45 protein-coding genes are annotated in these 49,805 nt (G+C 43.0%); 40 read left to right on the top strand and 5 right to left on the bottom strand.

From position 1 onward, the window contains the following. Positions 1–44 precede the first annotated feature (44 nt). Genes hisC through G587_RS0120695 form a run of 5 tightly spaced genes read left to right on the top strand, consistent with a single transcriptional unit; the run spans position 45 to position 4,485 of the window. A complete protein-coding gene (gene hisC / locus G587_RS0120715; protein ID WP_051201211.1) occupies positions 45–1,166 on the top strand; it encodes a histidinol-phosphate transaminase in 1,122 nt (373 codons plus the stop codon). Next, positions 1,147–2,229: an iron-containing alcohol dehydrogenase family protein gene (locus tag G587_RS0120710; RefSeq protein WP_051201210.1), complete on the top strand. Its 1,083-nt coding sequence runs from the start codon at positions 1,147–1,149 to the stop codon at positions 2,227–2,229. Before hisC ends, G587_RS0120710 begins: the two co-directional genes overlap by 20 nt. Positions 2,230–2,234: 5 nt before the next feature. Then, positions 2,235–3,356 carry an ABC transporter substrate-binding protein gene (locus G587_RS0120705; RefSeq protein WP_196812642.1) on the top strand — a complete coding sequence of 374 codons (1,122 nt, stop codon included), beginning with the start codon at positions 2,235–2,237 and terminating at the stop codon, positions 3,354–3,356. A 5-nt stretch (positions 3,357–3,361) separates the two neighbouring features. Further along, positions 3,362–4,171: an ABC transporter ATP-binding protein gene (locus G587_RS0120700; protein ID WP_026493800.1), complete on the top strand. Its 810-nt coding sequence runs from the start codon at positions 3,362–3,364 to the stop codon at positions 4,169–4,171. Then, positions 4,168–4,485: a hypothetical protein gene (locus tag G587_RS0120695; protein WP_026493799.1), complete on the top strand. Its 318-nt coding sequence runs from the start codon at positions 4,168–4,170 to the stop codon at positions 4,483–4,485. Before G587_RS0120700 ends, G587_RS0120695 begins: the two co-directional genes overlap by 4 nt. 50 nt (positions 4,486–4,535) lie before the next feature. On the opposite strand, the gene G587_RS24915 is transcribed toward G587_RS0120695, so the two are convergent. Further along, positions 4,536–5,981, bottom strand: coding sequence for a BspA family leucine-rich repeat surface protein (locus tag G587_RS24915; RefSeq protein ID WP_026493798.1), 1,446 nt, complete (start codon positions 5,979–5,981; stop codon positions 4,536–4,538). A 230-nt stretch (positions 5,982–6,211) separates the two neighbouring features. Here G587_RS24915 and G587_RS0120685 point away from each other — a divergent pair, with 230 nt between their 5' ends. Next, entirely contained in the window at positions 6,212–7,984 is a 1,773-nt protein-coding gene (locus G587_RS0120685) for a leucine-rich repeat protein (RefSeq protein WP_026493797.1), read from the top strand. 74 nt (positions 7,985–8,058) lie between these two features. Here the strand turns inward: G587_RS0120685 and G587_RS0120680 are convergent, their stop codons facing one another. Then, positions 8,059–8,826, bottom strand: a complete 768-nt coding sequence (locus G587_RS0120680) for a spermidine synthase (protein ID WP_081679552.1) — start codon at positions 8,824–8,826, stop codon at positions 8,059–8,061. Between the two features lie 216 nt (positions 8,827–9,042). Between G587_RS0120680 and G587_RS0120675 the strand changes: the two genes are divergently transcribed. The 11 genes from G587_RS0120675 (at position 9,043) to G587_RS0120625 (ending at position 21,793) form a co-directional block, all read left to right on the top strand. Beyond that, positions 9,043–10,674, top strand: a complete 1,632-nt coding sequence (locus tag G587_RS0120675) for an MBL fold metallo-hydrolase RNA specificity domain-containing protein (RefSeq protein ID WP_026493795.1) — start codon at positions 9,043–9,045, stop codon at positions 10,672–10,674. A gap of 191 nt (positions 10,675–10,865) precedes the next feature. Beyond that, a complete protein-coding gene (thyA, locus tag G587_RS0120670) occupies positions 10,866–11,717 on the top strand; it encodes a thymidylate synthase (RefSeq protein ID WP_026493794.1) in 852 nt (283 codons plus the stop codon). Positions 11,718–11,732: 15 nt separating this feature from the next. Continuing rightward, on the top strand, positions 11,733–12,221 hold the full coding sequence (locus G587_RS0120665) for a dihydrofolate reductase (protein ID WP_026493793.1): 489 nt from the start codon (positions 11,733–11,735) through the stop codon (positions 12,219–12,221). Positions 12,222–12,344: 123 nt separating this feature from the next. After that, positions 12,345–14,369 (top strand): HlyD family efflux transporter periplasmic adaptor subunit, encoded by a 2,025-nt coding sequence (locus G587_RS0120660; protein WP_026493792.1) that lies wholly within the window; start codon positions 12,345–12,347, stop codon positions 14,367–14,369. Further along, on the top strand, positions 14,369–15,091 hold the full coding sequence (locus G587_RS0120655; RefSeq protein ID WP_330364604.1) for an ABC transporter ATP-binding protein: 723 nt from the start codon (positions 14,369–14,371) through the stop codon (positions 15,089–15,091). Before G587_RS0120660 ends, G587_RS0120655 begins: the two co-directional genes overlap by 1 nt. Then, on the top strand, positions 15,060–16,358 hold the full coding sequence (locus G587_RS0120650; protein ID WP_051201209.1) for an ABC transporter permease: 1,299 nt from the start codon (positions 15,060–15,062) through the stop codon (positions 16,356–16,358). Before G587_RS0120655 ends, G587_RS0120650 begins: the two co-directional genes overlap by 32 nt. Continuing rightward, positions 16,351–17,061, top strand: coding sequence for a response regulator transcription factor (locus G587_RS0120645; protein WP_026493789.1), 711 nt, complete (start codon positions 16,351–16,353; stop codon positions 17,059–17,061). The genes G587_RS0120650 and G587_RS0120645 overlap by 8 nt, the downstream gene beginning before the upstream one ends. 9 nt (positions 17,062–17,070) lie before the next feature. After that, on the top strand, positions 17,071–18,678 hold the full coding sequence (locus G587_RS24910) for a sensor histidine kinase (RefSeq protein ID WP_051201208.1): 1,608 nt from the start codon (positions 17,071–17,073) through the stop codon (positions 18,676–18,678). Positions 18,679–18,818: 140 nt separating this feature from the next. Further along, positions 18,819–19,976 (top strand): ABC transporter substrate-binding protein, encoded by a 1,158-nt coding sequence (locus G587_RS0120635; RefSeq protein ID WP_026493788.1) that lies wholly within the window; start codon positions 18,819–18,821, stop codon positions 19,974–19,976. A gap of 111 nt (positions 19,977–20,087) precedes the next feature. Further along, positions 20,088–20,969, top strand: coding sequence for an ABC transporter permease (locus G587_RS0120630; protein ID WP_026493787.1), 882 nt, complete (start codon positions 20,088–20,090; stop codon positions 20,967–20,969). A gap of 32 nt (positions 20,970–21,001) precedes the next feature. Then, entirely contained in the window at positions 21,002–21,793 is a 792-nt protein-coding gene (locus tag G587_RS0120625; RefSeq protein ID WP_026493786.1) for an ABC transporter ATP-binding protein, read from the top strand. Positions 21,794–21,849: 56 nt separating this feature from the next. On the opposite strand, the gene G587_RS0120620 is transcribed toward G587_RS0120625, so the two are convergent. Together G587_RS0120620 and G587_RS24905 are read right to left on the bottom strand one after the other, a co-directional pair. Continuing rightward, complete coding sequence (locus G587_RS0120620) at positions 21,850–22,200, bottom strand: hypothetical protein (protein WP_026493785.1); 351 nt, start codon at positions 22,198–22,200, stop codon at positions 21,850–21,852. A 42-nt stretch (positions 22,201–22,242) separates the two neighbouring features. After that, positions 22,243–25,992, bottom strand: coding sequence for a chemotaxis protein CheB (locus tag G587_RS24905; RefSeq protein WP_051201207.1), 3,750 nt, complete (start codon positions 25,990–25,992; stop codon positions 22,243–22,245). 118 nt (positions 25,993–26,110) lie between these two features. Here G587_RS24905 and G587_RS0120610 point away from each other — a divergent pair, with 118 nt between their 5' ends. From G587_RS0120610 to G587_RS23895, 9 genes are all read left to right on the top strand, one after another. Beyond that, complete coding sequence (locus tag G587_RS0120610) at positions 26,111–27,295, top strand: response regulator (protein ID WP_026493784.1); 1,185 nt, start codon at positions 26,111–26,113, stop codon at positions 27,293–27,295. Positions 27,296–27,448: 153 nt separating this feature from the next. Then, the gene (locus G587_RS23900) at positions 27,449–28,435 is read left to right on the top strand and encodes a leucine-rich repeat protein (protein WP_051201206.1); all 987 of its coding nucleotides are present in this window, start codon (positions 27,449–27,451) and stop codon (positions 28,433–28,435) included. Between the two features lie 41 nt (positions 28,436–28,476). Continuing rightward, on the top strand, positions 28,477–29,922 hold the full coding sequence (locus G587_RS0120600; RefSeq protein WP_035787490.1) for a vWA domain-containing protein: 1,446 nt from the start codon (positions 28,477–28,479) through the stop codon (positions 29,920–29,922). An 11-nt stretch (positions 29,923–29,933) separates the two neighbouring features. Next, positions 29,934–31,430, top strand: coding sequence for an ATP-binding protein (locus tag G587_RS0120595; RefSeq protein ID WP_026493782.1), 1,497 nt, complete (start codon positions 29,934–29,936; stop codon positions 31,428–31,430). A 54-nt stretch (positions 31,431–31,484) separates the two neighbouring features. Continuing rightward, entirely contained in the window at positions 31,485–31,730 is a 246-nt protein-coding gene (locus G587_RS0120590) for a hypothetical protein (RefSeq protein ID WP_026493781.1), read from the top strand. Further along, positions 31,706–32,236: a hypothetical protein gene (locus tag G587_RS0120585; RefSeq protein WP_026493780.1), complete on the top strand. Its 531-nt coding sequence runs from the start codon at positions 31,706–31,708 to the stop codon at positions 32,234–32,236. The genes G587_RS0120590 and G587_RS0120585 overlap by 25 nt, the downstream gene beginning before the upstream one ends. Positions 32,237–32,402: 166 nt before the next feature. Further along, complete coding sequence (locus tag G587_RS0120580; RefSeq protein ID WP_026493779.1) at positions 32,403–33,167, top strand: hypothetical protein; 765 nt, start codon at positions 32,403–32,405, stop codon at positions 33,165–33,167. Positions 33,168–33,377: 210 nt separating this feature from the next. Continuing rightward, positions 33,378–34,694 carry a GGDEF domain-containing response regulator gene (locus G587_RS0120575; protein ID WP_026493778.1) on the top strand — a complete coding sequence of 439 codons (1,317 nt, stop codon included), beginning with the start codon at positions 33,378–33,380 and terminating at the stop codon, positions 34,692–34,694. Continuing rightward, on the top strand, positions 34,694–36,001 hold the full coding sequence (locus G587_RS23895; protein ID WP_051201205.1) for a putative bifunctional diguanylate cyclase/phosphodiesterase: 1,308 nt from the start codon (positions 34,694–34,696) through the stop codon (positions 35,999–36,001). The genes G587_RS0120575 and G587_RS23895 overlap by 1 nt, the downstream gene beginning before the upstream one ends. Positions 36,002–36,135: 134 nt before the next feature. On the opposite strand, the gene G587_RS25755 is transcribed toward G587_RS23895, so the two are convergent. Beyond that, positions 36,136–36,294 (bottom strand): hypothetical protein, encoded by a 159-nt coding sequence (locus tag G587_RS25755; protein ID WP_155829643.1) that lies wholly within the window; start codon positions 36,292–36,294, stop codon positions 36,136–36,138. A gap of 254 nt (positions 36,295–36,548) precedes the next feature. Between G587_RS25755 and acpP the strand changes: the two genes are divergently transcribed. The 14 genes from acpP (at position 36,549) to G587_RS0120495 (ending at position 49,568) form a co-directional block, all read left to right on the top strand. Next, positions 36,549–36,776: an acyl carrier protein gene (gene acpP / locus G587_RS0120560; RefSeq protein ID WP_026493777.1), complete on the top strand. Its 228-nt coding sequence runs from the start codon at positions 36,549–36,551 to the stop codon at positions 36,774–36,776. Between the two features lie 41 nt (positions 36,777–36,817). After that, entirely contained in the window at positions 36,818–37,666 is an 849-nt protein-coding gene (gene accD / locus G587_RS0120555; RefSeq protein WP_026493776.1) for an acetyl-CoA carboxylase, carboxyltransferase subunit beta, read from the top strand. A gap of 10 nt (positions 37,667–37,676) precedes the next feature. Then, the gene (locus tag G587_RS0120550) at positions 37,677–38,681 is read left to right on the top strand and encodes an acetyl-CoA carboxylase carboxyltransferase subunit alpha (protein ID WP_026493775.1); all 1,005 of its coding nucleotides are present in this window, start codon (positions 37,677–37,679) and stop codon (positions 38,679–38,681) included. A gap of 4 nt (positions 38,682–38,685) precedes the next feature. After that, positions 38,686–39,639: a beta-ketoacyl-ACP synthase III gene (locus G587_RS0120545; RefSeq protein ID WP_026493774.1), complete on the top strand. Its 954-nt coding sequence runs from the start codon at positions 38,686–38,688 to the stop codon at positions 39,637–39,639. A gap of 1 nt (position 39,640) precedes the next feature. After that, the gene (locus tag G587_RS0120540; protein ID WP_026493773.1) at positions 39,641–40,540 is read left to right on the top strand and encodes a DUF561 domain-containing protein; all 900 of its coding nucleotides are present in this window, start codon (positions 39,641–39,643) and stop codon (positions 40,538–40,540) included. Then, positions 40,537–41,475 (top strand): ACP S-malonyltransferase, encoded by a 939-nt coding sequence (gene fabD, locus G587_RS0120535; RefSeq protein WP_026493772.1) that lies wholly within the window; start codon positions 40,537–40,539, stop codon positions 41,473–41,475. The genes G587_RS0120540 and fabD overlap by 4 nt, the downstream gene beginning before the upstream one ends. Before the next feature lie 429 nt (positions 41,476–41,904). After that, a complete protein-coding gene (fabG, locus tag G587_RS0120530) occupies positions 41,905–42,636 on the top strand; it encodes a 3-oxoacyl-[acyl-carrier-protein] reductase (protein WP_026493771.1) in 732 nt (243 codons plus the stop codon). An 87-nt stretch (positions 42,637–42,723) separates the two neighbouring features. Continuing rightward, on the top strand, positions 42,724–43,998 hold the full coding sequence (gene fabF / locus G587_RS0120525) for a beta-ketoacyl-ACP synthase II (RefSeq protein ID WP_026493770.1): 1,275 nt from the start codon (positions 42,724–42,726) through the stop codon (positions 43,996–43,998). A 10-nt stretch (positions 43,999–44,008) separates the two neighbouring features. Continuing rightward, entirely contained in the window at positions 44,009–44,461 is a 453-nt protein-coding gene (fabZ, locus tag G587_RS0120520) for a 3-hydroxyacyl-ACP dehydratase FabZ (RefSeq protein WP_035787488.1), read from the top strand. A 42-nt stretch (positions 44,462–44,503) separates the two neighbouring features. After that, positions 44,504–44,968 carry a MarR family winged helix-turn-helix transcriptional regulator gene (locus tag G587_RS0120515; RefSeq protein WP_026493768.1) on the top strand — a complete coding sequence of 155 codons (465 nt, stop codon included), beginning with the start codon at positions 44,504–44,506 and terminating at the stop codon, positions 44,966–44,968. A 2-nt stretch (positions 44,969–44,970) separates the two neighbouring features. Next, positions 44,971–45,999, top strand: a complete 1,029-nt coding sequence (locus G587_RS0120510) for an extracellular solute-binding protein (RefSeq protein ID WP_026493767.1) — start codon at positions 44,971–44,973, stop codon at positions 45,997–45,999. Further along, positions 45,992–47,659, top strand: a complete 1,668-nt coding sequence (locus tag G587_RS23890; RefSeq protein WP_035787486.1) for a sensor histidine kinase — start codon at positions 45,992–45,994, stop codon at positions 47,657–47,659. Before G587_RS0120510 ends, G587_RS23890 begins: the two co-directional genes overlap by 8 nt. A 7-nt stretch (positions 47,660–47,666) precedes the next feature. Continuing rightward, positions 47,667–48,428 (top strand): response regulator transcription factor, encoded by a 762-nt coding sequence (locus G587_RS0120500; protein WP_026493766.1) that lies wholly within the window; start codon positions 47,667–47,669, stop codon positions 48,426–48,428. Between the two features lie 69 nt (positions 48,429–48,497). Further along, entirely contained in the window at positions 48,498–49,568 is a 1,071-nt protein-coding gene (locus tag G587_RS0120495; RefSeq protein WP_026493765.1) for an NAD(P)H-dependent flavin oxidoreductase, read from the top strand. The last annotated feature ends 237 nt before the right edge of the window (positions 49,569–49,805 follow it).

Raw genomic sequence — 49,805 nt, 5'->3', positions numbered from 1 at the left:
TTGCTGACATGGGCCAAAGGGATCAATGAAGGGAGGAAATGAAATTGGTAAGAGTAAAAGAGTCAGTAAGCAAACTTGCTGAATACAAACCTGCCAGATCTATTGTTGAAGTAAGTCGTGAATTTGGAATCAATGAGAAGGATCTGATTAAGCTTGCCGGAAATGAGAACAGATTCGGATGCTCGGAAAATGTTATAAAGGCAATCAATGACAGCAAAGCATTCTTTTCATACTATCCGGATGTGAATATAACGAAGCTTCGTGACAAGCTGGCAGAGAAGCACGATGTTCCGGGAGAAAATCTGATATTCGGAAACGGATCCTTCGAGCTTTTAACACTGATAGGTGAGACCTACATTGAAAAAGGAGATGAAGTAATCTACAACGATCCTTCTTTTGGCTGGTATCTGAATGTAACGCTGAAAAATGAAGGCACTGTGGTAAGAGTTCCCGTAACTGAGGAAAAGGCAGTGAATACCGAAGGAATCCTGAAAAGGATAAATGAAAAGACCAAGGCCATCTGGCTTTGCAATCCTAACAATCCCACAGGAACTGTGATAGCGCCGGTAGTGCTTACAGATTTCATCGAAAGAGTTCCGGAACATGTGCTGATAGTTCTTGATGAAGCCTATATCGATTTTATAGACGGAGAATACATCGACACCATAGAGATTGCGAAAAAGCACAGCAACGTGATCATACTCAGAACCTTTTCGAAATCCTATGGACTTGCCTCTTTTAGAGTTGGCTACGGAATCGCATCGGAGGAAATCATACGAAACCTTCTTAAGGTAAAACTTCCCATAAACTTAAGCTTTACCGCTCAGGTCGCAGCACTGGCTGCCCTTGAGGATGAGGAGTTTACAGAATATGTTATCGAAGAGAACCGAAAGGAACGTAGGCATTACTACAGTGAGTTCGAAGCTCTGGGGCTTGAGTATATTCCGTCCAATGGTAACTTCATTTTGGTAAGAACCGGCCTTGACGGAGAGCATGTGGAAACGGAATTTGCCAAAGAAGGAATCATTATAAGAAAAGGTGAAGAATTCGGACTTGATAAGTGGCTCAGAATCTCAGTGGGAAGACCTGAAGAAAACAGAAAGGTTTTGAATCTTTTAAAGAAAATATTGGAGGAGGAGAAAAATAATGATCGTAAAAACGCCTAAGTTATACATAAGTGAAAAAGATGCTCTGAAGACAGCGGGACAGTATATAAAGGAATACTCAAAAAATCCGCTTATCATCGGCAGCAGGAAGGCACTTGATGCCGCATTTTCCCAGTTGCAACAGTCACTTGAGGATAATGGGATAAGCACCGAAAACGTTGACCTTTTTTCCGGATATCCCTCTGAAAATAAGTTCAGGTACTACACGGAGCTGGTAGAAAAATACAATGCAGATGCCATCATCGGTATAGGAGGCGGAAGAGTTCTTGATACCGCCAAGGCAACAGCAGACCTTCTGAATATTCCAGTTATCACGATTCCAACAATCGCAGCTACCTGTGCTGCCTGGGCAGGACTTACCATCCAGTATGACGATGAAGGAAGTTATGTACAACCAAGACCGCTAAAGAAGGCTCCGGAACTGATAATAGCTGATACAAGAATCATTCTCTCAGCTCCCAAAAGATATCTTTTTGCCGGGACGATTGATACCTTTGCCAAGTTTTATGAAATTCGACCAAGCCTTGAGCATGCGAAGGATTCTCTGAATCTTGATATCGCATTTTATTCGGCAAAGCTTGCCTATGATAAGCTCGAAAACAACGTTTTCAAGGCAATAAAGGAAGCGGATGAAGGCTACTTTGGACAGAGTGCAAAGGATGTGGTGGATGCGATCATCTATCTGGCAGGATTTGCCGGAAGCTTTCAGACTAACACAGGATATTACAGCTTTGCCCATCCCTTTTATCACATATCTGCCAGATTCCCCAATACAAGGCACAAGCTTCATGGGGAAAAGGTGGCATACGGGATAGTAGCTCAGCTTTTCCTGGAGAATAAGGATGAAAAAGAAATAGAAGATGTTATAAAGAATTTCGATAAATATGATAATGCATTTACTCTGGCTGACATAGGTCTCAGCAGGGAAAACAGAAGTGAATTGGAGAATCTTGCTGCTCAGATAAGGGAAGCATTTGATCATGTTGAATGGAATATAAAGTCAATCGTGGATGCGCTTTTGCAGACAGATTCACTGGTACTTAAGTTAAAGGAGGAAGGATGATGATTATGAAAAAATTTATTGCTGGGGTATTGATAACTGCGCTTACGGGAGTGTTTCTTACCGGCTGCGGAAAGGATGTGGCAGGAGCCAAGAGAGAAGACAAGGCAGAAGGATATACTCTCAACCTTGGAGCTTCCGGCGATGCAGCGCTTAACAACCCGCTGGTTCAGCTGGCTGAGGAAAAAGGTTATTTTGCAGAAAACAATCTGTCTATTACTCAGACCAAGCTTGAGAATGCAGGCGCAGTAATGTATGACGCATTAAGCGTAGGAAAGATTGACGCAGCCTATGCTCAGGTTGTACCGCCTGTAAGCTATGGGGCCCAGGGATATGATGTAACACTGATAGGAGGAGTTCTCTCCGGAGGTATGGTCTGCGTAACACTACCCGAGAATTATGAAGAGCTGAAGGATATCAGCAACTGGAAAGGCCATTCCATAGGCGTTGTCCAGATGTCAACAAGTGAGCTGACAACCAGAAACGCACTAAAGGACTACGGTCTTACAGCCGATGATGTTGAGTATGTAATGATAGAGGATTATTCCAGCATCGCGCTTTCTACAGCTAAGGGCAACGTGGATATCGGATTTGTTTCAAGTAACTATGTTGACCAGGCGCTGGAGGCAGGTTGCGTCGTACTTACAACGCTTTATGATATCAAAAAAGATTATGTATGCTGCCGTCAGTCTGCATATACCAAGAATCTTGAGCAGAATCGCGATGCCTATGTTTATTACCTGGAAGGCCAGATAAAAGCCTATAAAGACATCAAAACCGATGAGGAAGGCACAATACAGAGTCTTGTTAAGGCCACGGGAGAGAGTGATGACTACATTCGTACTTATATCTATGACGAGGTTGGAAGTGCGCATCGTACCTATAATCCCGATCCTAATTACAATGGAGTGAAGGGGCTTTACGACATCATTCTTGAGCAGAAATATGTGGAGTCAGATCGTACACTGGATCAGTTCTATGATATTTCGGTATATGCGGATGCGCTTAAAAACGTGATTGCTGAAAATCCTGATGACGATTTTTACAAGGATATGAAGGCATATTTCCTGGAGAATAACGCTGAGTTTCCTGATTTTGCCAATATTTACGGCGAAGATTTCTGGGGGTGATATTATTGGCACTTATTGAGATAAAGGATTTGGGACTTACTTACGAAACGGAAAAAGAGAGCTTTGAAGCACTTAATGACATAAATCTTGAGGTGGAGAAGGGAGAATTTGTCTGCCTTATAGGACCTTCAGGCTGTGGAAAGAGTACGCTTCTTGGTGTTCTTGAGGGACTGCTTGAGCCTACAAAGGGAAAGGTTCTTATTAACGACAAAGAGATAAATGGCCCGGGAAGGGACAGAGCAGTGGTATTTCAAAACTACTCGCTCTTTCCCTGGATGAGTGCCAGAAGAAATGTGGCCTTTGCCATTATTGAGTCAAAGAGAGGATATCAGAAGGTAAAAAAGAGTGATGCCTACAGAATAGCTGATGAATTCCTTGAAAAGGTGGGGCTTTCCGAATACAAGAATAAGCAGCCGGGGGAACTGTCAGGAGGAATGCAGCAGAGAGTTGCCATAGCAAGAGCCCTTGCCTGCAATCCGGAAATTCTTCTTATGGATGAGCCCTTCGGGGCAATCGATGCCAAGACTAGGGATGTCCTTCAGCAGCTTCTTTTAAAACTTTGGACTGAGGATAAGGAGAAAAAGACAATCGTATTTGTTACCCATGATCTTGAGGAAGCTATCTTTCTGGCAGATAAGATTGTTTTCATGGAACCCAAGGGAATAAAGAAGATCATTGATGTGAAGATTGACAGACCCAGATACAAGGAGAAGCTGCTAGGTAACGACAGATACAGGACACTTCGAAGCCAGCTTGTTAGAATGTTCAGCAAGGATGACGAAGAAATTGCTCTTACAGGAGGTGCCGGAATATGAGTAGTTATGCAGAGGCTCCGGCTATTGTCTTTGAAAAGCCGGAGAGAGTCAGGAAAAATAATGTGGCCTGGCAGAAAAGAATAATCAATGTAGCGAATTTCTTGTTTGTACTTATATGGCTGGCATCACTTTTGCCCAGCAAATATGCTACAGAGATGAGAATCGGACTTAAGGATTTTAAGGCCTTTGGACTGGTACTGATCCTGATAGAAATCACGTTTCTTTTAAGCAATGGCTCGGAAAAGCGAAGCAGAGCCCAGAGGGATATTGTTGGATTTGTGTATGCCCCGAAATTAAAAAATACCCCTATGTAGGATTTATATTTCAGTGTCCTACTTAGGGGTATCATCATGGTGCGACAGTTTTATTTTACTTTGGCATTAGTATATTTTTTAATTGCCTTTGCAAGCTTAGCTTTCTTCTTGCCCTTAATATCTTTGATCGAAATAGAGGCATCCTTGTTTATCTTTTTGAAGGCATCCTTCTTGACTGAAAGAGATGAATTGGCAGAAATCTTTACCTTCTTCAGCTTCTTGCAATTCTTGAATGCAGCTTTGTCGATAAGAGTTACGTTATTGCCGATGGACAGGGATTTAATCTTCTTGTTGCCCTTGCCGGCGTTTGCGGCAATTGTGGTAACGGGATAAGTCTTGCCGCCGGCAGAAACTTCATTTATGGATATCTTACCGGAAGCTTCGATTTTGGTGGCTGTAGCATTGCCGTTTTCATCAATGTTATAGGTGATACCATCGACGGTTGCGGTGAATGCCTTTGGAGCTGCATCCGCAACCTTTTTTGCATCATCAGTTTTTGTTTCTGTCCCGGAGTTTTTTGCGGGAGTTTCATCAAGTGGCTTTTTATCCGTAACACCATCTGAGAAATCAGCGTTGTCAAATGTCTTAGGGGCTTCTACAAAAATATAATGGTGACATACAGATGATACAGGTAATTTATCATATGCAGTCTGGCTATCCGGTATTCCGTTCTGGTTATCGTCTCGATAAAGCGCTCTGGGTAATGTGATTTCTTCATCAAGTTTCTTTGGCGCATATAGCTGCTTAAGATTATCGCATCTGGCAAATGGGGTATAAACATCAGTCCCTTTACCAATCTTCATAGTAGACAGGTCTACACGCTGTAATGACCGGCAATCACGAAATACCCCTTGGAAATCTGTGACTTTGGAAGTATCAAAGGTGTTAAAGTTTATATTATTGATATTTACACAATCTGCAAACATGAATGTCATGTTCTCGAGATTGGGAGTCCTAAAGGTACCAAGATCAATTGACTTTAAGCTGTAGCATTCCCAAAACATGGATCGCATACTTTTGACCTTTGAAGTATCAAAACGGCTTAAATCAATTTTCTTTAATCTGTGAAGTAATGAAAATGTGTTATCAAAGGATTCTACTCTCGAGGTATCGATCTTGTTTCCAAAATCAATTTCTTCTATCAGTTTATTCTGACCAAACAGAGTGTCACAATATTTATCAAGATATATCTTAGGATATGAGCTGTAAATAAGCATGGACTCTGTTTTGAGGTCATAATATGCAGTTAAATTCTGACCGGCAGGGGCCTGCGGAAGTGTATCAGATGGTTTTGCATCTGTTGTGGATAAAAACTTTATTTTTTTTACGATTTTATCCTCTTTAAAATTGGTGAATTTTTTTATTGCAATCCTAAAAGAAGAATTGCTAAGAACTGCTTCGCCTGATGCGGCTCTGGCAGAAATGCCATTCCCTGTGGAAACAGCAAGAAAAGACAGCATTACAGCTGCTAAGAATAATAAAACTTTTTTCTTCATTACATAGTTCTCCCCAAATTGATTTGTGCCTGTGGCACAATGGACATTTTATAATAATGCAGCTCTTAGTACAACAACAAAAGAGAATTATACGTAAATTTGTAAATTATAATATGGTATAAAAATATGGGTTTATTTGGGATTGAATAATTCTATGCATTAGGCGATAATAGACAACGTGGCAAAGCCACGCGAGGGGAACTTTTTGAAGTGGAGGGAATTTTATAGTTATGAAGAAAGTTTTGGGAACAGTGTCTACATTTTTCCTGCTTTTAGTCCTGTCAATGGGACTGTTTACTATCAAAGCGCAGGCAGCCGAGATGAAGTATGTGAATGTCAGTGAAAACGGAAAACTTATGGGAGGAAGTAAGTTTAACAAGACTGTAAGGGAACTGGCTGCAGGAACGAAAATAGGCGAGAGTGGATATAGAAGAAGTGAGAATGATACACTTATCAAGAAGATTAAATTCATGTCAGCCGGAGAGACACTTACAGATAAAAAAGTGGATTTGATCTCATTCCTTAAAGGTAAGGGAGTGACAGACTTTGGCTCTACATATGCCGTTTATGATGATGGAAATGTCTATGTTATAAACAGAGATAAAAAAATAATCTTTAATGAAGACTGCGGTGGTATGTGTACGTCAATGATGGCTTTGGAAAACATTGACTTTGGAAATAAGGTCGATGGATCAAATGTTACGAGGACGAATTCTTTTTTTTATGACTGTGAAAAATTGAAGACAGTGAATTGGGGCAGTTTTTCATCAACTAAGGTTTTAGAAGCGGGATGTATGTTTTATAGGTGTAAAACGCTTGAGGGTGTAGATTTAAAACCCATTTCAAAGTCTAAAATTGAAGATATGGGTTATATTTTTTCTTACTGCAGCGCTCTGAAAAGTGCTGATTTTTCAGGTTTTGATACATCAAATACCAAAATATTTGCGCGTATGTTCCAATGCTGTTATGGGCTTGAGAGTGTTAATATCAGAAGCTTTGATATGAGGATAGCAGAGGCGTGCGATGGCATGTTTTTGGAGTGCAGATCACTGAAACATCTGGACTTCTCAGGCATGTCACCGAAATATGTTACCGATTTTACTTCCATGTTTTGTGGATTAGGAACAAGCTATAATGAGTCTTCTTTGTCACTTACAGGCTTTAATGCTAAAAAGATTACAGTTGCTGACTGGATGTTCTGTAATTACAAAGGTAAACTTGATATATCTTCGCTGGATTTATCAGGGGTGGCTTCATATAAGAACTTTTTTACCGATTATAAATATTCGTATCTGACAGCAATTAAGACACCTGCCAAGATGCCTGAAATATGCAGAATCCCGCTTGGCGGAGTTTTCTATAAATCCAATGATGGCGGAAAAACTTTGGATAAAAGTGTAGCTTACACTTATCTTGACAGAACAACGCCTACCAAGACCTGGTTATATTTGGATCCTAAGGAGAAACTTCCTGATACAGAGGAAGATTATGACTATGAATGGATTGAGAAAAATGATGAGGCCGGAAGTACAGATGGCGCAAATGGAAATCAGTCCGATAAGCCCCTCGAAATCGGTAAGGAATTTACAGTAGGAACTGAGACCTACAAGGTGACTTCAAAGGATAGCGCCGCTCTTATAAAGTCTGAGACAAAGTCTAAGAAATTCACTGTAGAGTCTGAAGTAACCTGCGAGGGACATAAACTTAGTGTCTCAGTTATTGGACAGAATGCTTTTGCAAAGAATAAGAAGATAAAGGCTGTTACAGTTCCTTCTTCCGTTAGCACTATTGAGAAGGATGCCTTTAAGAAATGTAAGAAGCTTTCAAAGATTACACTTGAATCTGATTCTGTTGGCATTAATAAAAATGCTTTTAAGGGAATAAAGAAGGACGCAACCTTTGTTGTAAAGACAACGAATAAAAAGGCTGCCAAGAAGCTGTTTAAGACAATCCGCAAAAAGGGTGGCGCCAAAGAAGCGACTTTAAAGATAAAGAAGCACTGATACTTTTGGAAACAGCCTGTATAATTCAAAAAATACGACATAATAGATAACCCTCTTGCAAAGAAGCAGGAGGGTTATAATTTTCTATCAGATGCCATCAGGATACAGTTCCCACCGCCTTTGCAGGGAACGATCCTGGTATATTTGAATATATTCTTGAGGCTGGCATTAAGTAGATGTGTCTGCATTGAGATAACATCCTGAGCCTCGTTTATCATGTTAAGAGCGTATATTCCGTTTGGACTTAGAAGGGAATATACGCTTTTTAATGCATATTCTGATAGGATAGTCCTGGAAGCAGAGCTTCCGGTGTAGGCATCAAAGATCACCAGATCGTATTTTGCCGCAGAGGGAGCATTGCTATAGCGAACATCACGGCTATAGTTGCTTTCTATGCCTGCATTGTGCATGGTGGTATTTTTTATGAATTCAAAACCATCCTGAACGACAATCTTGATACGCTTGTCGTTTGTATCAAGACCGAAGTATTTCTTTGCAAGCTCAACGTAGGTGCCATCCACTTCCACGACAGTTATGCGACGCTCGGGATGGCCCTTTAAGTAGAGTTTGGGGATGATGAAACCACCGCCTCCTATGAGAAGGCAGTTATTTAGTCCGGGATTGTGTGTGACCATGGTCTTTAGAGTTTTCATGTAATTAAACAGAGGATCCCTGTCACCATATTCGTCCAGGTACATGCCGGACTCCCTTACTCCGTCATACAGAAGAAGCCTTACGGCGCGGTGGTTTTCGATAGTATCCCTGATTTCAATATGTCTGTCCGCAGAGCGGAAACGTGTTTTAGGAAAAATATAAAGTGATAACTGTTCTAAAATATTCATGAGGAAATTTTACAACAAAATGCGGTATATAAAAATATAAGAAAAATGTTAGAAAATGGTTAGAACTTACGCATTATATCCATAATTAATTTATTGGCATAGGGGGCATAGCAGATTTAAAATTAATGTATAGCTTTGGTTTTATAGTTGGAGGACTATTGTCTTTGACTGTTTTTGATCAAAGTAATAATAAGTCATTTCCGGAAGGAGGTGCCTATGAAGCTTAGTTTCATCGGTGCGGATCATGTGGTTACAGGTAGCTGTCATTACTTGAATATTGGTGATAAGCACATTCTGGTAGATTATGGTATGGAACAGGGAAGCATTGCTTTTGAGCATGCAGAGCTCCCTGTAAGCGCTGCTGAGATAGATTATGTTCTTCTTACGCATGCGCACATTGATCACTCGGGTAATCTGCCGCTTTTATATGCAAGAGGATTTCGCGGCAAAATTTTCATGACGAGACCAACGGCTGATCTGTGTAATATAATGCTCCGTGACTGTGCACATATTCAGATGCAGGAGGCTGAGTGGAGAAGCCGCAAGGGTAAAAGGAATAAGAATATCAAGCAGATAGAGCCGCTTTATACCATGGAGGATGCAGATAATACGCTGCGTCACATTGTGTCCTGTGAGTACAACCAGAAGATAGACATTTGTGATGGTGTCACGATAAGATTTACTGATATCGGTCACCTCCTGGGATCTGCCAGTATAGAGGTGTGGGCTACTGAAAAAGGGGCACAGAAAAAGATAGTATTTTCGGGAGATATAGGAAATTACGATCAGCCGATTTTGAAGGATCCAAAGCTTACTTCAACCGCCGATTATGTTGTTATGGAATCCACCTATGGCGACAGATATCATGAAAGCGAGAAGCCGGATTATGTTGCTGAGCTGGCAAAAATATTGAACAGAACCTTTGCAAGGGGCGGGAATGTGGTAATACCTTCCTTTGCAGTAGGAAGAACCCAGGAGATTCTGTACTTTTTAAGAACAATAAAAAAGGATCACCTCGTAACTACGGTGGATGATTTTCCTGTTTGGGTTGACTCTCCAATGGCAGTGGAGGCGACTGAGGTGTTTGGTGACCATGCGCTTGACTGCTATGATGAGGAAGCGCTGGCTCTGGTAAAAAAGCATATCAATCCGTTGTCGTTCCCGGGACTTAACCTTGCAATCACTACAGAGGAGTCCCGCGCGATAAATGAGGAAGAGACACCAAAGGTAATCATCTCGGCTTCGGGAATGTGTGAAGCAGGAAGAATCAGGCACCATTTGAAGCATAATCTGTGGCGCGAGGATTCCACCATTCTTTTTGCGGGCTATCAGTCAATCGGAACAACTGGTCGTGCTATTCTCGAAGGCGCAGATGAGATAAGGCTTTTCGGGGAGACGATTGACGTACGGGCAGAGATTATAAAGTTGTCCGGCCTGTCAGGCCACGCAGACAAAAACGGTCTTATCAACTGGATTCAGGGCTTTAAGGAAAGACCGAAAAAGGTTTTCATAGTTCATGGTGATGACTCGGCATGTACAGCATTTGCAAACTGTCTTCGTGATGAATACGGATATGATACCTATGCTCCCTTTAGCGGAACGGAATTTGATCTGATATCGGGACAGATCATCAAGGAAGGTGTTCCGAAGGCAGTGGTTAAGAAGACCAGCAAGCTTGTATCTGATGTATTTACAAGACTTAAGGCAGCAGGTGCAAGGCTTACTGCGATTATTGCAAGAAGCGAGGGCATGACTAACAAGGATAAGGCAAAATTCGCTGACCAGATCCTCGCTCTGTGTGATAAATGGGAAATTAAGGGTGATAACCGCAAACAGGATTGGTATTAAAAACACAATAGTCGAAAACAGGACGGGGATTAAAAAACAGAAGTGTGAATTGAGAAAAATTCCATAAATCGGTATACTATAGAGAGTGTGTTTTTTATCTTATATAAGATAAAAAACGCTCCGCGAGGATGCGCACTCTCTATTATTTTATGGGAATTCCTATGAAATAAAAACATTTGAGGAGGATCGGCATGAGTAAAGCAGATGAGATTTTCATAAATATGTGTAAGGACATTCTGGAGAACGGAACCAGTACTGAGGGTGAGAAGGTAAGACCCCACTGGGAGGACGGAACCCCTGCATATACGATTAAGAAATTCGGAGTTGTTAACAGATATAATCTGGCAGAAGAGTTCCCGATCATGACACTCAGGAAGACAGCTCTTAAGAGTGCCACAGACGAGATGCTCTGGATCTGGCAGCAGAAGTCCAATAATGTAAATGATCTTCACAGCCACATCTGGGATGAGTGGGCGGATGAGACCGGTTCTATCGGAAAAGCCTATGGTTATCAGATGAGCGTTAAGCACAAGTACAAGGAAGGCATGTTTGACCAGGTTGACAGGGTTATCTACGATCTTAAGAACAATCCTTTCAGCCGCAGAATCATGACAAATATCTATGTGCATCAGGATCTGTCTGAGATGAACCTGTATCCCTGTGCTTACAGCATGACCTTTAACGTTACACAGAAAAAGGGCGACGATAAGCTGACTCTTAATGCCATACTGAATCAGCGCTCTCAGGACGTGCTTGCAGCAAACAACTGGAATGTGGTTCAGTATTCGGTTCTTGTTCATATGCTTGCACAGGTATGCGATATGAACGTTGGTGAGCTTGTTCACGTCATCGCTGATGCCCACATCTACGACAGACATGTGGATATCATCAGGGAGCTTATTAAGCGCGAGCCCAAGCCGGCACCGAAGTTCCACCTTAATCCTGATGTTCACGATTTTTATGAATTTACAAGAAATGATGTTTCGCTTGAAAACTATGAGGTTGCAGGCGAGCAGATTACTAATATTCCTATAGCTATATGATAAACGGAGGAGCAAATGAAAATAATTTTATCAGCAGACGAGCACTGGGGAATTGGCAACAAGGGCCAGCTTCTTATCAGAATCCCCAACGACATGAAGAATTTCAGGGCGGAGACCATGGGCAAGGTTCTGGTATACGGAAGAAAAACTCTTGAGACCTTTCCCGGGCAGCAGCCACTTGAAGGAAGAAAGAATATCATCCTTTCAACCAACCCTGATTACGTGGTGAAAAATGCCACAGTTGTTCACAATCTGGACGAGCTCAAGGATGCTATCGCAGAGTACGACACAGACATTGTTTATTGCATAGGTGGAGCGAAGGTCTACGAGGAGCTTCTTCCCATGTGTGATACCTGCATTGTTACCAAGATAGACAGAGTATTCGAAGCGGACAGATTTTTCCCTAACCTTGATAAGGATCCCGAGTGGGAGCTTTTCGAGGAGAGTGAAGAGCAGGCGTATTTTGATACCACCTACACATTCAGAACCTATAAGAGAGTATGATATATTGCTTTTTGTTTACAGCCTTTGCAAACCTTAAGAAATCTTAAGGTTATGCAAAGGTTTTTTTTATATGAAAATAGTAAGCTCTTTCCTGGACAATAATTCCGGAAGGGGTAGGAATAAATGAAAATTAAAGAGATTTTTCAAAAGAAAAAGACAAGGGCAATTGCAATAATAGCCGTGATAGTAATGACAACGACCACCGTAGGAACCATGGGGTATACCAGAGCCAGACAGGCTGCTGCTATGGAGGACAGTATGCCTGTGATGATAGAAACTGCTCAGGTGACAAGGCAGGATCTTAAGAAGACCATAAGCCTTAATGGTACGATTGCAGCACTGGACAGTCAGAGCGTTGCCAGTGAGCTGACCGGAGCAAAGATAAATTCACTTAAGGTGCGCGTGGGTGACCGGGTGAAAAAAGGTGATATCATAGCAACCCTGGACACAACAAACATTGAGAAGTCTCTTGCACAGGCAAAGGAAGTACTGGAAATAGCGAAGAAGAAAGACTCTCTGGAGCTTGCAACTGCACAGAGGAATTATGATGCGGCGGTTGAAACTGCAAGGATTCAGATAGAGAGAGCAGAAAGGGATTCCCAGAAGGCAGATAAGGAATATAATGACGCGGTAACTGCATCAAATACTGCAAATGCAGAGAGCACCAGCGCAACAGGAGATGTAAACGAGAAAACTGCTGCTGAAAATGGAGCTAAGGATGCGGTTAACAGTGCATCGCAGGATGTATCAAGCAGTGAAGATAAGCTTTCAAAGGCGCAGGCTTCCTATGATGATGCCAACAGGGATGTGACAGATCTTGAAAATACTATCAGTACCTTGAAAACTGATTACGAGGCCTATACGAAGGGTGATTTTTCCTCAGCAGCTGACAGATATAATAAAGCAAATGAAAGCCTTAGCACGGCCAACGAGGCTCTTAAAAATGCAGAGAGTCAGAAGACTACACTTGATTCTAATCCTGATGCTTCACCGGAAGAGCTTGCAAAGGCTCAGGAAGCACTTGATAAGGCCAGGCAGGATGTGGCTACGGCTCAGGGAGCATATAACGAGGCAGAGCAGGTATATAACGATGCCAAATCAAAGCTGGAAGGTATAAAAAGCGAGATTGATTCTGCGGAATCTCAGTATACAGATGCGGTTAAGAAAAGAGATAAAAAGGAAAAGAAGGTAAGTAAGGCTCAAAAGGAAAACGAAGAAGCCAAGAAAAACCTTGAAAGCAAGCAGAGCTCCTTGGAGGAAGCTCAGAACAATCTTTCCGATGCCAAGTCAAAGCAGGCAGAGAAGGAGAGTGATGCCAAGTCAGCAAAGGAAAATATAAAGACAGCCAAGGAGAGCGCAGATAAAGCAAAAGAAGATGCAGATGATCAGAAAAGAGAGAACAATAAGTCTGTAGCGGACTCAAAGGACAGCTTTTCTGAAGCGCAGCTTAGTCAGGGAACAAACACGATCCAGGCGCAGCAGGAGGTGGATAAATATGAGCAGGATATGGAAAAGGCTACAATAGTAGCTCCCTGCGATGGACTTGTCACATCTGTAGGCGTAAAGGAAGGTGGAATTTACGACAATGGCAATGAGATAGCACTTATTCAGAACGACAGTGGCTATAAGGTTACCGCAACTGTGGATCAGTATGATATATGCGATATAAAAGAGGGAATGAAGGTAAAGATCAAGACAGATTCCGTTGAAGAAGAGATGGATGGAACACTTTCATTTGTCTCTCCCATACCTCAGGGAACTGCCTCGTCCGGCGGACAGGAGCAGGCATCCACAGGATCTTCAAGCGACTATCCTATTGAAGTGTCAATTGAAGGCGGAATGGAGGACAGACTTAGAATCGGTATGACTGCCAAGATCACAATCCTCGAAGAGGAGGCAGGAAATACACTTACTGTACCTGATACCTGCGTTCAGACAGCTGAGGACGGAAGCCTTTATGTGGAAAAAGCGGGAACTGATGAGAATGGTAATCCGGTATCTACAGGAGAACATATCACGGTGACTTACGGAGTAAAGACAGATTATTACGTAGAAATCAAGGGTGATGGACTCGAGGAAGGAATGGATGTTATCGTACCTTCTTCTGATGATTTCATGATTACAGATACTGAGAGTGGGGTGGAATAATGGCAGAAATAATGACACCAGATAGCATGATAAAAGCAAGAGGGATAATCAAGCGATTCAATGTAGGAAGTGAGAATGAGCTTGAGATACTTCATGGGATTGATCTTGATGTAAAAAAAGGTGAGTTTGTCTCCATAGTAGGAACCTCAGGTTCCGGTAAATCAACTCTTATGAATATCATAGGTCTACTTGATAAGCCCACAGAGGGTGAGTATCTGCTGGATGGTGTGGATGTATGCAGTGCCGGTGATACAGAGCTTTCGCACATAAGAAACAGGAAAATCGGATTCGTTTTTCAGACCTATAATCTCATAGCAAGAACAAGCGCGCTGAAAAATGTCGAGCTTCCCATGCTGTATGCAGGGGTGAAGGCGAGAGAGAGAAAAGAGCGGGCCATGGAGCTGCTTGAGCTTGTGGAGATGAAGGAAAGGATTAACCATACTCCTGATGAACTGTCAGGTGGACAGAAGCAGAGAGTTGCCATTGCAAGAGCCCTTGTGAACAGTCCCTCTATTATCCTTGCTGATGAGCCTACAGGTGCGCTGGATTCCTCAACCGGAAGAAAGATAATGGATCTTTTTCATAAGCTTCATGAGGAGCAGGGGATTACCATTGTTTTCATAACACATTCACCTGAGCTTGCGACGGAGACGGAGAGAATACTGACATTAAAAGACGGCGCTTTCATAGATGAGAGGATGGGAATCAGATATGCTTCTTGAAAATGTAAAGCTGGCATTGACAGGACTTCTTGCAAATAAGATGAGAACTTTTCTGACAATGCTCGGAATAATAATAGGTATAGCCTCTGTCATAGCTATTATGACTGTGGGCGATGCCATGAATAAATCGGTTATGGGCTCCATGGGAGACATGGGCGTTAACAATATAAGCTTATATATTATGCAGAAAATGGGCGAGGATTATGACTACACCAGTGATACATTTGTACGCGATATGAAGGATAAGGACTATGTTTCGGAGGAAATGATAAATGATCTTACGGACCATTTTAAGGATAAAGTAGAAGGTGTAGCCCTGAAAAAATCGGTGGGCGAGGTTAAGATTGAGGATGGCAAAAAATACGCCAACATTTCGATCGAAGGTGTTAATAATCCGGCTCTTAAGCAGACTAAGGTAAAGACTCTTGCAGGAAGAGGGTTTTCAGAAAATGAGCAGAATGAATCGAGAAAGGTAATAGTTGTTTCTGACAGATACGTTGATAATATGCTGGGAACAGAGCCGGCAGCAGCTCTTGGACAGACTGTGGAGGCGGTCATAGATAATAAGTACTACAGCTATACGATCATAGGAGTTTATGAGTATTCAGAGAGTCAGGCCGGAGGTATGGGCGCAGGTAAATCGCAGAAGGATATAAGGACATCTGCCTATATACCGCTTCAGACAGCTATCATACAGCTTAGGGAAAAGTATCAGTTCGATGAGCTTGAAGTGGTAGCCAAAAACGGAGCGGATCAGGGTGTTTTGGCAACGGAGATTTCGGAGTATTTTAATAATAAATATTACAAGGAAAATGATGCATACGAGTCATACGCCTACAGCATGAAGGAAGAGATTAAATCAATGGAGTCCATGCTGAACACACAGACCTATGCCTTTGCAGCCATCGGCGCCATATCTCTTCTGGTAGGTGGTATCGGTGTAATGAATATCATGATCGTATCCATCACGGAAAGAACAAGGGAAATAGGAACAAGAAAGGCTCTTGGCGCAACTAATGGCTGCATCAGACTGCAATTTATAACAGAGGCTGTTGTAGTGTGCTTTATAGGAGGAATATTGGGTGTAATTGTTGGGCAGATTTTCGGAATCATGGCGTCCAAAATGATGGGGTATAGCGGAAGCGCATCCGTAGGCGGTATAATATTTTGTGTACTGTTTTCTATGGCATTTGGAGTATTTTTTGGATACTATCCGGCTAACAAAGCGGCTAAGCTCAACCCGATAGAGGCACTTAGATATGAATGATAAAAAGTATAAGATCCTGGTGGCTGAAGATGATGTGGATATTATCTCGCTTCTCAGGCTCTATCTTGAAAATGCAAATTATGAGGTGATATCAGCAGAGAATGGTAAGGAGGCTCTTTTGGCTGTTGAAAATGAGCAGCCAAACCTTTTTATCTGCGATATCATGATGCCCAAAATGAGCGGTTATGAAGTGATCAAAACCATCAGGGACAGGGGGAATAATATCCCTATCCTGGTTTTGTCAGCAAAAAATCAAGATAGTGACAGGATTTTGGGACTGGATATCGGAGCTGATGATTATATGGTGAAGCCCTTTAATCCGCTGGAGATTGTTGCCAGGGCCAATGCTATGCTCAGGAGGTTTTACAAGCTTGGCAGCAGTGATATGTCAGACAGCATGACATTTACTGTAGGAGAACTTAGGCTTGATGTCGAGAAGGCGAGATTTTCCAAGAAAAATGAGGAGATACTCCTTACCCCTACAGAGTTTAAGATAATGACACTTCTTATGAAAAATCCGGGAAGAGTTTTCACTAAGGTACAGATCTATGAGCATGTAAATGGAGAGTACTATGAGAATGATGACAACACGCTTATGGTGCATATGAGCAAGCTCAGGGACAAGATTGAGGATGACAGTAAGAACCCCAGATACATTAAGACAGTCAGAGGGCTTGGGTACAAGTTGGACCGCGGTTTATAAGGGGGCGAAATGAAAAAATTGTTTTCTTCCATGAGGAGCGAAAAGGGTACGCTCTATTCGCTCGTCACCAAATATTATGTTTTCTTTGCGGCAGCAGTTCTGCTGCTTGCTTTTCTTGTAGTTAAATTCACTGAAAATGCCATTGAACAGGCAAACTATACCCCCAATGTAAAAAGCTTTATAAGCAATGATCAATTAATAAAAAATGAAAAATACGACAGGCTGAATATTAAGAAGGTCCTGGGGGAAAAGAGCTATTTTGAGGTCCTGGATGAGAATGCAGAGGTCATTTATTCCAGTGATGGCAGCGTAAAGAATACCTACAGTCCTGAGGAGCTTGAATTTATTCCTTCAGATCGTTGGAACAGTTATTATTATCTCGATACTATTATGGCGGAGGATGGGAGCATCCGTGGATATGCACTTCATAAATACGCTACTGTAAGTGACAGAGAAGGTGAGCTGTACACGCTTAGCGGTGTCGCAATTCTTGATTCCGATAAAAATGTCGTGTATTCGGACAGTGGGATGGATATTGATCATTTATCTGAAAGGGAATTCAATATTCTGTATGGTGGTGACACAGACACCTATCTTCAGAAATATGAATATGTGACAAACAATGGTGAGAGCAGGACAATGCTCATTCATCAGGATTATAGCAATACTTCGCTAAATGATACCTTCAGGAGAATATATCTTACTGCTATTTTTTCTTTCCTTTTTGTTTTCGCGATTTTTGTTATCATATTTGTTTTTCGTACAGCGCTGGCGGTCAGAAAGCCAATCACCATGCTGCAGAATGCTATGGATGATCTTGGGGAGGGCAACAGAGATGTTGCAATAACTTATTCGGGCCCCAAGGAATTCGTACAGATCATGGATTCCTTCAACGATATGACCAGCAAGCTGGCAGAGGCCGAGAGGGAGAAGGAGGGGCTTGAAAAGGAAAGGCAAAAGATCCTTGCGGATATTTCCCATGATTTAAAGACTCCCATAACAGTGATACAGGGCTATTCCAAAGCGGTGGCAGACGGGCTTGTACCTGAGGAAGAGCAGAAGAAATACCTTGAGACAATAAACAGAAAGGCTGACAATCTTTCGGAGCTTATAAATTCATTTTATGAGTATTCAAAGCTGGAGCATCCTGAGTTTTCTCTTTATAAAAGGGAGTGTGATATCTGTGAGTATTTCAGGGAGTATCTTGCAAATAAATACAGTGAACTCGAAATAGCAGGATACGAAATGGAAATTGATATCCCTGAAGAAAAGATTACAAAGAGCATAGATGATGCTCAGTTAAAGCGTGTTTTTGAAAATATAATAAACAATTCGGTTAAATCTAATCCTAAGGGAACGAAAATATTTGCAGCTATGAAGCAGAGCGGAGAAAACGTCATTATTTATCTTGGTGATGATGGCGTAGGCGTTCCTGAAGTGATACAGGATGAGATATTTAAGCCCTTCGTTGTTGGGGAGAAGGCAAGGACAAGCGGAAAGGGAACAGGCCTTGGTTTATCTATCGCCAAGCTTATTGTTGAGGCTCACGGAGGCACAATCCGGCTCATGGATGATAGTGAATCCGGGTACTCAACAATATTTGAAATAATACTATAGTTTTATTGACCAATCTTTATGTTTGCGATATTATATATTAAAACACTTTTACAGTTTAAAGCGTCAAAATATTTAAACAGTAAAGTGACAGAGTAAAGATTATGAAAAAATATTATTTCTAAAAAACGAGGAGGAAAAGTATGAAAAAGAAGATTCTTGCCGCAGTTCTTAGCGGCGCAATGATCCTTAGCATGACAGGCTGCGCACGTACAGCAGGTGGTAACACAACTACAGCTACAGATACTCAGGCTGAGGCTTCTACAGAGGCAGAGAGCACAGATGCAGCTGCCGAGGAGAGCACTGAGGAGGTTGCAGAGGATACAGCAGATGCAGCTGCAGAGGAGAGCACTGAGGAGACAGCAGATGCTGCAGCTGAAGGAGAAAAGGCTGAAGCAGGTAAGACCTTCCATGTTGGTGTTATCCAGCTCGTTGAGCATCCCGCACTTGATGCTGCTACAAAGGGCTTCGAGGAAGGCCTTCAGGAAGCACTTGAGGCTGATGGATATTCAGTAGAGTTCGATTATCAGAACGCTCAGGGCGAGCAGGCTAACTGCGCTACAATCGCTACAAAGTTCGTTAATGATAAGGATGATCTTATCATGGCAAATGCAACTCCCGCACTTCAGGCAGTTGCTGCAGCTACAGGAGATATTCCGGTAGTTGGTACTTCAATCACAGATTACAAGTCAGCTGGTGTTATCAATGATAACAATGCACCCGGAACAAACGTAACAGGTGCTTCTGACCTTGCTCCTGTTGATGAGCAGATCAAGCTTCTTCAGACACTTGTTCCTGAAGCTAAGCAGGTAGGTATTCTCTACTGCTCATCTGAGGCTAACTCAAAGTTCCAGGTTGATCTTGCAGCAGAGGCTCTTGATGCAGCAGGAATCGCTTACAAGGAATACACAGTTGCTGATTCAAATGAGATTCAGTCAGTTGTAACAAACGCAATTGGTAACTGCGACTGCCTGTACATCCCTACAGACAACACAATCGCTGATAACATGTCTATCGTTAAGAATGCAGCATGGCCTGCAAAGCTTCCCATCGTATGTGGTGAGGAGAACATGTGCAAAAACGGTGGTCTTGCAACACTTTCTATCAGCTACTATGACCTTGGTGTTACAGCTGGTAAGCAGGCTTATGAGATTCTTGTTAATGGTAAGAATCCTGCAGAAATGCCTATCGAGTTCGTATCAGAGGGTATCACTTCTGAGTACAATCCTGAGACAGCAGAAGCTATCGAGTTTGATACAAGCCTTCTTGAGGGTCTCACAGCAATCGAGATGGGTGAGTAATACATCAAAGTTGTATTACATTTAAAAGCAATAACAAGCGAAGGTGCTCGTGAAATTGGAGCACCTTCTTATCTTGTTTTTTGGAAATAAAAAACGAAGGAGTAATTTTTTATGGTTTCACTACTACACGCACTGCCGGGCTCAATTGCCCAGGGCCTTATTTGGGGAATATTGGCAATCAGTGTTTTCTTAACATTCAAGGTACTTGATTACGCCGACATGACTGTTGACGGATCTTTCTGTACAGGAGGAGCGACCTGCGTAATGATGATGCTCTCAGGGCATAACGTATATGTATCACTTCTCTGTTCATTCATTGCAGGAATGTGTGCCGGCTACGTGACCGGATTATTGCACACTATGCTGAGAATACCCCCGATTCTTTCAGGTATCCTTACTCAGCTCGGTCTGTACTCAGTTAACCTGGCTATCATGGGAAAATCCAATCAGGCCATAAGCGTTGACCAGTATGCACTTATTGTCAGCCTCAGATTTATTAACTACTCAATTCTCATGAGCGTGATAATTGTGGCTATAATCATTTTCCTTCTTTATATGTTCTTTGGAAGCGAGATCGGTTCAGCCATCCGTGCTACCGGTTGTAACCAGAACATGGCAAGAGCTCAGGGTATCAACACCGGAAGATGCATAAGACTTGGTCTTATTGTCAGCAACGGCCTTACAGCTTTTGCAGGCGGACTTTACGCACAGTATCAGGGTAACGCAGATGTTAACGCAGGTCGTGGTGCTATCGTTATCGGACTTGCAGCGGTTATCATTGGTGAAGTTATCTTCGGATCAAGACATAATTTTGCAGTGAGAATGGGAGTTTCCGTTGTGGGAGCTATCATCTACTACATCGTAATTGCAGTAGTACTTCAGCTTGGACTTCCTTCAACTTACTTAAAGCTCCTTAGTGCAGTACTTGTTGCTGTATTCCTTGGAATTCCTGCTATTCAGGGATATCTTGGAATTAAGGTTAAGCAGAGATAATAAAAGGAAGCGAAGACAGAGGTAAACAAATTATGTTAGAGATAAAGAATCTGGTTAAAATTTTCAATAAAGGTACCATCAATGAGAGAGTAGCTCTTAACGGCGTTAATCTCACACTTAATGATGGTGATTTTGTTACCGTTATCGGTGGTAACGGTGCAGGAAAATCAACAATCCTCAATGCGGTTGCAGGCGTGTGGCCCATTGATTCAGGAAGCATTGTCTTAAACGGACATGATATCACAAAGCTCCCTGAGTACAAGAGAGCACAGTACATTGGTCGTGTTTTCCAGGATCCCATGATGGGAACAGCTGCTACAATGCAGATTGAAGAGAATCTTGCCCTGGCTGCAAGACGTGGACAGAGCAGAGGTCTGAAAAGCGGAATCAACAACACAGAGAGAGCTCGTTATAAGGAACTGTTAAAATCCCTTGACCTTGGACTTGAGGATCGTCTTACAAGTAAGGTTGGACTTCTGTCAGGTGGTCAGAGACAGGCGGTTACACTTCTTATGGCATCACTGAAAAAGCCTGATCTGCTCCTTCTCGACGAGCATACAGCAGCTCTTGATCCCAAGACAGCCAAGAAGGTGCTTGAGATCTCCGAGAACATCATCAAAGAGCACAGCCTCACAGCTCTCATGGTTACCCACAACATGAAGGATGCTATCGCTCATGGAAACAGACTTATCATGATGAGCGAAGGTAAGATCATCTACGATGTGGCAGGAGAGGAAAAGAAAAACCTCAAGGTCGCAGATCTTCTTCAGAAGTTCGAAGAAGCCGGCAATGATGAGGTTAATGATTCAATGGTATTGTCATAAAAAAATTCGGCGCGTATGCATATATCATACGCGCCATTTTTTTATTTAATTCTATTTTATTGTAGGGTTTCGATTAGTGAATCTCTTATCTTGTTTGCCAGTTCATAATTTTTCTCAAGTGTAGGGCGGATTTCCTCGTTTCGCAAATCGTCTGTGAGTTCGCACATAACCGCAAATAGAGGATTGAGCGATAGATCTGCGCAGGAACCTTTAATTCTGTGAGAGATTACAAAGGCATCTCGGTACTGCTCTTTTTCTATCATGGTGCACAGATCGCGCCAATCGTTGTTGGATAAAAAAGCATCTATAAGTCCCAGATAAAAGTCCTCATCACCGAGCATTCGTTTGATTGCAGCTGCGGTATCTGCCCCCCATGCACTAAGTGCAGCTATTTTTTTGTTATCCATACAATGTTTTTGCTCCTGTTTTTTAGTATGATAAGTGGCCTATCAGCTTTCGTCAAGCTGCTTCTGGATTGCCTTTGCGAGACTTGAGAACAGCTTGTTCTGATCAATAGGCTTTTCCAAAACCTGATCCATTCCTGAGCAAATGCATCTGTTCTCAACATCATTGGCCATGTCTGCTGTAAGTGCAAAAATCGGAATAACAGCGGCATCGGGTTTCTCCATGGCACGTATTTCCTTTGCGGCTTCAAGACCTGATTTGACAGGCATCATAAGATCCATGAAAATTGCCTGATAGTGGTAAGGGTCGCGGTTTTTAAACATGTCGATTGCTTCCTGGCCGTCTCGTGCGACCTCAGCGTGAATTCCCTTTGTCTTTAACAGTTTTATGATTACTTCTGCATTTATGGTATTGTCCTCTGCAAGAAGCACGGTTTTGCCGTAGAGAATATGATCCTCATACTTTTCTGACTGATGAGTATGTAGGGATATCTGCTCATCTGTTGCCAGAGGATAAGTGAGAACAACCTTGAATTCTGTTCCGGTACCTACGTGGCTTGTGCAGGATATTGTTCCACCCATGAGCTCTACAAGGTTTTTGCATATGTAAAGACCAAGTCCTGTACCTTCCTGGTATGGGTCGTCTGAATCACGATCCTGCTCAAATGGCAGGAACATCTTTTTCTGGAACTCATCGCTTATGCCTATGCCGGTATCCCTGATGGTATAGGTGTGTACAGAGGAAGAATCGGTGTATGTTACATCAGTGGTGAAGATTACTCTGCCTCCTTTTGGTGTATATTTGATACTGTTGGAAAGGAGGTTGAGAATGGACCTCTCAACATGCTTGGAGTCCATGAGGACATATTTGTCCTTGGATCCGTTTATCTTACATTCAAAGTCGAGTCCGGCCTTTCTTGTTTGTTCTTCAGTTATGGAAGAAATTGAGTTGATTATATTTTCTTCACGAACAGCAGAGCTTATGGAAACAACTTTTCCTGAGTCAATTTTGCTTGTCTCAAGTATTTCCTCGATTAGCGACAACAGATATTTACTGGAAGTCATAATCTTATCAAGGTTATCCTTGAGAGTAGGAGATATGGAATCCTCCTGAAGAGATAGCTGAGTGAGTCCGAAAATAGCGGTAAGAGGAGTTCTCATATCGTGGGACATCTGTGAAAGGAAGGTCTCCTTTTCACGGCTGGAGCGAACTGCTGCACGAAGTGCCTTGCCCATTTCATCTATCTGCTCCTGATCTTCAATCTGCTTAGTAGTGTCAACGAAGGTGAGAACCAAACCTTTGAGATTGCGTCTCTTATCGGCAGGAGAAACTACGAATTCATCGGCTCCATTGATATCGTGGTAGGGAGCTATTCGAATCAGGTAGGTTTTTCCTGCAATAGAGGCACATCTCTGTTCAAGAGGTTCCACTGTATCAAGGACTTCTCTGCATTTTGCCATGAGGTCTATTGTTACAAAATTAAAGCTGATATAGCGAAGGGATCTTCCTACATCCTGATCTGCAATGCTGAATTCTGAGGAAATATACTCTGTATATTTTCTGATATTAAGATCCTTGTCCACCATCAGGATTCCAATCAGGGTGGAGGCCAGGAAGTTGGCAATATCATTGTTGGCAACAGCCAGCTCCGTAACTTTGGACTGATACTCGGAATTGACAGTGTATAGCTCCTCGTTTACAGACTGAAGTTCCTCGTTACTTGACTGCAATTCCTCATTGGCAGTAAGCAGTTCTTCGTTTGCAGCCTGGAGTTCTGCGTTGGTAGACTCCAGCTCTGTAACGGTCTGACGCAGGGAATTTTTGGTTACCTTCAGCTCCTGTTCCAGGTCTGAAATTCGCTTGGATGCAGCAAGGTCAATCTTATATTCCTGCATATCAATTTTCAGATCCTCACGACCGCGTAGGAAGGATACCGCTGTGAAATCTGTTTTTTGACCATGGCTGTCATTTATAGGATTAGCAACTATTGAAACAAACTCAGATTTTCCGTCAATATCCACAGGAATATTGGAGTAAGCCTTGCGATCGTTGGTAAGCCTTGCTTCTTTGAGAGCTGTAGATAGCGCAATTTTCATATCTGCTCTAATGAGTTGGAAAATATCAAGGGTTACCTGACCGGCAGGGATAGTTATGAGTCTGGAACAATTTCCATAGCTTCTTACCAGTTCATTCTTTTCATTTACAAGAACTGTAGCAGGCATAAGTGCCTCGAGTACAGAGGTGTCGAGCTCATGAGCCTTGTAATTAATGGAATCATCATCATCCATTCCGTTTATGTTTATTGGCTCGATGGGTGCGTCTATGTTGCTCATGGAATAAGCAAACTGCTCGTGAGTGGGAGCATTGCCTTCCGCATAGTGTATGAATATTTTTTCATCGGCACTGACAACCCTGAACACATCTGAGTAGTCTATGACTGACTCGGAACGACCAAGGAACAGATATCCTCTGTCGGAGAGTGCCATGTGGAAGATGGCAAAAAGATTCCTCTGCAGAACAGCCTGGAAATATATCAGGACATTTCTGCAGCAGATAAGATCCAGTTTTCCAAAGGGCGGATCCTGGAATACATTGTGTTGCGCGAAGATGATCATTTTTCGTATGTCGTGATGAATGACATACTTGTTACCCTTTCTTGTGAAATATTTGGAAAGTCTTGCAACCGACACATCTTCTATTATGTTGTTGCCATAAACACCACGAACAGCAGTGCCTATGGAATCGGGATCAAGGTCTGTGGCAAAGATTTTTACGCCCCTGTGGACAGAGAGTTCCTCCATAGCCTCTGCAAATAAAATGGCGATGGAATAAGCTTCTTCACCGGTTGAACAGCCGGCAACCCATATTCTGAGCTCGTCGTCAGGATGTGAATTAGTGATTAGTTTTTTTACTACAGTTTCCTTGAGTACTTCAAAATAATCTGGATCCCTGAAAAATGAGGTAACGCCGATAAGGACTTCCTTTGCAAGCAGCTTAGCCTCCTCGGGATTGTTGTTCATGTAGTTGACGTATTCCCGGAGGTTTCTGTTGTGGGTAACCACAAGTCTTCGTTCAATTCTTCTGAGGATTGTGGTCTGCTTATAGTAAGCGTAATTTATATTGGTGACATTTTTCAGTATTGTAAAAATCTTGGATAAAAGATCATCATCGGTAGAGCCAAGCTGTGCCTCAGCGTCAACAACAGACTTAGCAATGTGTGCAAGCTCTCTGGCAATGGAATCGGGTTTTAACATCAGATCCACAAAGCCTGTACTTATGGCGTTTCTGGGCATTCCGTCGAATTTGGCAGACTCGGGGCTCTGAACGATGATCATACCGTTCTGCTCCTTGATTGCTCTGATTCCGTTTGTACCGTCGGAACCTGTTCCTGAGAGGATTACAGCAACGGAGCGATTTTCATAGGCGTTTGCAAGCGAACGGAAGAAGATGTCGATAGGATGACTTATCTGCTGAGAATTCTGTTCCTTGAGGTTTAAGACGTTGTTGTGTATTTCAACGTTGTACTTAGGCGGAATCATGTAGATGTGATTTCGCTCCACAAGCATTCCGTCCTCGATTTCTGTTATGGGCATGGAATTATATTTGCCCAGAATATCAACAAGCATGCTCTTGTGATTGGGAGCAAGGTGCTGGATTATGACAAATGCCATACCTGTGTTAGAGGGAAGGAAGGTTAAAAATTGCTGAAGCGCTTCCAATCCTCCTGCGGAAGCTCCTATTCCTACTACGCAATGTGGCTGAATATTTACGGACATATCCTGGGGATTATACATATGAATCGCCTTTCTGAGATTTGCATTAAATCAAGATTAATATTTTTCGTAGTATTCTTGTATGAATATATGATATCATTATCTCAAGATTTCTGAGAATTTTCTAGAGGGGAATGTAATGAACGACAATAAAAAAGAGCTTATTGATAGACTTATCGAGACAAAGCATAAGCTTTATTATAGTGATGCTTTTCTTGAACAGATGAGCCGGGATGTCAGGGGCCCTCTGTACTCTATTATTGAATTTTCCAAGATAGCAAAGGACACGGGTAATGATGAAGTGGCTGTAAATCATTACCTTGATCAGATAAATAGGGCAGGTCATTTGATGAATGAGTCAATAGATGATGTTATGGCTCTTCGTCAGATTGCGATGAAACAGGTTAGCCTTCATCCGGAGCTTATTAACCTGGATGAGTTTCTGGAGTCACTTAGGAGTGAAGCTTCTTACTTCCTCATTCCTATGGGAATAATGCTTAATATTGAAAAGAAAGGATTGGACAACTGTTATATCAGCGCAGATTATTCGATTCTTTTTCAGGTGCTTCGCAAAATGATCAGAGTTATTGCTGAGTCTATGCCGAATCTGAGCACTATTTATTTTATGGCGGAAAATAAAGGAGCTACAAATAATGAAATTGAATTAAGTTTTAAAGTGGCAGGAGAAGAGGCATTTCTTCAAAGCAGTCAGCTTCAATCACTTAAGGATGAGTATGATGCGCTGGAATATGATATGTACTCGATGCTTGACACCATGGATACAAAGGCAATCATTATCAGATTCTATGCACATGAGATGGGGGCAGATGCTATAGATGTTGTATCTCAACCGGAAAACGGAGTGCAATTGCAGGTCACTTTTAAATTCCCTATGGTTTTAGGGGAAGAATATATGTCCAGGATAAATCGGAATTATGATTTTTCACAGAAGAGGATTCTGGTAGCAGATGATGATGAGATTAATCTTGAGATTGTAGATAAGCTTCTTAGGGAGAAAGGCGCTGAGGTTATTACGGTTCGAGATGGCAGAGAAGCACTTCTCACATACAGAATGGAGCATGGTAAATTTGATCTGATTTTACTTGATATTGTAATGCCGGATATAGACGGACTGTCTGTTGCAAGGCAGATAAGGGAAAACACTACAATTCCTTCCTCCAGAAAGGTTCCGATCATAGCCATGACTGTGAACGCTTTTCATGAAAACTATGAGCAGAGCCTTAAGGCGGGGATGAATTCGCATCTGGTGAAGCCCATTGATTCCGGAAGATTGTATAACACAGTTGCAGAATATATTAGATGACCGCAGCACTAGTGTAGATGTGAGCGATGAACGTGTGTTACCATAGGTGGTTGATAATTAAAAGAATTTATGCCTTGTGTTTTTGAGGCATGAGTTCTTTTTTATGATATAGCTATTGTGGAATGAAAATATATTGAGAGTATTAGGACAAGAATGAGATATATATTTGAAGAAAAAAATAACAAAAATGAAGAAAAGTATCTGGTCATCAAGGGATGTGAGGATACTTGCAGGAAGCTGGTAATCCCCGAGGCAGGGAGTTTACCGGTTAAGGTCATAGGTAACCACGCCTTTTCGTCGCGCAAGGACTTGGTGGAGGTTGTAATCCCAAATACAATCCATACAATTCTGGGCTTTGCTTTTCACAATTGTGGGAATCTCAAAAGAATCACTTTGACTGATTCGGTATCAGAGTATCTCGATGGCGGAACCCGGCAGTGTGAGAGCCTTGAAGAAATAGAAGTTTTCATGGAAAATGGAAATAACTATATAATCAGAAGAATCCTTGAGGATAATGACAGGAGGCTTACCTTTAGAATTCATATGAAGGACGGCGATGCACTTATGGTGTTCCCCGGATTTAACTACGACTTTGTGGAAAATACCATGGCAAGGACCATCCAGTTCGCAATAGAAGGCACCGGATACGCTTACAGAGAGTGCGTAAAAAGCGATCAGATCAACATAAGAGAGTATGATAACCTGTTTTCGAAGGTCTCGGCTGACGACAAGGGTACAGCGGAGATGATAGCTATGGCAAGGCTTCTTGAGCCTTATGAATTATCGGATGATGCAAGAGATACTTATGGAAAATGGCTTTTGAGGCATGCTTTAAAGAGCTTGACTAAAGTGGTCAAAAATATGGATTTAAAATCCGGTGATCCTATTGGGACTTTTTACGACTATTTTCAAAACGCAGAAGAGCATATTGCGTTTTATCTGGACAGAGGATTACTTGATAAAGGCGAGGCAGGCAAATTAGCACATATAGCTGCTGACAGGGGTATCACCGCAATAGTTAGTATGCTGATGAATTACGCTGAAAATGACAGAGATGAGAGAAACAGTGACAGTGATGTGAAGAAAATGGATGACAGTAGTGTCACAAAAGGAACCGGATTCCTGGAACTGGATTTTTGATATGCTATCAAATCTGTTACAGAATATTTTTAGGAAAACAAATGGAAAAAAGTAAGCAGTCAGAACAATTAGGTAATCAAATATGGAACAGCGTAAAGACGGAGCTCCTTTTATCAATGAGATTTATGGCGCCGGCTCTTTCCATGCTGGAAATCAGACGTGACATGTCTACCACTTCTGTCGGTACTGATGCGGTCAGCGTTCTTTATAACCCTAATTATGTGTTTAAGACCTATGTTGAGGATCCGAATAAACTGAACAGAACTTATCTTCATATGCTGATGCACTGTATGTTCAGGCATATGTACAGGGCTTCAGAGTACCCGGATGGGGAATTGTGGGATCTTGCCTGTGATATAGCGGTAGAGAGCATACTTGATTCCATGGATTATCAGTGTATTTACAGAGTGAGCTCAGATTTGAGAGAGCGCTGGTACGGGAAGCTTTCGGAAGAAATAAAAGTACTGACGGCAGAGAAGGTGTACAGCTTCCTGGAAAAACACTGTGAGTGGAAAATCTATCATCCTAAGATAGAAAATGCGCAGGAAATGGCAGCAGAGGCAGATGACTTGGCGGGGACAGCGAATGCGGAAAAGGATTTGAATCTCATTACTGAGGATACCTGGAACCGATTGGTGCGTGAGTTTAAAATGGATGATCACAGCTTTTGGGACAGGCTTGAGGATAAAAATGATGAACCGCCAAAGGAAGATAAGCCCGACATCGATATGCAGATGCAGATGAGGATGAGGCGGGCCAACAAGAAAGAAATTGAGGACGCCTGGAAGAATACAGCGAAGCGAATAAAGAGTGACATCGCAAGCCTTGGAGATGAGAAGAGTACAGAGACAGGAAGCCTTAAGTTCTACTTAAAGGCAGATACCCAGGATAAAACCTACTACACGGATTTTCTTAATCAGATAGCGGTTGTCAGGGAGGAGATAAGGATAGATCCCGACTCCTTTGACTATGGACTATATAATTACGGCATGGAGATATATGGGAACATGCCACTTATAGAGGAGAATGAATATAGCGAGACTCACAAGGTCGATGAACTGGTGATAGCTATTGATACTTCCGCATCCTGTTCGGAAGAACTGGTTCAGTCATTTTTAAATGAAACGGCGGGAATCCTGAGACAGAGGCAGAACTTTTTCAGAGAGATACATGTCCACATAATTGAGTGTGACAACAGGGTGCAGAATGACATAATAATAAATCATCCGGAGGATATGGAACGTTACGCCGACAGGTTTGAGATATCCGGTGGATACGGAACAGATTTCAGACCGGTATTTTCCCATGTTGATGACCTTAGAAGGAAGGGACAGCTAAAACACCTCAGAGGTCTGATGTACTTCACGGATGGTTTTGGAGACTATCCGGAGAATCCTACGGATTATGATACAGCCTTCGTTTATCCTTCCGATAAGGAAACAGGGGCAGATAAGATGCCAAACTGGGCGATTCAACTATATATATGAAAGGCAAAAACATGAACATAAAACAGGCGAAGCAGGAAATAATCAACACAATCAAGGCATATCGAGAAAAGGACGAAATGGGGAATTATCTTATCCCTGTGCAGAAACAGCGTCCTATCCTTCTTATAGGACCTCCGGGAATCGGTAAGACTGCCATCATGGAGCAGGTTGCAGAGGAGCTTTCAGTCAACCTAGTATCCTATACCATAACTCACCACACCAGGCAGAGTGCCATTGGACTTCCCTTCATTTCCAAAAAGGAATACGGAGGAAAGGAAACTTCCGTAACTGAGTACACAATGAGTGAAATTATCGCCTCGGTATACGACAAGATTAACCAGACCGGTGTGAAGGAGGGAATTCTTTTCCTCGATGAGATCAACTGCGTTTCGGAGACGCTTGTTCCTACCATGCTGCAGTTCCTTCAGTATAAGACCTTTGGTGCACATAGTGTTCCTGAGGGGTTCATCATCGTAACTGCAGGTAATCCGCCCCAGTATAACAAGGCGGTAAGGGATTTCGATATTGTTACTCTGGACCGAGTTAAGAGAATCGACATTGAGGAGGATCTTGAAGCCTTCAAGGAATATGCTGATGTGAATGGTGTTCATGGCTCAATCCTTGCTTACCTCGATATTCATAAGGATAATTTCTACAGGATAAAAAATGATATCCAGGGCAAACGCTTTGTGACCGCCAGAGGATGGGAGGATCTTTCGCAGCTTATAAGAGCCTATGAGAAACTTGGAATAGATGTGGATGAGAAGGTTACGCTCCAGTACCTCCAGGAACCTGAGGTGGCTAGGGACTTTGCCATGTACTATGCGCTGTACCATAAATATGAGGATGTTTACAACGTGGATGAAATCCTCGAAGGAAGCGTACCTGCAGAGAGGGATAAGCTTCGCAAGGCTCCTTTTGATGAAAAGCTCAGTATCATAAACCTCCTGATAGACAGACTTAATCAGGAATTTAAGACCTATGACGGCGAGCTTAAGGTACAGAAGAAGCTTCAGAAAGAAATAACTGACATTGTGAAGGGCAATATTTTCCCGGAGGAAGAGTCTATATATAAGAGACTTCAGCTTCGCATAAAGCAGATGCGCGACGAGTTTGAGAAGAAAGCCGGAGAGCATCTTATGGATAAGTCTTCGGAGATCGTGCTCAAGAGAGAAATCCATGCCCTTGAAAATCTTGGTAAGGAACTTGCGGGCTCTGAAATGGAGGACAACAAAGATCTCATAAAGGAGTGGTTTGCAGGCAGAGAGATGGATAGAAGAGAGTCCTGTGAAAATACCGGAAGGCATCTCGCCAACTGCTTTTCATTCTTACAGCAGATCTACGGGGAAGAGCAGGAAATGGTTCTGTTCCTCACACGCCTTGACGCAGGTCACTACAGCCTTAATTACATACAGAACGAGGGCTCAGAGGAATATTATAAATATAACAAGATGCTCCTTCTTAGGGATGTGCGAAAGGAAATAGTTGAGCAGATATTGGAAGTATAATTTGTGATAAAATAATAAGGAGTAAGAAATAAAATAGTTAGGAGGTGACTTCTAATGACAAAGGAAAAGATGAGTTGGAAAGAAATACAAGAGAAATATCCGGATAAGTGGGTCGCTCTCACGGATGCAGAAAAGTCGGGTTCCAAAATTATTTCAGCAGTTCCTGTGAAAGTATGCGATGAGAGTGAGATGTATGACGCTGAACTAGAGCTTAAAGCAGCGGGTATACTTTTTACTTGGAGAAGAACTACGGAATTGGAAGGTGCTAATATTTTATGCGAGTTACAAACAAACGACTGAACTTTGAATTAGATAGAAATGATAAGGCAGTCATATATGTTAAATCTGAAAGTGGGGATGATATTTCCTGTATGATAGATACAGGAGCTAATGTGCCTATATGGTTTATGGGTGAAAAATATATAAAATTACGATATCCAAGTGCGTATCAGACTGAGAAAAAGACCATAATTCATGGATTGGGGAAAAATCCTATAATAGATGTTCCGGTTTGGATTATTCCAAGCTTCGAGGTCATGGATGATGAAAGTAACTCTATTACGTTTCACGATTTGCTTGTACCGGTTATAAATGCACAGAGATATTCATTCAACATGATATTGCCACTAACCATTCTTAATAGAATGAAGTTTACTTTCGACTATGAACAGTCCGCTACTTCTGCCTTTTTCTCTATTGAGACAAGTAAGGATGATTATTATGTAAGACCGATTTACTCGAGTGAGGATAATAATTACATAAATAAGATACAAGCATTTTTTCAGAATGAAATAACGGAAGCCTGATGAAGCAGTTATTAAGGGGGAAGTACAATCAGAGGAAAGAAAATTTCATTCTGAAAATTATTAACTGTAAAGATTTTTCACATATATGTCGATATGTATTTTAGCTTATGATTGAATCATAAACTTATGCTAGTTATTGATAAACAAAAATGAGGGGGATTTATCAATGAAGAGATTGGTTAATGTTCTGTTAGCTATGTTTCTTACTGTTGCACTTTTCTTTGCAGCGGTACCTATGCCTGCCCATGCTGAGTTCATGGACTTGAAGCGAAGTGGGGTTTCCTTTAATCTAAAACCGGGTAACTGGACAATAGTCCATACGAAATTGCCGGGCTCCAAAAAGTTCCAGAAGGTCTTTGCAAAGATAACAAAATATAAGAGAGTTCCGCTTGGAAGCTCCAGTGGGGCAAAGAGCAGCGGAAGCAGTAGTGGCGTAAAGGTTGTCCTGACTGTTCAGGTTCAGCTGCCCAAGAGACTTAGCAAGAAAATTGCAAAAACACTTCAGCAAAGACGTGAAGATGGACTTAAGGGTGACAGCTATGTTGACTACCTCGATGTGGTATATGTAGACCAGAGAACCGGTGAGAACTTAAAGACCAGCGTTACTGATGGTGCTGAAGGTGATAACTATAAGGATGCGATAGTTTCAGAAACAGACTGGAGGCCTTACAAGCCGCAGAAGATAACCTGGGGCGGTGGATCATACAGCTACTACGTATCCTATGCGAAAAGTATCACGATTGATTTCCCTACCGGATATAAAAAGGCCTGCGTAGGAGTATGCGGAAATTGCACAAGTAACTACGATAAAATCCAGGAGTGGAATCAGGGATTTACTGATGGATATACAGTTTTCTCAGATACATCCCACGTAAAGCTTGGAAGCAAGAAAAAGACTGCAAAGATCTGCCATATGTTCAAGGTAAAGTAAATATGGCCATTATATAAACTAATAGAGGTGAACCGCTACATTGACGGTTCACCTTCTTTCATGCGAAAATGCAACTCATAAAATAAAAAAACGATAAACTGATATTTTTTCTCGCATTTTTTTATCACAAAAGTTTATAATATAAGCAGTTATATAACATTCTGCGAAATAAATTGTTGCAATTCAGACCACTGCCTATGAGGAACTTTGATGAAAAAGATTCTGATAGTAGATGACGAAAGAATTACACTTCGAATGACGCAGCACATACTTGCACCTTTTTATGAAACTATCTGTGTAACATCAGGAGCTGAGGCGGTAGAGAAGTACGGGGATGAAAGACCAGATCTTATTCTGGCGAACCTTCATATATCCGGAATGTCTGGATTTGAGCTCCTTAGTGAGATTCAGGAGCAGTACGCCGAACGCATTCCGGCTATTTTCATGACAGCTAATGCGGAAGAGGAGGCTGAGGCAAAAGGTTTCGATCAGAGGGCCGTAGATTTTATCAGAAAACCCTTCCGTGCAGATGTGCTTATTAAGCGTGTCGATAATATCCTTAGAAATGCTGAACAGATCGATGGGGTTAAGGCTGTAGTAGTGACAGACCCCATGACCGGACTTCTTAATAAACCTTCTTCAAAACAGGAGATTGGCGCCCTGTGCAAAAACTCCAGGGGCGTACTGATGATAATTGACCTTGATAACTTCAAACTTGTAAATGACCTGTATGGTCACAGCATGGGTGACAAGGTACTGATAAGATTTGCAGAGATAATAAGAGCGGCTATACGAGCAAATGATGTAGCTGGAAGAATGGGCGGAGATGAGTTTATCGCCTTCTGTCAGAATATCACAGACGAAGCTACCATAGCTGAAAAGACAGCCTACATAAACGAAGAATTACTCAAATCTGCAAAAGAGTTTATGGGCGAGGATATGAAGATTACCCTCGGAGCCTCTGTTGGCGCAGTATTTACTCCTGAAGACGGGGCAGAATTTGAAGACCTGTACCAAAAGGCTGAAAAGGCACTTCATAAGGTTAAGCTCAGCGGAAAATATGAGCATTGCCTTTTTTCAGAAACAGAAGAGAGCACTGAGGATTCGGAAGAAATACCTACTGACATCAGGCAGGATATGCTCCTCCTAAGTGAGAGAAATAGGGAAAGAGGCGCTTTTTGCCTGACACCCGATGAGTTTAAGGTTGTATACAGATTCCTATGCAGAGTTGAAGACAATTATAAGGTCGGGAATCATTTCATAGTTTTTACGATAAGCCACGAAGAGTCCGAAACGGAACCGGTTCCCGAGAAAATTGGGAAAATGTTCTTTGAGGTGATAAGAGATTCACTGCGGGGAAGTGACGTGGTATCTCAAAATGGAAACAGTCAGGTGAGAGTGATCTTACTGGAAGCAGAAACTATCAACAGTGTTACAGTAATCAGAAGAGTCGTCGAGAATTGGAAAATGAAGGATCCGTCTGGAGCGTATATTATTACTTATGAGATGGAAATGGTTAAATCATAATGCCAGATAATATCAGAAAGATTATTCAGGACAGAAAAGTTCATTATTTGACAGGCCTTCCAAATGCCGGTGGATACATTGATGAGATCCACGGTAGGATTATTATTGGCACAATTAAGGAATACACTGCTTTCCTTTTTAATCTGAAGGGGTTTAGCAATATCAATCAGAAGTACGGAATAGAAGCTGCTGATAGCATCGTGATCAGATTTTCAGAGAAGGTTAAGGAATTCCTTGATGAGGACGAGGTGCTGGGACATCTGGGAGGAGATAATTTCGTTGCTCTTGTCAGAAAATGCAGAAAGGAAAAATTCTGCCGCCTTCTTAACGGTATAGAGGTGACCTTTACGGCAAACGGTAAGGAGGAAAAGGTAAGAATCCCTTCTACGATCGGCCTCTGGGATATTGAGGAAAATTTTGATGATCCCGGTGAAGCCATCAGCAGACCATCCATTGCGCTTCAGCATGCCAAGCACATACTCCATGTTCCTGTGGTAAGTGTAACCGAGGAGATGATAAAGAGGGTAGCTGTTCAGAAAACTGTGCTGGAGCAGTATCAGAGTGCCCTGCAGAATCAGGAATTTCTGGTTTTTTATCAGCCCAAGGTTGACTCAAGAAATAATACTCTTGTGGGTGCTGAGGGACTTGTTCGCTGGAACCATGACGGTCAGATGATATCTCCCGGAATATTTATACCGCCGCTTGAGCAGAACGGAGAGATATATCTTCTGGATTTCTATGTACTTAAGAAAACCTGTGAGGATATTAAAAAGTGGATGGACAACGGCTTTGAGCCCGTAACCATATCCGTCAATTTTTCAAGAAAAGACATGGTTGACCCTGACCTCGCCGCAAACATCGACAGGATCATCATCAATTCGGGAATAGATAAAAAATACATCGAGGTTGAGCTCACTGAGACCGTAGATGAACAGGAGCACGGCGAACTGGCTAAGTTCATCAGCGACCTTCGTGAAAGGGGTATTAACACCGCGATAGATGATTTTGGAGCGGGTTATTCCTCCCTTGCTACGCTTAGGGAATTCGAGGTTCACACTTTGAAAATTGACCGTTCCTTCATAAATACGCCTGAGTTTTCATGGAAGGATAAGATAATCCTGACGGATATTATCCACATGGCTTCGGAGCTTGGGATGGAGGTCATCACAGAGGGCGTAGAGCGACAGGATCAGATAGACTTCGTTAACAAGGTGGGCTGTTATATCATTCAGGGCTACTACTACGACAGACCGCTTCCGTTAGAGGAGTTTGAGGAACGCCTGAAAAATAAGGTTTATAACAAATGACACAAATCAAAAGGAGCTATGCTTCGCGGGGCATAGCTCCTTTTTATTTTGAAAACTTTTTTATCCCGTGTGCTCTGTGGACTGATCTTATTGTATTTGCCTTATCGAGCTTTGGATATTCTGATTCGTTTTGTTTACCATACAAAGGTTACTGCGTCTGCAACATCTTCGGTAATTGTATTGTCTTTAACCAGCTTCTTAAGCCATATCTCTAAGTCGTCTACCTTGTGGTTTGTTTCTATGAAGTGGATACTTCTTCCGTTAACATCTTTTGCAAGAAACAATTCATACATATACATAGCTGAATACCTCCGTTGTTACTGGATTTTATTTTGTTTCATGCAATCGGCCGTTTGCGCATGTTTTTTATTGTTCACTATTATTATCGAGTCCATTCTGAGAAAACTTTATAGCGAAAACAAATGTTTTAAACTTTCATGAGACACCTAGTTTCCTTGAAATTTTATGTTGACAAATGGAAACTCTCACGTTACTATTTCAAAGTAATTTAGTTAAAATATATTTAGTTAAAACGGAGGAAACAAAAATGAACTTTGAAGAACTTAAGGCACTCGTAGCAGAAATTCTTGCAGTAGATGAGGACAAGGTAAAGCTTGAGTCCAAGCTTATCGACGACCTTGGCGCAGATTCACTCAGCGTTGTTGAGCTTCACATGGAAATCGAGGAGAGACTTGGTATCAAGATTCCTGATGAGGAAGTAGCTAAGCTTTCAACAGTTGAGGACGTACTTAAGGCAATCGAGGCAAACAAGTAAGAAGCAGAAGATGTTAAGACATAGGCGAAGGAGGCTTCGACATGGGAACATTTCTTGACTCATTATCATTTCCTGCCAGAGTAAGGAAGGATTTGGGTGAGGTTTTTCTGAAAAAAGACAAGGAGCCGGTTTTCATACAATGCAAAGCATGTAACAGGAGAGCCTTAAAGCAGGACTGGCAGAAGAACTACTACGTATGCCCGGTATGCGGACACTACAGGGCAATCGGTGCATACTACAGGCTCTCACTGATCCTGGACAAGGGAACCTTCAAGGAGCTGAACGAGGGCATGGAGCCCAAGGATCCAATGAAATTCCCGGAGTACAGGGATAAGCTAAAGGTCCAGTCTGAGAAGACAGGACTCCCTGAAGCGGCAGTTACTGCTACAGGAAAAATCGGCGGACACAGAGTGGTTACCATTGTTCTGGACAGTCGCTTTTTCATGGGAAGTATGAGCAGTACTGTTGGTGAAAAGGTGACAAGGGCTGTGGAGTATGCCATGGAAAAAAAGCTTCCGCTCATCATCTTCTCAGCCAGCGGAGGAGCCAGAATGCAGGAGGGAATATTCAGCCTGATGCAGATGGCAAAAACCGCAGCGGCAATTGAGGAGTTCAATGCGGCGGGAGGACTTTACATAAGCTTCCTTACACATCCCACAACAGGTGGAGTTACCGCAAGCTTTGCATCACTGGGAGACATCACACTGGCTGAGCCCGGAGCTCTTATAGGCTTTGCGGGACCCAGGGTTATCGAGCAGACGATCCACAAAAAGCTTCCCAAGGGATTCCAGAGAAGTGAGTACCTTGAAGCCCATGGATTTGTGGACAGAATCGTACCAAGAAGTGAGATGAGGGATACTCTTATTCAGCTTATTGAGCTGCACGCATGAGGAGGTAACAATGCTGGAAAAGGTTTTGAAGTCAGTTGAAAAACTTGATAAGAAAATCAGCGCACTTGAAAAAAAGGCAGCAGGAGAGACAGCAGAGCTTGTAAACTCAGCGATCGAATGTGACGAGGTCCTCGAGGAAATAGAGGAGGACTACGAAGCCTGGGAGTACCACGGAACTGAGATAGACAGACTTAAGCAGCTTAGGGATTATCTTTTACAGGACTGCAGCAAGCTGACTCCGGATGAAAAGGTCTTTCTTGCAAGACACCCTAAAAGACCTCACATAGATGATTTTATAGAGGGACTTTTTACAGATTTCTTTGAACAAAAGGGAGATCACCTCTTCGATGAGGACAGAAGTATCTATGGAGGCATTGCAAGATTCCACGGAATCCCGGTGACAGTTCTTGGTCACAGAAAGGGACACACCATGGAAGAGAACATGGCCTATAACTTCGGAATGCCGTGTCCTGAAGGCTACAGAAAAGCATTACGACTTATGAACCAGGCTGAGAAATTCAGAAGACCCATAATAACCTTCATTGATACACCGGGGGCTTATCCCGGACTTGAAGCTGAGGAGCACGGACAGGGCGAAGCTATTGCAACTAACCTTGCAAAGATGAGCCAGTTCCATGTGCCGATAATCGCAGTTGTTACAGGCGAGGGTAATTCCGGAGGAGCGCTGGCAATAGGCGTTGCCAACAGAATTCTGATGCTTGAAAACGCAGTGTATTCAATCCTAAGTCCGGAAGGGTTTGCCAGCATACTTTGGAAGGATGCAGACAGACATAAGGAAGCCTGCGAGCTTATGAAGCTCACTGCGGATGATCTTCTGAAGGCCGGCGTAGCAGACGGAGTTGTGAAGGAACCCCTGGGCGGCGCTCAGAGAGATTACAGCGAAGTTTTCAAAAATCTTGATGAAGTACTTTGGTCAAACTTGAAGGAGCTTATGACACTGTCACCAGCAGGTTGTAAGAACGAGAGACAGATGAAGTACAGGAAGATCGGATGACCATATGGAAAATATAGAGATAATAGGAACCGGAATGGCGGTTCCCTCCAGGGTTGTCTCAAACGACGACCTTGCGAAGATAGTAGATACCAGCGATGAGTGGATCAGCACCAGAACAGGAATTAAAAACAGATATTTTTGTGCTGAGGATGAATGTGCGAACTCGCTGGCAATTGAAGCGGCAAAGAAGGCACTTGAGGATTCGGGACTTGAGCCTGAGGACATAGGAGTTTGCATTTGCGCCTCAGTCTCAGGTGATTTTGCAACACCCAGTATGGCATGCATGGTGCAAAGACATCTGGGACTTCGTGAAAACATTCCTGCCTTTGACGTGAACGCAGCCTGTAGCGGCTTTTTATATGGAATCGAAGTTGCAAGAGGACTGCTTAACGGAAATGGTGAAAAGCATGCACTTGTCATAGGGTGCGAGCAGCTTTCCAAGCTTCTTGATATGACAGACAGAACCACCTGCGTATTATTTGGGGACGGCGCGGGTGCAGCGGTGATAAGGCGATCCGACGAAAAAATCTATGCGTCAACACTTGGTGCAAGGGGCGGATACGAGATCATGGCTGAGGGAGCCGGCAAGAAGCCAAGCAACCTTCGAATGGAAGGAAAGGAAGTTTTCAAATTCGCAACAACCATTATTCCAAGGTGCATTGAGGAACTAAAAGAAAAAAGTGGACTGGGAGTCGAAGATGTAGATAAAGTGATCTGCCATCAGGCAAATGAGAGAATCATCGATTTTGTCATAAGAAGAATGAAGGCAGATCCCAATAAGTTTTACAAGAACATGGATCGCTACGGAAATACAAGTGCTGCGTCAGTGCCGATCGCACTTGATGAGCTTGTAAAGAAGGGCGAGGTGAAAAGCGGTGACCTTCTTATGATGGTCGGCTTCGGAGGAGGACTTACCTGGGCAGGAGCACTTATACGCTATGCCGGGAGAGGGAATTAAAATGAAAAAACTAAACGAGATACTTGGTACAAAATACCCGATCATTCAGGGAGGAATGGCGAATATCGCAACCGGAGAATTTGCGGCAGCCTGCTCCAATGCAGGTGCTTTGGGACTCATAGGCGTAGGCGGAATGAGCCCTCAGATGCTCAGGGAAGAGATAAGAAAATGCAAGAGCAAAACAGATAAGCCCTTTGGCGTGAACATCATGCTGATGCATCCTGATGCAGATGAGCTTGCAGATATCGTTATCGAAGAGGGTGTCAAGGTCGTTACCACAGGAGCGGGCAACCCTGCCAAATACATGGAGAAGTGGAAGGCAGCAGGCATAACGGTTATACCGGTTGTTGCAGCACCTATCCTTGCAAAGGCTCTTGAAAAGAGCGGTGCTGACATGATAATCGCAGAGGGCTGTGAGAGTGGTGGACATGTAGGAGAGATGACAACCATGACGCTGGTTCCCCAGACTGTAGATACGGTAAATATTCCCGTTATCGCAGCAGGAGGAATCGCGGACAGCAGACAGGTCAAGGCAGCATTTGCTCTTGGCGCCTGCGGAATCCAGGTTGGAACTTGCCTTCTTGCAAGTGAGGAATGTCCTATCCATGAGAACTACAAAAAGGCTGTTGTAAAAGCCAAGGGAACTGACGCCGTTGTAACAGGAAGAATCGGCGGAACACCCGTAAGAGTCCTGAAGAACAAGATGACAAGGGAATACATCAAGCAGGAAAAGGCAGGAGCCGATGTTATGGAGCTTGAGAAGTTCACACTTGGAAGCCTTAAAAGAGCAGTCTTTGAGGGCGATATTGAAACCGGAAGCCTCATGGCAGGTCAGACCTGCGGTCAGCTTAAGGAGATAAGACCTGTCAGAGAGATATTTGAGGAGCTGATGAGCGTATGAAAACAGCATTTTTATATGCGGGACAGGGAAGCCAGCACAAGGGCATGGGCGAAGACCTCTACCGCGATTTTGATGAATTTAAGAACGTTTTTGATAAGGCAGAGCTCTCCTTCGATTTAAAGGAAATGTGCTTTGAGGATCCGGAGGGAGAACTTAACCAGACAAAATACACACAGCCCTGCATGGTCGCATTTGCGGCAGGTGTAACGGCAATCCTTGATAAGAACGGAATTAAGCCCGACTACCTGGCAGGACTTTCTCTTGGAGAGTATTCAGCCCTTCATGCAGCAGGTGTGTGGGATGCAGAGACATCAATAAAGCTTGCAGCCTTCAGAGGTGATGCCATGACTAAGGCAGCTGAGGGTGTTGAAGCCGGAATGGCAGCAGTCATGGGACTTTCAAGAGACGAGCTCCAGAAGTGCGTTGACGAAGCTCAGTCTGAGGGCGTTGTGTCCATCTGTAACGACAACTGTCCCGGACAGATCGTAATCGGCGGCGAGAAGAAGGCCGTTGAGAAGGCATCTGAGATTGCTAAGGAAAACGGTGCGAAAAGGTGCATGCCATTAAATGTAAGCGGACCTTTTCATACAAAGTTCATGTCACCTGCAGGAGATGCTCTAAAGGACTACTTCAAGGACATAAGCTTTGAAGAAGAAAAGATTCCTGTTGTATTCAACGTAAAGGGAAGCGAGCGCGACGCTGCTGAAACAGTACCCGGACTTCTTGAGAAGCAGGTTCAGAGCGGTGTTAAGATGACCCAGACAATCGAGTATCTTCTTGATAAGGGCGTAAGACGCTTCGTTGAAATCGGCCCCGGAAAGGCGCTGACAGGATTCGTTAAGAGAACTGCCAAGGAAAAGCAGGTTGATGACATCGAATGCATAACACTGGAGAGCTCAGAGAGTATTAAGGAGTTTTTGGATAGGGCGTGCTGACTTTCTTTTGGCAGTTTGAAGGAGGAAGGCTTCTGTCTGGATCTAAGTTTTTGAACACAATAGGTAAGTCAGAATGCTGAAGAGATGAAAACTGACTGAACTTTGAGCTTTTGATTTTGGGATGTTACGTCTATGTGATTTTTTTAGGCAATATCGACGTATCGACTATTTGTAATAGTGATAATAAAAGTATTTAATATCGAATGCGATGAGTCAATTGTTGAAAAAAGAGATGATTGACGTACATATATCTTTTTTTACAGGCTCATATTTAATTGAAATTCAACCAGAAGCAGCGATTTTTAAGAAATAGACGCACTGATAACGATAATATAACAATTAATTATCGGCATAAAGCCAACTGTGACAATCAGAAACTACTAAAACAACAATTCTGGTTGATAAGGTGCAGAAAACAGAGGTAGAAACATGGCTAGAACAGCAATAGTAACAGGAGGAAGTCGCGGAATAGGAAGAGCGATAGCAGTAGGCTTTGCAAAGAAGGGCTACAACGTTGTCATCAGCTATGCCGGAAATGAGCAGGCGGCGACAGAGACCGAGAAGCTTTGCAGAGAGAGCGGAGCAACTGACGTTGTGACCTACAAAGGCGACGTATCAGATGAGAACTCCTGCGAGGAACTGGTAAAAACCGTAATGGATAAGTACGGTCAGGTGGATGCCCTCGTAAATAATGCAGGCATCACAAGAGACGGCCTCGTAGCAAGAATGAGCGCTGACGATTTTGACAGCGTAATATCAACCAACCTTCGCGGTGCATTTTTGATGAGCAAGCTTGTGACCAAGCCCATGATGAAGCAGCGCTACGGCAGAATCGTAAACATCTCCAGTGTTGTGGGAGTTCACGGAAATGCAGGTCAGGCCAATTATAGTGCAAGTAAGGCAGGACTCATCGGAATGACCAAGAGCATCGCAAAGGAGCTGGCTTCAAGGAACATCACAGTTAATGCAGTTGCTCCCGGAATGATCGCAACTGACATGACCGCTGTGCTCACCGATGCCCAGAAGGAAAACATAAACTCGTCAATACCTGCGAAGAGAATGGGAGAACCGGAGGACGTTGCGAATGCAGTTCTTTTTCTCGCTGACGAAAAGAGCAGCTACATCACCGGACAGGTTTTAGAAGTGAGTGGAGGGCTGTGATTACCTGGTGAGGTTCTTTCGAACCTGGTAAGAACGTGTTCTGACGAGCGAAGCGAGAACAGAACTTCATTGTGAAAAGGAGTTAACATGAAAAGAAGAGTAGTAGTAACCGGCCTTGGAACCATAAACCCAACCGGCAACAGCGTGGCAGAGAGCTGGGCAAACGTAAAGAAAAGCAAGATCGGCATAGGAGAAATAACTTTCTTTGATACCACCGATTACAAGGTAAAGGTGGCAGCAGAGGTCAAGGATTTTGATCCGGCATCAAAGCTTGATAAAAAAGAGCTTCGCCACATGTCGCGCTTCACCCAGCTGGCATTATATGCAGCTGAGGAAGCAATCGAGGATGCAGGACTCTGCAAGGCAGAGGATGGAAGCTACAGCTTTGATACACCTGTTTCAGAGATTTCTGCTGACAGATGCGGAGTTATCGTATCAAGTGGAATCGGCGGACTTGATGATATTGAAAAGCAGAATACCAGGGCTAAGGAAAAAGGCTATAACTTTGTAAGCCCCTTCTTTGTGCCTATGGCAATCTCCAACATGGCAGCAGCAAGGATTGCAATATCCCACGGCTTTAAGGGAATGTGTACATGCCCTGTTACAGCCTGTGCGGGAGGAAGCAATGCGATCGGCGATTCATTTTTCAGAATAAGAGATGGATACGAGGATGTGATGATCTGCGGCGGAACTGAGAGCAGCATAACACCTCTAGGTATCGCAGGCTTCCAGAACATGAAAGCACTGTCCGATACAGTGGACCCCAAAAGAGCAAGCATTCCTTTTGACAAGGACAGAAACGGCTTTGTAATGGGTGAAGGCAGCGGAATCCTGGTACTTGAAGAGTATGAGCACGCTGTTAAAAGAGGCGCACATATCTATGCTGAGATTGTGGGCTATGGCAGCAACTGCGATGCTTATCACATAACTTCACCTTCTCCCGAAGGAAAGGGCGGAGCAGCCTGCATGCAGCTTGCAATCAAGGATGCAGGAATTAGTGAGACAGACATTGATTACATCAATGCTCACGGAACCTCCACAAGCTTAAATGACAAGTATGAGACAGCTGCCATCAAGACAGTTTTCGGAGATCATGCAAAGGATCTCTATGTATCAAGTACTAAGTCAATGACAGGTCATCTCCTTGGAGGAGCAGGCGGTGTTGAAGCAGTTTTCAGCGTGAAAGCTCTTGAGGATGGCTTCGTACCTGCAACTGCAGGTCTTCAGGAAACCGAGCCCGAGATGGATCTTAACTATGTTCCGGAAAAAGGAATAGAGGTAGATCTTAAGTATGTACTCAGCAACAGCCTTGGCTTTGGCGGTCACAATGCCTGCCTTATTTTTAAGAAGTACGAAGCATAAGGAGGCATAGATGAATATTGTAGAAAGAGAAGAAAAAAATCCCCTTACTGCAGAGGAGATAGCGAACATAATCCCTCACCGCTATCCCTTTGCACTGGTGGACAGGATCATTGACCACGAGCCCGGAGTCTGGGCAGTTGGCAGAAAATGCGTGAGTATGGATGAACCCTTTTTTCAGGGGCATTTCCCTGGAAAGCCCATTATGCCGGGTGTCCTCATAATCGAAGCTCTGGCTCAGACAGGAGCAGTGGCAGCACTGGCGCTTCCTGAAAACAGAGGAAAGATCGCACTTTTTGGTGGTATTAAAAATGCACGCTTCAAAAGACCCGTTACACCCGGCGATGTGTTAGAGCTTCGCTGCGAGATGGTAAGATGCAAGGGACCTGTCGGCGTAGCGGAGGCAGAAGCACTGGTTGACGGCGTTGTAGTCACTAAAGCAGAAATCACATTCTCTATCATTTAACTATGTTATAATAGAGAAAAATTAAAAGAGGATTTTTGTTTTATGTTTGATTTTGCAATAAGCCACATATATGATAAGCTGCGCCTTCACTTTTTCATGAAGGTGTATTCACGATTTGAAAATAGAGAGGCTACACTTACTACGGTTGAGACCTTTAGTATGGAAGTCATAATGGCAATGGAGGAACCTACGGTTGCTCAGTTTGCCAAGATGCTTGATATATCATCCCCCAATGCTGCCCACAGAATCAAGTGCCTGGTGCAGAAGGGATATGTTGAGAAGGTACAGTCCAAGGAAGACGGACGTGAGTACCATCTTAGACCCACCCAGAAATATCTCGAGTTCTGTAAGATAAATCAGGACTATTTAAAGCTTCTTATGAAGAGATGCGAAAAGAGATTTTCTCCCGAGGATTATAAGAAGCTCAACGAGATGCTCGACATCATCAACAACGAACTGATGCCTGAGCTTGATATCAAAGCATTTAAGGACTCATTTACCGGATGACTATGAAGAGAAAGATAATTGCAGCCGCGATCTTTGTTTTCGTAGTCGTGATAATGATGGTCATATTTTTTAATATCGGTTATGGTCAGCCGGATAAGGACACAGCCCAGGAAAAGCTGGTGGTGGTATCTCCTCATCCGGCCCCGTTTATAATACCTCTGATTAATGAGTTCGAGAGCGAGACCGGGATTAAGGTTAAAGCTCTTCAGTGCGGAACCTCCAAGGCCCTTGAGCTCATAAAAAGTAATGCTGATATAGATGTTTTATGGGGCGGATCAATTCTTAGCGTCGGCGAAAGTGAAGGCGCTTTTTTACCGTATAAAACTGAAAACATCGACAGCTTTTATGAGAACTTCAAGGATGTAGGTGAAGGATTCACCTGCTTTACGGATGTTCCCAGCGTACTTATGATAAACACTGATCTCATCGGTGATATAGAGGTTAAGGGATATGAGGACCTTCTTAATCCGAGGCTTAAGGGCAAAATCGCCTTTGCCGATCCTTCCGGTTCTTCATCTTCTTTTGAACACCTGACAAATATGCTCTACGCCATGGGTAATGGCAATCCTGAGGACGGTTGGGATTATGTTGAAAAATTCAGTGATCAGCTTAACGGAGTAATTCTTCAAAGTTCATCCGAAGTATACGAAGGCGTCTCCTCCGGAAAATTTCTGGTGGGACTGACCTTTGAAGAAGCTGCGCTGACAATGATAAATCAGGATAAGCATATCAAGATCGTCTACATGGAGGAGGGAATTCTTTCCACTCCTGATGGAGTCTATATAAATAAGAATACTAAGCACGCAGACAGTGCCAAAAAATTCGTGGACTTCATGACTGCATACAATACCCAGAAATACATAACTGCAAAGCTCGGAAGAAGAAGCGTTCGCAGGGACGTGGAAGCATCTGTTCTTGTCACACCAAAGGAAGAACTGAATATCGTAGAAGCTGACCGTGATGTTGTAGGCAGCAGCAAAAATAAGTGGCTGTCCAGGTTTTCAGATATGATGGGAGGAGCTAATGAGTAACAAAGAGATTAACTCCTTTCAGGACAACATAAGAAGAACCTTTATATGGTATTCCCTGATTCCTGTCATCGCGATTGTTTTCACTGCAATTCTCCTGTTTGTCTGCATCTGGAGCATTTACACAGGTGCTGCGAATAAGAAGGATAACCTTGACATAGGAACTGACATCAGCGCAATACTGGACAATTACTACGAGCTGGTTTTTAACTGTGAAAAGGCGATGCTTAAAAGTAAGGATGATGTCAAAGCATCTGAGGATGAGTTTTTCAGGGAGCTTTATTCGCACACTGAAAAGTACTCAAGCATCGGAAAGCTTGTTATCCTGTCTCCCAAAAGGGAAGTGCTTTTTTCAAGCGAAGGAAGCGTCCCCGAGTGCCTGACAGAAGAGGAGTACGATAACTGGGGTGTCTGGAACAGGATGCGCAGTAATCCCGAGAGAACAGAGACTATTCTATATGAAAAAAACCTGTATGTGGCAAGGGGAATACACAAGCGAAGCGGTCTTGCCTACGCCATTGTTTACGTGGTTCCCACCTCAGTGATATCTGATATCATCTACAAAAGGAACAGATACTGTGCAGTTACAGATGCTAACGGATGGGTGTATCTAAACAACACTCAGGGACTTACGGATGAGTTTGGTCAGATTAACGAACTCTTTGAGGGGCACAACGGAATTGCCAAGATAGGCGGCGTAAAGTATGTCAGCTACGAGAGCAGCATTCCGGCAGGGCTCAACATATTTACCTTTTCAGACATAAACAGGAACCTTAGCATCATGCTGATCATAACAGCGGTGATAGCAGTTATATTCGTTGCGATCATCGTTATCACCTACAGAAGTACAGCGAAAAGCTCTGAAATATATACAAGAGATGTAAAGAAAATTGAGAAAGCCTTCGAAGCGGTTCAGAACGGTGATCTGAACGTGGGGCTAAGGATCGACAGCAGTAAGGAATTTCAGACAATAGGAAATGACTTTAACAAGATGCTTGGAGGTCTTAAGACTCAGATAGAGCAGAACAAGATTCTTGCGGAGAACGTAGCTTTTGCGCAGGTTAAGAGGCTCGAGAGTCAGTTCAATCCGCATTTTCTTTTCAACACTCTTGATAACATAAGGTTCATGGCAAAGATAGATGCCGCCGCAGCTGATAAGATGATCGTGTCGCTGTCGGGACTTCTGCGCTATAGTATCAGGGAGACGAGAGAAGAGGTTACAGTCAGGGAGGACCTTGATAACCTTCAGAATTATCTCAATATCCTGCAGATCAGATTTAATAAGCGTTTTGAATATAATATAAATGTGTCCGAGGATATAAAGGACTGTCTTATTCCGAAGCTCCTTGTTCAGCCATTACTTGAAAATTCCATTAAGTACGGCTTTGGAGAAAAGGAGAAGCTCACCGTTAATATCAACGGCTATCAGCTTCAGGATAAGCTGATATTTGTGTGCGAGGATGATGGCGTGGGAATTGATGCAGAGACTCTCGCCGGGATAAAAATGCAGCTTATAGATCTAGATACAGAGCATCAGCACATCGGTCTTTACAATATTCATCAGAGAATAAAGCTTATGTATAAGGGCGACTACGGACTTGATATCACCAGTAAAGAGGGAGAAGGAACGGTTGTAAGACTGGTTCTTCCTGTCAGAATGTGAGGGATAAATGTACAGAGTTTTGATTGCCGAGGATGAGGATATCATCCGAAAGGGAATAGCATATACCATGGACTGGGTATCCATGGGATGTACCATCATAGGTGAAGCGTGTAATGGTAAGGAAGGCATAGAAAAAATAAAGGAGTTCCAGCCTGACATTGTGCTTACAGACATAATGATGCCTGTTGTCGATGGCATCGAGATGATAAAGCAGGGGCAGGAGCTTGGCGACTTCAAGGCTATCATAATGACAAGCTATGCTGATTTTGAGTACGCAAAGCAGGCAATAGAACTTGGCGTATCGGCATATCTTATGAAGCCCGTCGACGAAGAGGAACTCAAGAAAAGCATTGAAAAAACTATCACAGAGATTGAAAAGGACAGACAGCTGAGGCAGCTCAACGATAAGATGAAGACTGCAGACGACATCGATACTCTGTTTATAAAAAGCGAGAAGGACAATGATTACGTCCAGCGCATTTTAATGGAAACGAAGGAGCGCTATGCGGACAAGATAAGCATAGAGACTTTTTCGGAGGAGCTTGGTGTTTCGGGAAGTTATTTATCAAGAAAATTCAAAGAGGCAACAGGTCAGACTTATCTTGATTTCCTTAATAAATATCGCATTCAGAAGGCCGTGAAGCTTCTTGAGACAGGAACCTATAAAGTATATGAAGTATCGGAGATGACAGGCTTTAGTGACTACAAATACTTTAGTACGGTATTTAAAAAGTACACTGACAGTTCTCCCTCCGATTTTGTGAAGTAATGTGTGTCAGGATTCTGACCACATTTACCGCTGCCTGCAGCGGAGGAGCCTAATGAGGAGATTTAAAAAATGAATATTGGTGGAAAAGAGCTGGCTCATGGAATTATCCAGGGCGGCATGGGGGTTGGTGTTTCTTTGTCTAATCTTGCAGGAAGTGTTGCAAGAGAGGGCTGCATGGGAGTCATAAGCTCAGTAAACATCGGATTTGAAGAGCCTGATTTTTTGGAGAATCCCTTTGAAGCAAATATCAGGGCTTTGAAGGAGCACATCAAAAAGGCAAAGGAGATTTCTCAGGGCAAGGGACTTATCGGTGTAAATATCATGGTTGCCGTAAGCCACTATGAGGAAACAGTAAAGGCAGCAATTGAAGCAGGCGCAGATGCAATAATATCAGGCGCAGGTCTTCCTCTTAATCTTGCAGAGCTTGTAAAGGGCAGCAAGACCTTATTTGCACCTATTGTATCAAGTAAGAGAGCAGCAATGCTTCTTTGCAAGAACTTCGTAAGAAGAGCAGGAATCCTTCCTGACTTCATGGTAATAGAAGGTCATAAGGCAGGAGGACATCTTGGCTTCTCAGCAGATGATCTCGAGAACAATACCTGCCAGCCTAATCTCCAGATTCTTAAGGAGGTTAAGGAAGCCATTAAACCCTTCGAGGAGGAGTTTAAAAAGAAGATTTATGTTTTCCTTGGCGGCGGAGTTTTTGACGGAAAGGATATGGCAGAGGCTGTGAATGCCGGCGCCGACGGCGTGCAGATTGGAACACGCTTCATCGCTACAAAGGAGTGTGATGTGGATGATGTTTTCAAGCAGGTGATCGTCGATTCTAAGGAGGAGGACATCCGCATCATCAAGAGTCCTGTGGGAATGCCCGCAAGAGCAATATATACGCCTCTTCTTCAGAATCTTGAGAAGGGCAAGAGCTACCTTGCCAAGAAGTGCAACAGCTGCCTTACAGCATGCCCTAAGGGCGACAAGATTCCTTACTGCATCAGCAGAGCACTTATATCCGCTGCCCGCGGTAACAGAGAAGAGGGCCTTTTCTTCTGCGGTGAAAATGCACCAAGAGTAAAGAGCATTGTGACTGTGAAGGAGCTGATCGACGAACTGCTGAGTGAGAGTGAGCTTAATCTGGCTTAAATTTAGATGAGTGAATATAGTGGAGCCACGTACCAAAGTACCGGTACGTGGCTTTTTAATATCATAGGAAATTGCTTTCCTATGATATTAAAACGCTCCGCGTGGATGCGCACTCGCGCGAATGGAATATGTTGCATTCTGCAACCGCGTCTACGTTCCACTTCGGTCGTTGCAAAGCAGATGTCCCCCGGACATCTTGCAACGGCGCGAGAATGTCGCAAGCGACATTCTTTCTTG

This window comes from Butyrivibrio sp. XPD2002 (genome assembly GCF_000423945.1).
Taxonomy (GTDB): Bacteria; Bacillota; Clostridia; order Lachnospirales; family Lachnospiraceae; genus Butyrivibrio.
Note: the sequence above shows the minus strand (reverse complement) of the source record. Positions and strands in the feature narration are given on the sequence as shown.

Coding starts and splice junctions, on each gene's coding strand:
- acpP (WP_026493777.1), top strand. CDS start 36,549: ATGAACTTTGAAGAACTTAAGGCACTCGTAGCAGAAATTCTTGCAGTA.
- G587_RS0120610 (WP_026493784.1), top strand. CDS start 26,111: ATGAACGACAATAAAAAAGAGCTTATTGATAGACTTATCGAGACAAAG.
- G587_RS0120625 (WP_026493786.1), top strand. CDS start 21,002: ATGTTAGAGATAAAGAATCTGGTTAAAATTTTCAATAAAGGTACCATC.
- G587_RS0120540 (WP_026493773.1), top strand. CDS start 39,641: ATGAAAAAACTAAACGAGATACTTGGTACAAAATACCCGATCATTCAG.
- G587_RS0120705 (WP_196812642.1), top strand. CDS start 2,235: ATGAAAAAATTTATTGCTGGGGTATTGATAACTGCGCTTACGGGAGTG.
- G587_RS0120635 (WP_026493788.1), top strand. CDS start 18,819: ATGAAAAAGAAGATTCTTGCCGCAGTTCTTAGCGGCGCAATGATCCTT.
- G587_RS0120685 (WP_026493797.1), top strand. CDS start 6,212: ATGAAGAAAGTTTTGGGAACAGTGTCTACATTTTTCCTGCTTTTAGTC.
- G587_RS23890 (WP_035787486.1), top strand. CDS start 45,992: ATGAGTAACAAAGAGATTAACTCCTTTCAGGACAACATAAGAAGAACC.
- G587_RS0120675 (WP_026493795.1), top strand. CDS start 9,043: ATGAAGCTTAGTTTCATCGGTGCGGATCATGTGGTTACAGGTAGCTGT.
- G587_RS0120550 (WP_026493775.1), top strand. CDS start 37,677: ATGCTGGAAAAGGTTTTGAAGTCAGTTGAAAAACTTGATAAGAAAATC.
- fabZ (WP_035787488.1), top strand. CDS start 44,009: ATGAATATTGTAGAAAGAGAAGAAAAAAATCCCCTTACTGCAGAGGAG.
- G587_RS0120620 (WP_026493785.1), bottom strand. CDS start 22,200: ATGGATAACAAAAAAATAGCTGCACTTAGTGCATGGGGGGCAGATACC.
- accD (WP_026493776.1), top strand. CDS start 36,818: ATGGGAACATTTCTTGACTCATTATCATTTCCTGCCAGAGTAAGGAAG.
- G587_RS0120680 (WP_081679552.1), bottom strand. CDS start 8,826: ATGAATATTTTAGAACAGTTATCACTTTATATTTTTCCTAAAACACGT.
- G587_RS0120600 (WP_035787490.1), top strand. CDS start 28,477: ATGGAAAAAAGTAAGCAGTCAGAACAATTAGGTAATCAAATATGGAAC.
- fabD (WP_026493772.1), top strand. CDS start 40,537: ATGAAAACAGCATTTTTATATGCGGGACAGGGAAGCCAGCACAAGGGC.
- G587_RS0120645 (WP_026493789.1), top strand. CDS start 16,351: ATGAATGATAAAAAGTATAAGATCCTGGTGGCTGAAGATGATGTGGAT.
- G587_RS23895 (WP_051201205.1), top strand. CDS start 34,694: ATGCCAGATAATATCAGAAAGATTATTCAGGACAGAAAAGTTCATTAT.
- G587_RS25755 (WP_155829643.1), bottom strand. CDS start 36,294: ATGTATGAATTGTTTCTTGCAAAAGATGTTAACGGAAGAAGTATCCAC.
- G587_RS0120630 (WP_026493787.1), top strand. CDS start 20,088: ATGGTTTCACTACTACACGCACTGCCGGGCTCAATTGCCCAGGGCCTT.
- fabG (WP_026493771.1), top strand. CDS start 41,905: ATGGCTAGAACAGCAATAGTAACAGGAGGAAGTCGCGGAATAGGAAGA.
- G587_RS24910 (WP_051201208.1), top strand. CDS start 17,071: ATGAAAAAATTGTTTTCTTCCATGAGGAGCGAAAAGGGTACGCTCTAT.
- G587_RS0120695 (WP_026493799.1), top strand. CDS start 4,168: ATGAGTAGTTATGCAGAGGCTCCGGCTATTGTCTTTGAAAAGCCGGAG.
- thyA (WP_026493794.1), top strand. CDS start 10,866: ATGAGTAAAGCAGATGAGATTTTCATAAATATGTGTAAGGACATTCTG.
- G587_RS0120595 (WP_026493782.1), top strand. CDS start 29,934: ATGAACATAAAACAGGCGAAGCAGGAAATAATCAACACAATCAAGGCA.
- G587_RS24915 (WP_026493798.1), bottom strand. CDS start 5,981: ATGAAGAAAAAAGTTTTATTATTCTTAGCAGCTGTAATGCTGTCTTTT.
- G587_RS0120660 (WP_026493792.1), top strand. CDS start 12,345: ATGAAAATTAAAGAGATTTTTCAAAAGAAAAAGACAAGGGCAATTGCA.
- G587_RS0120545 (WP_026493774.1), top strand. CDS start 38,686: ATGGAAAATATAGAGATAATAGGAACCGGAATGGCGGTTCCCTCCAGG.
- G587_RS0120585 (WP_026493780.1), top strand. CDS start 31,706: ATGCGAGTTACAAACAAACGACTGAACTTTGAATTAGATAGAAATGAT.
- G587_RS0120510 (WP_026493767.1), top strand. CDS start 44,971: ATGAAGAGAAAGATAATTGCAGCCGCGATCTTTGTTTTCGTAGTCGTG.
- G587_RS0120495 (WP_026493765.1), top strand. CDS start 48,498: ATGAATATTGGTGGAAAAGAGCTGGCTCATGGAATTATCCAGGGCGGC.
- fabF (WP_026493770.1), top strand. CDS start 42,724: ATGAAAAGAAGAGTAGTAGTAACCGGCCTTGGAACCATAAACCCAACC.
- G587_RS24905 (WP_051201207.1), bottom strand. CDS start 25,992: ATGTATAATCCCCAGGATATGTCCGTAAATATTCAGCCACATTGCGTA.
- G587_RS0120580 (WP_026493779.1), top strand. CDS start 32,403: ATGAAGAGATTGGTTAATGTTCTGTTAGCTATGTTTCTTACTGTTGCA.
- G587_RS0120515 (WP_026493768.1), top strand. CDS start 44,504: ATGTTTGATTTTGCAATAAGCCACATATATGATAAGCTGCGCCTTCAC.
- G587_RS0120655 (WP_330364604.1), top strand. CDS start 14,369: ATGGCAGAAATAATGACACCAGATAGCATGATAAAAGCAAGAGGGATA.
- G587_RS0120650 (WP_051201209.1), top strand. CDS start 15,060: ATGAGAGGATGGGAATCAGATATGCTTCTTGAAAATGTAAAGCTGGCA.
- G587_RS0120575 (WP_026493778.1), top strand. CDS start 33,378: ATGAAAAAGATTCTGATAGTAGATGACGAAAGAATTACACTTCGAATG.
- G587_RS0120710 (WP_051201210.1), top strand. CDS start 1,147: ATGATCGTAAAAACGCCTAAGTTATACATAAGTGAAAAAGATGCTCTG.
- G587_RS0120500 (WP_026493766.1), top strand. CDS start 47,667: ATGTACAGAGTTTTGATTGCCGAGGATGAGGATATCATCCGAAAGGGA.
- G587_RS23900 (WP_051201206.1), top strand. CDS start 27,449: ATGAGATATATATTTGAAGAAAAAAATAACAAAAATGAAGAAAAGTAT.
- G587_RS0120665 (WP_026493793.1), top strand. CDS start 11,733: ATGAAAATAATTTTATCAGCAGACGAGCACTGGGGAATTGGCAACAAG.
- G587_RS0120590 (WP_026493781.1), top strand. CDS start 31,485: ATGACAAAGGAAAAGATGAGTTGGAAAGAAATACAAGAGAAATATCCG.